Raw genomic sequence first — 43,222 nt, forward strand, 5'->3', positions numbered from 1 at the left:
ACGCGGGCCGGCGTGGGATTCGTCCGGAACGGCGTCCGCAGGACTTATTCACAGGACTTATTCAAAGGAAATCCGTAACATGAACCGTTTCTGGAGTGCCGTCGTTCACACCATCCAACCCTATGTGCCGGGCGAACAGCCGAAGCTGACCAGCCTGATCAAGCTCAACACGAACGAGAACCCCTACGCTCCGTCGCCGAAAGTACTGGAAGCCGTGAAGGTCGAGGCGGCGGAGACGCTGCGCCTGTACCCGGATCCGAACGCCGATCGGGTTCGGGAGGCCGTGGCGGATTATTACGGCTTGACACGCCCGCAGGTTTTCGTTGGGAACGGATCCGACGAGGTGCTGGCCTTCGCGTTCCAGGGGCTGCTTAAACATAAGAAACCTCTGTTGTTTCCGGATATTACCTACAGTTTCTATCCGGTTTACTGCCGGATTTACGAGATTGACCATGAGACGGTGCCCGTTACGGATGATCTGGAGATCCGGCTGGATGACTACTTACGGCCCAATGGGGGCATCATCTTTCCCAACCCGAATGCGCCGACGGGGCGGCCCGTTTCTCTTTCGGCTATTGAGGGGCTCCTGAACATGAATGCCGATTCCGTGGTGGTGGTCGATGAAGCCTATGTGGATTTCGGTACGGAATCCGCCGTACCCCTCATCGGCCGATTCCCCAATCTTCTCGTGGTTCAGACCCTTTCCAAGGCGCGTTCCCTGGCGGGGCTCCGGGTCGGATTCGCCATGGGTGACCCCGGACTCATCGAAGCCCTGGACCGTGTCAAAAACAGCTTCAACTCTTACCCCCTCGATCGGTTTGCCATTTCCGGGGCCGTCGCGGCCCTGGAAGATCGGGCCTATTTTGAGAAAATCCGGGCGAAGATCATCGGCACCCGGGAGATGCTGACGGCGAATATGCGGGATCTGGGATTCGAAGTGCTTCCCTCGTCGGCTAATTTCATTTTTGTCCGGCATCCCCATAGAGAGGCTGCGGAACTGGCGGGGAAACTCCGGGAACGTTCCATCATCGTCCGCCATTTCCCCTTGCCCCGGATTGAGCAGTACCTCCGCATTACGGTGGGGACCGATGAGCAGTGCGGGACTTTGGTTTCCGCGTTGCGTGAAATACTCGAATAAGGCGAAAGAGACATGCGTTTGCCCTGGAGGGGCCAACGAAAAGGGTTATGGAGACGGAGGCTGCCGTATTCGGCCTCCTCCTGTCGATGACAGCCACCCCCTGCCGGCCGGCCCATCCTCTGATTACGAACGGCGCGGGGTCCCTCCCCCCGGGGGGACGATGGGGCGGCGGAAACCCTTTCCAGTATTCGAAACAAGCAGTCAGGAGTGAAACGTGAAAATTCTCTATTACGATTGTTTTTCCGGAATCAGCGGTGATATGAATCTCGGTGCCATGATCGACCTTGGCGTCGATCCGGCTTTTTTATCCGCCGAATTGGAGAAACTGGCCTTGAAGGGCTATGAATTGAAGATCAGCCGGGATCAACGGAGAGGGATCTGGGGTACCCGGGCGGAGGTCATCCTGGAAGCGGGGGAAGCCGCGGCGGAAACGGGCCATGTTCCGCACACGGCTTTCAGGGATATTGCGGCTCTGATCGAAAAAAGCCCGCTTTCCCCGAGGGTGAAAAAAAGGAGTCTCGATATTTTTCAAATCATCGCGGAAGCGGAGGCCAAAATTCACGGATGCCTCGTCGGCGATGTCCATTTTCACGAAGTGGGCGCTCTGGATTCCATCATCGACATCGTGGGTGCGGCGATTTGTCTGGAATCTCTCGATATCGACCGGGTTTTGTCGTCGCCTGTTCAGGTCGGGGGGGGATATGTCCGGTGTGCCCACGGGCTGCTCCCGGTACCGGCCCCTGCGACGGCGGAGATTCTGAAAGGGATTCCCGTCCGTCTGGGCCTTGTACCCTTCGAGACCACGACACCCACGGGAGCCGCCATCCTTGCCGTTACGGTGGCCCGGTTTGTGGGAAGCATGGATTTTATTCCCCGGCGTGTCGGGTACGGTATTGGGCAGCGTGATACGGAAGTGCCCAATGTACTCAGACTCTTCCTCGGCGAAATGCAGGAGGATCTGGACGGCGAGGATCTCGAGGTGACCGGGGCCTGGCTGATGGAGTGCAACATCGACGACATGAACCCGGAAATGTACGAGGGCGTCATGGAGACCCTTTTTGAAAAGGGGGCCTTGGATGTCTTTCTTACACCGCTTATCATGAAAAAATCACGGCCGGCGGCGAAAATCAGCGTGATCTGCGACGACCGTTGTCGGCGGGAACTGGAAGAGGTCCTCTGGCGTCAGACCACGACTTTCGGGGTACGGGTGAACCGCATTGTAAAGCGCATGTTGAAACGGGATGTTTCGCAGACTCAAACACCGTACGGACCGGTCTCCATGAAAAACGGTTACCTGCGGGGTGAAAGGATCAGGAGGAAACCGGAATACGAGGACTGCAAGCGCCTGGCGAAAGAACATGGCGTGGGTGTCCGAACGATTTACGAGGCCCTGGCGGCGGCGGAGGAACCACCTCCTGGGCCCGGTGCCTGACCATGGCCGACAGACCATGTGGAATGGCATGGGCGATCCGTTGAATAATAAACTCGCCCGGTTGCGGGAAGATTTGAGGGGACGGGGCAGCTTGGCGGTGGCCTTTTCGGGAGGTGTGGACAGCGCCTTTTTGCTCAAGGTGGCCCATGACGTCCTGGATCAGCGGGTCATGGCCGTGACGGCCCGGTCTCCGTCGATTGCCGCCCGGGAATTGAGGGAAGCGGAGAGACTTGCCTGCGAGCTCGGCGTCAGGCATCTGGTCATCGATACGGATGAATTCCGCCTGAGCGGCTACATCGACAATCCAGTGGACCGCTGTTACATCTGCAAACGGGAGCATTTTACGAAAATATCCGCGGTCGCCTCGGAGTACGGTTTACATGTCGTCGCCGACGGGTCGAACGTCGATGACCGGGGAGATTACCGCCCGGGGGCGCGCGCCCTCCGGGAACTGGGAATCGTTTGTCCCCTGATCGAGGCCGGTCTGAAAAAACATGAAATCCGCCGCTTATCGAAGGAAATGGGCCTGTCGGTCTGGGACAAGCCCGCCCTGGCCTGCCTGGCTTCCCGCATACCCTACGGGCAGAAGATTACCCGGGAGAAAATCGCGTCGATCGACAGGGCTGAAACGTATCTGCGGGACCTGGGGTTCCGTCAGGTCCGGGTCCGTCATCACGGGGACATCGCCCGCATCGAGGTGGCGGCGGAGGACAGACGGCGTTTTTTCGAAACGGTCCCGCTGGACGAGGTTGACGGGGAACTGAAAAAATGCGGATTTTCTTACGTCGCTTTGGATCTGCGGGGATACCGTACGGGGAGTCTGAACGAAATCGCCGTTTCCTCTTCCAGGGGCCCGGGGTGTTCCCCAACCGCTACGGAACGACTGCCAGGGGGGTGAACGATGGACCGGCGTGAACTGAAAAACCTGTTCGAGAGAATCCGGGACGGCCGGATCGACGTGGACACGGCCCTCTCCGAACTGGGGAAAAAGTATTACCTGGATATCGGGTGTGCCAAGGTGGACATCCTGCGGGAGGCCCGCGTGGGTTATCCCGAAGTCATCTTTTGTCCCGGGAAAACGACCGGGCAGATTCTTGCAATCTTCAGGGCCATGATGGAAAGGCGATCCAGTATTCTGGCCACCAGGGCGACGGAGGAGGTGTACGGCGAAGTCCGGAAAATGTGTGCCGAGGCGGAATATCACCACCTGGCCGGAGCCATCACCGTTCGCCGTGAAACACCCCCTGTGCCGGAAAGTTACATCGCCGTCGTGACGGCGGGCACGTCGGACCTGCCTGTGGCGGAAGAGGCGGCTGTGACGGCGGAACTGTTCGGCAATCGCGTGGAACGCGTTGTGGACGTGGGTGTCTCCGGTATCCAGAGGTTGTTTCTCAACCTGGATCCAATCAGGGAGGTCAAGGTTATTGTTGCAGTGGCGGGCATGGAGGGCGCTCTGCCCGGCATCATCGGCGGTCTCGTCGATAAACCGGTCATTGCCGTGCCGACCAGTGTCGGTTACGGGGCCGGTTTTCAGGGCCTTGCGGCGCTTCTGACCATGCTGAACAGTTGCGCCGCCGGAGTGTGCGTGGTAAACATCGACAACGGTTTCGGGGCGGGCTATATGGCCGGCATGATCAATCACTTGAAATAACGGAGGAATAGCTGCGGTTTCATGTTATTTAAACCCATAAAATGGGTCCTGCTCTGGGCGTTGTTTATTCTGATCTTATGCGGAATTCCAGGCAAGGATATCCCGGATGTCTCATTTCTGGCAAATCTGAACTTCGACAAGCTTGTCCATGCCGGTATTTTCTTCGTTTTCATCCTGTTGACCATACGGGGTTTCATGGTTCAAACCCGGTACAGTGTCATGCGGAATCACGCGAAGCTGTTGGCCTTCGTCATGTGTGTCGCCTACGGATACCTGATGGAGGTCATGCAGGGGAGATGGTTCGAGGGCAGAAGTATGGATGTTTATGATTTTATAGCCAACACATTCGGCTGTGTCATGGGTCTCGTATTTTACAACCGGATTTCACGCAATATTCTAGGAAAATTTCTGAATTAGGCGATTGGGGGGAAAGGGGGCCTGATCCATTCATCGTTGTTGGGGGGCAATTCAGAGGTTGTATCAGGGGTTGATAACCTGTAATATACGACACGTCTGTGAGAAGAAGGATGACAAACCACCCATTACCTACCAGAAGAAAGGACGTGAATCACATGGAACAGCCAAGACCGCCATTTCCGCCTTTTGATGCGGAGACAGCAGCAAAAAAGGTAAGACTTGCCGAGGATGCCTGGAATACGCGGGACCCGGAGAAGGTTTCCCTTGCCTACACCCGGGACACGGTTTGGAGGAATCGCTCGGAATTTCTTTTCGGGCGTGAAGAGGTGCTCCGGTTTCTTGAGCGCAAGTGGGCGAGAGAACTTGAATACAGGCTCATAAAGGAACTTTGGGCCTTCCACGGAAACCGGATCGCTGTGCGCTTCGCCTACGAATGGCACGATGACTCGGGAAACTGGTACCGGTCATATGGAAACGAAAACTGGGAGTTCAATGAAAGCGGATTCATGCACAGGCGGATGGCAAGCATCAATGATCTGCCGATTAAGGAGGCCGAGCGCAAATATCATTGGCCTCAAGGCAGGAGGCCCGACGGGCATCCCGGTTTGTCCGATCTTGGTCTATGACCATTACACCTGAAAATCCGCCGGATACGGTTTGTATCGTCCGCCGGGCAGTTGCGCGCCGCCCCTGTCTCTTCCTGCCGTTTGCCCTGCTGGTCCTGCTGCTGTGCTGCTGCCCCGCCGCTCTCGCCGAACCGCCGTCGGGAATTCCGGTCCTCCTCGATGATGTCCCGGTTCTGACCGTCCACGCCGGAGGGTTTACCTTTACACCGGAGGAGCGGGCCAAAGCGATTTCCGTCCGTATTGCCTCGCTGGCACATACGCCGAGGCTGGCGGTGGAGCGTATCGAGATTTCCCACGGCGAATCGGAAAGCGTGATCAAGCTCGACGACATCATGCTGATGACCGTGACGGATGACGACGCCGCGGCGGCAAAGGTCCCCCGCGAAGATCTGGCAAGGGGAAACGCCGAGAAGATCAAACAGACTATCGCGGATTACCGCGAGCGGCGAAGCACCCGGATCCTGATGATGGGGGCGGGCAAGGCCGCCGCCGTGCCGCTGGTGTTGGTCTTCCTGTTGTTCCTGTTGAAGCGTTTCTTTCCCCGCCTGGAAAAGCGCGTGACCTCCTGGAAGGGAACCGTAATCCGCACGATCCGCTTCCAGTCCATGGAGATCCTCAACGAGCGACGGGCGGTGGGGCTGCTGCTTTCACTGCTCCGCCTGGCGCGTAACGTGCTGGTCCTCCTGCTTCTGTACATCTACATTCCCCTGGTGCTCAGTTTCTTTCCCTGGACCGAGGGGGTGGCGGAACGACTGTTCGGTTATGTGATCGCCCCGGTGATTAAAATCTGGCTTGCAATGAGCGCCAACCTTCCCAATCTCTTCTTCGTCCTGGTGATTGCCGTCTGCACCCGGTACTTTATCCGTTTCTGCCGTTTTCTCTTCGCCGAGGTGGAACGCCGGAAAATAACCCTGCCGGGATTTTATCCCGACTGGGCCATGCCCACCTTCCGGATCATCCGCTTTCTGATTATCATCTTTGCCGTCGTGATGGCCTTCCCCTATCTACCCGGTTCGGATTCCCTGGCTTTCAGAGGGGTGACCGTCTTTCTGGGGGTTCTGTTATCTCTGGGATCATCGTCGGCCGTAGCCAACGCCGTGGCCGGGACAATCATCATTTACATGCGCGCTTTCCATGTGGGGGACCATGTCAGAATTGGCGACACCGCAGGGGATGTCATCGAAAAGAACCTGCTGTTGATCCGGGTCCGGACACCCCAAAATGTGGATATCACGATCCCCAACGCCGTGGTGCTGGGGAGTCACATCACCAATTACAGTTCGTCCAAGGAGTTGATTCTGCACACCGACGTGACCATCGGCTACGACGTTCCCTGGCAGCGGGTACACGCGTTGCTGATAGACGCCGCCGGGAGAACGGAAGGAATACTTCCCGATCCGCCTCCCTTCGTGCGGCAGAAGGCACTCAACGACACCTCCGTCGCCTACGAAATCAACGCCTACACGAACGCTCCCTCAAGGATGGGGGCGACCTATTCGGACCTGCACCGGAACATCCAGGATTGCTTCCAGGAAGCCGGGGTGGAAATCATGTCGCCTGGCGTCCTGGCCCTGAGGGACGGCAGCGCCGTGGCGATCCCGTCGGATTTTTTGCCGTCCGCTCTCCGGGTAAGGGCCGAACAGGAATGACCCGGCGATGGTTGTCAGAACCCCGTTTTCACTTCCAGACTGAAGGGAAGCACCTTTTTGAAATCGGCCATGTCCCTGTCCCAGGTCACGAGGATAAACTCATGTTCCCCAGGGGGAATCGACAGCGCAACCTGCCCTTCCCAGGGCGTACCGCTCCAGGCTTCGACAAATCGGTCATTCAGGTACAATGCCCATGGGGCATCGGCGATGGCCGAAAATTGCAGAGATACCCGGGAGACGGAATCACCCGATCGCATGGGGGCTGACCAGGAGGGCAGTCCCCTGAGCAGGCCACGCCATTTCCATGCGTCGGAAACGATCCCCTGCATCGAAAACGTATTGATCCTCTCCGTCAGGGCGTCCACCTCGACCATGTCACCTCCGATAAGGGCCTGCTCTGACAGGACATTTCTGAGCAGGAGCCAGGATGGAAAATGTTGGGCGTTGTGGCGCAGGCTCGCCTGCAACCATTTTACCGCCTCACGGCCCTGTCCTTCTTCGGCGGAAATCCTCGCCAGATAATACGCCTGAAGTCCCGGATTCTTCCGGTTCTCGTCAAGTTCGGACCGCAGGATATGGCTGATGGACCGGGTGTCCCCCCAGGTACCGATCTTTTCGCCCCGTCGGTCGATCTGCTTCAGGGCGCCCATGATATTCCCTGAAAGCAGCAGAACGCCGGGGTGATTCCTGTCCAGTCGGGCCAATTCCCGGAACTCGAGGTTGTCAGAAAGATCGGTTCCCGGTGGGGTTCCCTTCAGAGTCGACCACAACCCTTCGATTTTTTGACGACGCAGTGCTTCGCCTTCACGGAGAAAAGCCAGTCCGGGCACCGCGTCGTTTCGGTTCAGCAGAAAGGACGCGGCGCTGAGATAGCTTTCGGCTTCAGGTGGCAGAAGGGATTTCAGAAAGGGGAGACAGGCCGGGCCCAGATTCAGGTTGAGGGCGTCCGCAACCCTCCCGGCCAGCGCCGGATCGCGCGCCAGGGCCTGGCGGTAGGGGGATTGCCAGGCATTTTCGTCGACTCCCGGGGTGTTCAGGCGGTAGGCATAAAGGGCGATGTTCCCCGCTTCCATCTGGAGTCCTGTATCGGCGGGACGCAGGCCCGTTGCGACGGTCATCGCCCGGACGGCGCGGTCCAGATTTGCGCGGTGATCGTTTCCCGTTTCACCGTCGCGGAGGAAAAGGGTCCACCCGAGGGTCCGCCAGATTCGCCAATCCGTTGGATTCCGTTTGAGACCCTCCTCAAGAAGATGAAGAGAGGGATCCCGTAAAGCGCGTTCTTTCGCATGAAGAAGAGAACCCTTTGTTCCGGAATCCTTCACCAATTCCTCGGCACTCCAAAGCCAGTAAGCGGAAATACCCGGTGCGAGGCTCCGCGCCTTGCGCAAATTCAACGGGGAGGGTTCCTGACCGGCCAGGGTGGAGTTCCTGAAAAACGGGGTCTTCATATCGGCCCGCCAGATCCGGGTCACCTCCAGGGAAGCCGCCGCCAGCACCGTGGTCATGCCCAGGACGATACAGAGCAACCACGACCTCTTCAGGCGGCATATCGCGCCCGGCCCATTGTACGAGAACGCGCCCTCCCGCTGATCCCTTCCGTGAACGACCCGCCAAGTGAGGGCCAGAATGAGAGCGAGGAGCAGGCCGTTCGCCGGTATATGGAGGCTGAAATCACTCAGGGAATGGATAACAACCGCCACGACCGCGCCGAGACCGCCCAGGCCGACACCGACGGCCAGTGGATCGTGACGGCCGCGCCAGCGAATGACGGTCAGAGGAAAAAAAGTCAAAAGTGCCGCGGCGACGACAAGGAATCCGGGCCACCCATACTCCGCGGCCAGCTGGACCCAGTCGTTGTGCACATAATCGACGGTTTTATCGAGACCAATCTGCTGGAAACGGGGGTAAACATACTCGAACGTTCCGCCTCCCGAACCCGTCAGAGGGAAAGCCTTCGCCATAGCGAGACCATCGCTTGCCATGGCCAGGCGGACCTTCGCGTCAGGAAACCAGTGCAGACGCCGGGCGATCCGTTCCGTTGCGGCATATCCGACGAATGTAACGGCAAGGGACAGGACCGCCATAAACACGAACCCCGTGCGGGTGCGCGAATAACGGGCCAGGAGCAGGCCCATCATGAAAACGAACCCGCATACCAGAGAAATCAAGCCGCCGCTGGAGGCGCTGTTCAGGAGGGCCGCGAGCATGAGGATCAGGGCGGCCACCAAACCGTAGCCCCTGGGGCCGAACATTTCAAGATGCTGTTTTAATTTCTGAAAAACCCGTCTGGCTTTGCGGCGGTCTCGGGGGGATCCCCCCTGTTGACCGATGCTCCAGAGATAGCCAACGGCAAGACAGATCGTCATGGCCATATAGTTGGCCAGGTGGTTGCGGTTGATGAAGGTTCCCGTCAGGACCCCTTCCGAAAAAGGGTTTTCCCACCACAGAATGATATTCCGGCCCGAGGCCAGTTGAAACATCCCGTAGACGCTTTCCAGCACGCCCAGCAGGATGACCCACCAGACGACCCGATGAACCTGTTTTCCGCTCTCAAGGGAGTAGAGAGCCAGCCAGTAGAAAAGAAGAAAGGCCAGGGCCAGCAGGAGGGTTTTCATCGTCATGGAGGGGTACAGGGAAAGGCTGCCCCGTACAGGTGCCTCGAGAAGATCGAGGGAGAGCCAGGTTTTTGCCGTCTCTGGGGAAAGCATGTGTAGAACATGAACCGGCAGAGGCAAAACCTGCAGCAAACCCCAAAGGATGAAAAAAACCCCCGCCAGCGAGGGGGGATCCAGAATCAGAACGAACGGTCGGTTGCAGGGGGGTGTCCCCTTCCCTTCAGGGGCGGAGGGGGCATGGTTTCGGTGGGGCGTGCTCCCGTACATGTTGAGCCACAACGCCGCCAGGGAGACAAAAAAAATGGCCAGGCTGAAAATGCTGCGCACCCAGACATGGACTCCCCCGAAGAAGATCAGAGCGAAAGCCGGGATTCCCGGAAGGAAAACGCAAGCGGAAGCCTCCCATTTTTTCTCTATCGCTGTTACCGCCGTTTTGAGCTTGTCTGCCATGGTAAGCCTGAGGTCTGTTCCATGCCTGCCGGGCCGCCGGGGTCGGATCGGGAGAGGATCCTGATGTTTCATCGGAGATGCGGCAAGGCGATGGGGAGGAATTTCTCTTTACCGGGACGATAAAGCGGTCCGGGATTCGCGTAAATCCGCCGTTTCCCGGGAGATCGGGAAGGGGGCTCGATCTCTGAAACCCCCGGTGGGGTCTTCGGGGAATCCAGGGCGGATATTGGGTTCGGCCTCAAGTTTTCGGCCGTTTCTTTTTTTTCTTTTTCTGGCCGGCTTCACCATAGTAGTAATGATGATAGTAATGATAGTGGTAATAGTAATTATCGTCCCTGGTGTCAATATCGTTGAGGATGGCCCCCAGGACCCGCCCCTGGGCGTCGCGGATCTGCTTTACGGCACTGGCGACGACGTGACGGCTCGTCACCCCGGCGTGGGTCACGATTACCGTTCCGTCAACCAGGCGGGCTAACAGGACCGCGTCCGTCACTGCCGAGACGGGGGGTGAGTCGATGATGATCCGGTCGTAGGATGCTTTCCACTCTTCGATAAGGGACTGCATTCTGGTGGAAGCGATCAGCTCGGCCGGATTGGGGGCGATGGGACCGGATGAGATAAAGGATAGATTTTCAACCGAGGTTCCCTGGATCATGGTACGCCAATCCCCGTCACCGACCAGAATGTTTGACAGGCCCTGATCGTTTTTCAGATTCAGGGTCTTATGAAGTCGCGGCCGCCGCATATCGAGGTCGACCATCAGGGTTCTGTCGCCGGCGAAAGCCATGACCATGGCCGTATTGGCGCAGGTAAGGGTTTTTCCTTCCGATGCTGCGGCGCTGGTGACCAGGATGATTTTGGGAGACTGGTCGGGGGCGGAGAAGAGAATGCCCGTCCGCAAGCCGCGGTAAGCCTCGCTGACCGGGGATTTTGGATTGTTCAGCACCATGAGATCCGGGGTCGCATGACCCTTTTCATCGGTTTCAAACCGGGGAATGGACCCCAGGTAAGGCAAGGCGGCGAATTTTTCGAGGTCTTCCGGGTTCTTGACCGTATCGTCCATGTACTCCGAGAAGAAGGCGGCCCCCGTTCCCAGGCCGAGACCGACAACCAAAGCGAGAAGGAGTCCCTGAGCTTTCTTGGGTTTGACCGGGGTCCGTGGAACTTCGGCCGCGTCCACGACATGGATGTTCACCGTCCGGTTTTCCTCGGTCACGCTCGTTTCCTTGAGGCGTTTCAGGAGGAGATCGTACAGCTGGCGGTTCGATTCGGCTTCCTGCTCCAGGACCTGGAACTGGATCGTGACCTTGTCCCGGTTGATCGTTTCGCCCTCGCTGTGGCGCATGGCCGACATGAGACTCCCTTCCTGGCGGGAAGCGACCTCGTAGTTGGCCTTCAGGGCGTTGACGATGTTGACGATTTCCTGCCGCTTGAGGGTGCGCAGATTATCGAGTTCCTCGTTCAATGCCACCATGACGGGGTGTTTCGACCCGTACTTGCTCGATTTTTCCGTTCTCTCCCGGATCAACTGGATTTCCTTGTCCTTCATGGAAATGATGATGGGGTTCATGACCACTTCGGGAATGCTGTCCGACGCGTCCGGGTTTCGTAATAGTTCCGTCGCTTTACGGTATTTTATCTCCGCTTCTATGCGTCGGTTGGTCGCCTCCGTGAGCTGGGTGTTCACTTGACGGAGACGCTGTCGGGTGATGTCTTCCGACGCCTGATGTCCCTGACCCTTCGTGGCCATAACAGACAGGCCGTATTTTTCACGGTACTGCTGCAGGGCCTGTTCGGACGCCTCCATCTTTTGCTTGGCCTGCTTCACCTGTTCGTCCAGAAAGGTCGATGCCGACTGGGTGCTCTTGATCCTGATGCCGAGATTCCAGTCAATGTAGGCCTGTGCCAGCGTATTGGCCGCCCCGGCCGCCAGCTTGGGGTCGGGTGAGTCGAAACTGATTTCGACGATGCGGCTGTTCCGCACCGGCTTGATGGCCAGACCGGTCTGGAAGGTGCTTACAAGGGCTGCTTCCCTTTCGTCGGGGCTGGATGAAAGGGAACGGGCCGGTTCCCCGGATGAGAACCATGAAGCGGGTGAAAACAGGGAAAATCCTGCATCGTCCGAGGGTTTGTATAGGGGATGACCGTCCAGGTTCATGCGGCGGATCACCTCCCGGGAAATAGCCCGGGACTCCAGGATCCGGTACTGGGTTTGGTAGAAGTCCTGACCCGACGGATCGATGGCGAATATCTCCTGGGGTGACAGGAGATTCGGGTTGGCCCGCTCGATAAGGAGCTGGGTCGTTCCCCGGTAAATCGGGACCGCCGAGAAAACATAAACGATCACCACCGCCAGAACGACCAGCAATGTCGTTAGAATCAATTTACGGCGCTTCATGATCACGCGCCAGTAGTCGAGGAGATGGGCCTCCTCAAACAGGTTTGCTTTCTGGTTTTCTTGCATAATCAGACCTGGTTAAAAGAAACTTTCGGGGACAACGATGGTGTCCCCAGGCAGGACCCGGGTTTCCATGGATGCCTTGAATTCGATTTTCTTTCCGTCCTGTTCCCTTGTGATCTTCGTTCTGCGCGGGGCCGATTTCGGTGTCAGGCCGCCACCCATACTGATGGCCATGAGAACCGTGGTCCCCCTCTCGAGGTTGTACTTGCCCGGGTTCTTGACTTCACCCATGACAAAAAAGAAGGGCATTTTAGGCACAATGATGGAGTCCCCGTCGCAAATCGTGATGTTGCTGGCCTTATCGCCGGCAAGGGCATCCTTGAGATTGATCTTGAAGATCCGGTCATGACGTTTTTCCGCATCTTCTATGGTCAGTCCGTGTGCAACAGGACGCGCCGGACGGATGACAATCACTTCCTCCCCCGCGTTTCCGGTTGGGCCACCCGCCTGGGACAGGACGAAAAGAATGTTGTTTTCCCTGGTTACGGCATAGGTTCCCGGGGTGGTTACCTCGCCCATGACGAAGACGCGCTGGCTTTTATATTCACGCACCGTAACGGTGAGCTGCGGATTGACGAGAAAACCCTCTTCCAGTCTTGCCGCGAGATTTTTCTCCAGTTCCGTGCATGACAGGCCCCCCGCCTGCACTTCACCGATCAGGGGAAAGGAGATCATCCCCTCGAGGGATACGGGCATGATCCGTGTGAGGTCATCGTGACCCCACACGATGATTTCCAGAACATCCTCCCGACCGATCAGGTAGTCCCCCTGTGCCCTTGCCGTCTGCCGGGATAAAAGGACGCACAGGATCAGGGCGAGACAAAAAAACACCCCCTTCACCGTTCGGTGTTTTCCATAGCGGCAAAGGGGGCGGTTCGTGTCTGTAAAAACACCCGTTACGTTTTTCCGGTCTGTCACTCCTTTGTGAAAAAATGAACAATTTTGTGAAATTGAGATCGACATGTTTTCCTATGCTTAACCATCCTTTTCCGGATATTTAAAAATGAACCGTCCCTTTGACGAAGAAACGATTCTCATCATAGTCGTAGCGGATAAAATTGGAATCCCGGTCCATGTAGGTGTAACCGACATTCCACAGGAGCCATCGCTGCATGGCGTAATCAACACCCAGGGTCGCGTAGTAGATGTCGTCATTCCGATGCTTCAGCCGGCCGTCCGTGTCGAAGGTTCTGCCATCAAAATCGTTCTTCCCGTATCCCAGGATGGCGTTCAAGCGGATCTTTTCATTCATGGAGAGGATATGGCTGTACCCGATGGAATAATCATCCCGGGTGTGAGGTTCATTTGTGTCCTCGTCTTCTTCGATGGCCCGGAACGCCTTCAGTTTGATGGTGTCATAGGGGGTCAGCTTGTAGGCGAGGTCAACCTGCGTTGAGAACTCGTCGATCTTGTCGTCCTTGTGGATCCTGCTGCCTCTGCGTTCCCGCTTATCATCGTATTTCTTCTGCGTCCAGCCGAGCTTGATGTACCCGCTCAACTTGGCTGTGGGATCGAAGCCGAACCCGGTATAAATGGTGTGGTTTTTGTTGTCGTGAAAATCGTCCTGGGGGTAATCGACCCTGGAATAACTGTACTCCAGAAGCGCCTCGGTCTTTGCGGTAAGGCGGTAATAAAGGGAACCGCCGACGGTATGCCGGTCATAATCCCCGGTGTTGTTGTACCGGTTGTCGTATTCGTAGTTATAGAAGTTATACCAGGTGGCGACGGCCCATCGATCGGCAAACTGGTATTTAGCCTTGGCGAAAAAGTCATTGGCCTGGTAAGGCTTATCCCGGTAGGGATCGGCGGCACCGGAAACACCGCGTATTTTTTTCCATTTCCTGACCGTTTCCGAATCGGTGAATCGATCACTGACCTCAATCGTCAGCCCTCCGGGAAAATCCAGGTTCAGGCTGGCAAAGGCCACCTGATGGACATAATCGTTTTCATCATGTTTGTTGTAATAATTGATGTCGGCCTGGTAACCGGCTTTGATGCTGTGGCGGCGTAACGGCAGGACCACGGCGATACCGGGCGATACGGTGGTGATCCAGTCGCTCCTGTCTCTCAGTCCGTCATAGCTCAAATAGACATTATCCGTGTACGTTTCCTTTATGGAGATGCTTGGGTGAACCTCCAGGGGACCCAGTTTGATGTTTCCCTGGCCGTCGGGTAAACGTTCCAGTGCCTGTACAGGGAATGCCCAAAAACTAATGAAGAGAATAAAGGCGAAAATAATTGATTTGTTTTGCATGGAAGCCCATCCTTTCTAAGTAGCTTGAATCCGTCAGTTGGTGGTTATCGCGGCATTGGGTTTTGCCGTTTTCGATTTCCACACCAAATGATTCCATCTTCACCATTTCAACTAATGGGAGGGAGAAGGGGTAGGACGAGGAGTCACGCCGCCGCCGCCGCCGCCCGAACCCGGCCTCGTTCCATCAAAGCCCGGTCCGTAATAGATCGGCCCGCCGGGGGCGCTCAGACCAAAGCCCGCGCCCTGTGCCGCCGCGTCTCCGCTGCCTCCCGCGTTGCGAATGGCATCGACACAGGAGGACTGCGAAATATTCGCGGATGTACAGGCTGCCGCGACAAGACTCGATGGCGCGTGGGCCCCACTTTTCGGTGCAATCTTTCCGGTGTTGAACGCCGTCAGCACCGCTTTGTAAAGAGAAGAAATGAAGTTGCTGTCTGCCGTTGCGTTTGCATTCCAACCCGATTCAGGGCTGATTCCCAGGGCAGACAAGGCGTCGACGGCATTCTGCCCCGTTGCATTGGCCGGGAGACTGACTCCCAGGAGTGACGCCAGGTTCAGCGCCACGCTTCCCTGGGTGGCTCCTGTAACCTGGGCGGGGGCCGTCCCCGCGAAAAAGAAGACCACCAGTACGACCAGACTCACCGCCAGTTTTCTGCAGACACGTTTTTCGTTTTTCATTCCATTCTCCTTAAGGGTATTTTCGAATACATTTTTCGGTTTCCGTCGGAACGACACCCCATAAAACCGCAACATCCCCGACCGGTTGCGTGGTGTACGTGCGATCCCTGCACGGATGCAACATATTGCCATAAAATAAAATGTTGTCAATATACCTTGCTGTTTTTTAAGGAAATTTTCACTGAAACCTATCGGTTTTTTGCCCCAGGATTCAGCTCTAAACGCAGTAACTATATGAATATATTATAAAATGAGCTTCCTTCCAACGGCCCATGGACGAACCGTTGTCGGTATAACTCGTCCCGGTAACCCTGATCCATGTTGGCGGTGTGGGCTGTGATCGTCATGGTCAGGCCTTCCACGCCAAGCGGTCACCGAGAAAACCCGCAAGAAGGCTCTTTTTCTTGGGGGCCATTTCCATCCCTGTTTTCCTGTATGGCCAAGCTGCCGGAAAAACCGCCGATAGTTCCCGTCCGTCAAGCATCCGTCGGGGGTTGCCCTCAAGAAGAACCTCCGTGCCTTCCCGACCCACATGTTGATCCAGCAAAGGTACCGCCCCGGACAGAACGGGGGTTCTACCCGTCGATGAATGGGCGTCGGAAGCCACACAGTGTACCCAGCCTCTCTCAAGAAGTGAAAAGACCGTTTCTCTTGCCCGGGAACCAAAATGTCCCGTCAGGCTCATGGCCGTAATCTGGACCAGTCCGCCTCCGGAAATCCCGTCCGCCAGGATATCCGGTCTGGCCTGGACCATGCGGTTCCGTTCCGGATGGGTCAGGATCGGGGTGAAACCGGCGAGGCGCATATGGAACAAAAAATTTACGATGGACGGAGGAACGGTATCAGGGTGAATTTCGATCAGGACAAAGCGGCCGCCGATGCAGAGGCCGGGGTTTTCCTCGAGAAATGAAACGAGGTCGGGATCGATGTGGACTTCTCCGGCCGCATGAAGATTGATGGGAATCCCAATGCTTCTGATTTTATTTCGTAACGCTTCATAAACAGGCAGAATCGATGTGGTGCTGTTCGGGTATTTACCCTGATAACAGTGGGGTGTTGCCACGATGGTATGGATGCCGTCGTCGGAAGCGATGCGGCACATTTCCAGGGCTTCGTCCATCGTTTTCGGACCATCGTCGAGAAAGGGCAGGATGTGACAATGCACGTCTATCATGCTTCAGAGAACCTTTTTCTTCCTGAGCGTGGGGATAAAAACACCGACCACCCGATTATATCGGGCCCGTGTCTTGTAAAAGAATACACCACCGTCTTCCCCCAGTGACTGGGATTCGAACAGCCTACGCAATTTCCGTAAAAATGCAAGATATTTCCCGTGAGTTTGTCCATTTGAAAAGATTATCCCGGTTTGGGCGCTCCCTCATAGGCAAATCCATTGACATGAACAGCCTGTGTTTTGTATAAAAAATGGCCGGATATGAACAGCCTGTGCCGTTTCGTCATCTTTCCAACTTCTTGCGTGCACAGCTAAACGATGGGGCGATTGGTTCAATGCGAGGGTGAAGCGACATGATCCAGGGCAAGCTCAAGACCTCTTGGGTGAGACGTCTTCTTCTCGGATGTTCCGTTCCGGTCGTGGTCGTTCTCCTGTTCCTGTCATTGCCGGTTAAGGCCGGGGCGTGGGGGAAGGTCATGGTTGTCAAGGAGAAGACAAACATCAGGGCCAAGCGTTCGGTCCAGTCTCACCTGAAAGGTAGTCTCAATGCCGGTGATAAGGTGAGAGTGGATTTCTACCGCGACAACTGGTACGCGGTCTTCCCCCTTGCACAGAAAGAGCGCCGGGAGTCCAAGGCGTTCGGTTATGTCCACGCGCCCCGCCTGACCCCCCTCAAGCCAGATGGCAAAACAAAAAAAACATCCGCCGGGCAGGCCACGCTGGTCATCAAAGACATCCGATACTATCTCGAAACAGATGGCGCAGAGAAAATCTACGTTGAATTAAGCCGGTACGCCATACCCGAGATAAGTACGACAAAGGGGGAAACCCCGCAGTTGATCATGCATTTTCAGCATGTCAAAGCCCTTGGCGAAGCCCTGGCGTTCATCCATGTTCCGGGCAGACTGATCCGGGCGGTCCGCTCGAGTCTGAATCCGGAGAACCATGTTTCCCGAATCATCCTGGAACTGGCCGGTGGAAAAGATTACACGGCTAATCAAAAATTCTACGAGGCGGAAAACCTGTACGCCCTTGAATTGAAGGAGGACCGGGGTTCCGTGAATCCCTGAGCACAAAAGAAGGCGATGTCCGCCCCAAGGCACTTCCGGATATTCGAGGGCGGTTGGGCTTCATCATGGGACGGGTGGTCCCCATACGTGAAATTGCTGAATATATTCGTTTCAGCGTCACACGCGATTATACCGGCGTCACGTTATCCCTTTTACGGCCTGACAAGGGCACCGGAAATAGATGTTGACAGGAAACATGAATCATTCTATATTATTGAAATTACGGAGAAGATTGCTTTACCAGGGTGGCTGCCCATCGTCCATTCGCGCTGCCATATATCGTGCATGTTATAGTACGTGTATTTTATTATCGATGCGAGGCATGTCATGACATCCTTCCCGTTTTCCACACAATTCGGTCAAAGAGGCGAGTTTCCTGCTCTTCCAGGCATTGCTCTGGGCATGTTACTTCAATTGCAATTTCAGGGTTTGGGTTCGTCACGGAGCACCCTTGTCGGAATGGAACCCGGCAAATTCCTGATAGTGAACACCCCACCCATTGCGGAGATTGGCTCAAAGCTCTTTATGAAAAACCACGCGATTGTCCGTTATCTCTCGTCAGGGAATGTGTACGCATTTCGTTGCACACTCCTGAGACTCATCAAGGACCCTTTCCGCTTGTCTGTTCTGTCCTATCCGGAATCTTTTGAAAACATGAACCTGAGAAAGCATGAACGGATTTCCTGTATCCTTGACGCCTCTGTTTCCCTTGACGAAAAAAAATATGACGGCCTGGTTACCGATCTGAGTATCGGTGGATGCAACTTCGAGTTCAGTAAGTCCGACTCGACGGAGTTTCCCGATATCAAGATAGCCGATGAGTTGCTTATTTTCATTCAATTGAAACAAAGAACGGACCTGGAGGGAATCCACGTCGCTGTGCGCAGCATGCAAAAAGACAAGGACTCCTTATCCCTGGGAATGGAGTTTGTTGCGGCCGACCAGGCAGCGGGACTTGAGCTTATCCGGAAAGAACTGGCCGATTTCATCCACACCATAGAAGAATATTAGGGTAACGTTGTGCGGTTCCCCGTACATTCACACCCGTTGACGGGAATCGGGGGGCGGATTTCGCAGCCACGGGTTGAAGCGGGATTCGTCGGGAGGCAACCGGTTTCCCGGAATCTTCCGTTTCCACGTCCCCTTGCAACATGCCTTCACAGGTGAGACGGGTGCATTCCGGCTTTCCATCCGGACGGCCTCGGAAAGCCTTGAACACGCGGATCACCGTGGATTGTTCCCTTGGGTCATGGGAGCTGACCGTAATTGCTTTGACACAGGAAGGCACATTCCTTATACTGGCGCGAAAACAACCCGTGAGGCATTGATATGGGAGACTGCTTCGGGCGGTCTTTGTTTTCGCTTTCAGGATACGCCGGGCCCTTGGCCATGGCGTGATTTTCAACGCGGCCATGGCCATATCGGGGTACGGGGAGGTAAATCGTGGGTAAAATTCGTGTGGGTGTAATCGGCATCGGGCATCTCGGCAATTATCACCTGCAAAAATATCAAAAGATAGAAAACGTAAGGATTTCCGGGGTGGTGGATATCGACCCCTTGCGTGCCGAAAAAGCGGCAGGCATATTCGGGTGCGCGGCCTATGCCGATCATCGGCACCTGGTGGAAACCGTGGATGCGGTGAGCATTACGGTGCCCGCGCAGTTCCATCATGTCGTCGCCAGGGATTTTCTGGTCGCGGGCAAGGATGTATTGATTGAGAAACCCTTCACCGCCACCCTTCAGGAAGCGGACGATCTCATCTCGCTCGCATCGGAAAAACATCTGGTCCTCCAGGTCGGTTTCATCGAACGGTTCAATCCCGCCATTGTGGCCTTGAACAAGGTCATGGGCCGGCCGTTGTTCATCGAATCCCACCGCCTGCATCCTTTTATCGAACGTGGTACGGATGTGGATGTGGTCCTGGATTTGATGATCCATGATCTCGATCTCATTTTGCATTATGCGTGCTCGCCCCTGAAGGACGTCGACGCGGTCGGCGTCTCGGTTCTCTCGGACAAGGTGGATATTGCCAACGTCCGGCTCAAGTTTGCCAACGGGTGTGTGGCCAATATTACGGCCAGCCGCGTTACCCTCAAGCGCATGCAGAAAATCCGTTTTTTTGGTTTGGAGGGCTATCACGCCGTGGACTTCGGTAAACGGGAGCTCGTGTCGGTGAAGCGGCAAGAAAGGGAGGGGGGGAAAATAACGATCGGTCTTAACGAAGTGCAGGTGGCGCAATACGACCCGCTGGAGGAAGAAATTCGTGCATTTGTCGACTCTGTCGCACGGAGAGCCGAACCTCCTGTTTCCGGGGTGGAGGCCAGAAAATCTCTGGAACTGGCGTTGTTGATCAACGAAAAAATGAAGACGGGGAGGGATGTCGCGTTATGATTCCCATGGTGGATCTCAGAAGGCAGTATCTTCAGCTCAAACCGGAAATTGATGCCGCGGTCCTGGGGGTACTTGACACGACCCAGTTCATCCTCGGGCCAAACGTTTCAGCCCTTGAGGCCGAGGTAGCCCGTTATCATGACCTGCCCCATGCGGTCGGCGTGGCCAGTGGAACCGACGCGCTCCTGCTGGCGCTCCGGGTTTTGGGGATCGGTGACGGGGATGAGGTTATTACGACCCCATTCACTTTCATCGCCACCGCGGAGGTGCTGGGGCTGCTGGGGGCTGTTCCGGTCTTCGTCGATATCGATCCGCGGACCTTCAATATCGACCCCGGCCTGATCGAAGCGGCGGTGACCCCCAGAACACGCGCCATTATCCCGGTCCATCTGTTCGGCCAGGCGTGCGATATGGCTCCACTTCTCGATGTAGCCGAAAAATATGGACTCAGGGTAATCGAGGATTGTGCACAGGCCTTCGGGGCCCGTTACAGGGGTCAACCTGTCGGAACACTGGGTGACGCGGGCTGCTTCAGTTTCTTTCCCAGCAAGAACCTGGCCTGTTATGGAGACGGCGGCATCATCGTCACCGGAAACGCCGAGATTGACGCCAAGCTGCGTGTACTGCGCAACCATGGCAGCACGGTGCGATACCATCACAGCATTTTGGGATACAACAGCCGCCTTGATGAAATTCAGGCGGCGATCGTCCGTATAAAGCTCCGACATATCGATGCCTTCAATGCGGGACGCAGAAATGCCGCGGAACAATATCGGCAGGTCATTCGTCGCGACGACGTCACCCTGCCCTTTGAAGCGCCGGACTGTAATCATGTCTTTCACCAGTTCACCCTGCTGGCGGAGCGCCGGGATGATCTGATGAAATCCCTTTCTGAAGAGGGGATCGCCAGTGCCATCTATTACCCCATTCCCTTACATCGCCAGGAGGTTTTTGTCGGGCGACCGCATGGCGCCCTGCCTGTCACCGAACGCGTGGCCGATCGGGTCCTGTCTTTACCGATGTTTCCGGAGATTACGCCGGAGGAAATTCGCCGCATTGGTGATGTGATCAATGATTGCGTCTGAGAAAGAGAGTCGTCGCCTGGTCATGATCGTTGCCGGAGAAGCCTCGGGTGATCTGCATGGGGCAAACCTGGTCCGGGAGATGAAGGCCCTTGATCCATCCCTTGTCTTTTTGGGTGTCGGCGGAAGCAGGTTGGAGGCGGAGGGGGTAAGTCTTGTGGCGCGGTCGTCGGACATGGCCGTGGTCGGTATTACAGAGGTCTTCACGAAAATTCGCTTCATCTGCAGGGTTTTCTTTCAGCTTCGGTCGATGCTGAGAAAAGAAAAACCGAGACTGCTTGTTCTGATTGACTACCCGGACTTCAATCTTCGCTTGGCCGCAAAGGCGAAAGCAGCGGGCGTTCCCGTTTTCTATTACATCGGTCCCCAGGTGTGGGCCTGGAGAAAAAGCCGGGTTCATCAGATCCGGCGAATTGTGGACCGGATGGTCGTGATTCTCCCCTTTGAAAAGGCCTTCTATGCCCGCATGGGTTTCCATGTCGATTTTATCGGTCATCCCCTGCTTGATGTGGTCAAGCGCAGCCGGTCCAGGGAAGAGGCCCTGAGGGATTTCGGTCTACAGGACAAAAACCCGATTGTGGCGCTCCTGCCGGGCAGTCGTGAAAAGGAAATCAGAAGTCTTCTGCCGGAAATGATGGGCGCTGCGGTTCTGCTGAAAGAGCATTTCGGAGAAGCGCAGTTCATTCTGCCCCTGGCGGATGCGGTCGATCCGCAGTTGGCGCAGGGGATTATCCAAGTCCATCCTGTTGCCGTCAAGGTTGTTCCGGGGCAGATTTATGATGCCGTCGGCTATGCCGACATAGCGATCGTGGCATCCGGAACGGCCACCCTGGAGACCGCCCTGCTGGAGATACCCATGGTTATCCTGTACCGCACATCCTCCATCACGGCGGCCATCGGAAGACGTTTAATCCGTGTGAAGCATATCGGCCTCGTGAACATCATTGCGGGGAAAACCATTGTGCCGGAACTGATTCAGGAATCGGCTGATGCGGCGAGCATTGCCGATGCAGCACTGAAAATTTTATCGGACAACGAACGGAACGAAAAGATGAGACGCGATCTGGCAAATATCAAGAATTTGTTGGGTAAGCCGAATGCCTCCGCCCGGACGGCTCAACTGGCATTGGATCTCATAAACCGCTCCGGCTGGAAAAACGATTGATTTTTCAAAAACATTTTTCACCCTCTCCCGTTCGCAATCCGGCCGCAAAAAAATCCCCCATACGCAGGGAACCGTGTACCGCGCCCGGGGGGAACGTTAGGCACATCAGTACCACCGGCATATGGGGGAAAAATCACCCTAAACGCTCAATGAAGCTATCGTCCTATGTGTATCCGGAACCGGACACCACATATCCGGGGCCGTCTGCCCGTGAAAACGATGTACACATGGATCAATGCCGAAATACCAAGAAAAACCATCTTGAAAAACAGCCCGATTTTATCGCAAAGAGCAAGGGAAACTCAATTACATGGCAGCAACGACTTTCTTTTTCGAAAGATGCTCCAGAATCTCTTTCAACTGGCCGGCCTCAAACGGCTTGATCATGTAGAAAAGGATGTCCTGTTGCCTGACGGTGCTTTCCAGTTCGCGGGAGTTGTAACCCGTCATGGTGATCACGTCGATGTCGGGCCGTTGCTTCCTGATGATCGGGATCAAGTCGTAACCCTTGATGTCCGGGAGGAAAATATCCATCAGGATCAGATCAAACGTTTCGCTTTGAAGCAACTCCAGAGCCTTCTGGCCTGAATCGGCTGTCGCGCAATCATGTTCCCACAACGCAAGATATCTCTTGAGGAGATCCAGAAAAGGTGCTTCGTCGTCAACGACCAGAACTTTCATATCGCCCACACCAATGGGAAAGACGCCTGTTATGATAATTATCACTCAAGATATATGCCACGAAACCATTTTTCTTATACTATGCTGATTTAGTTTGATAAATTGTTCCTTCTACAATGGTTCCGGCCGGCCAAACCAAAGAATGTATGGGTCATGTATGACCCATTATCGACCATGGCGGAGCTATACCGCAATAAAAATGATGAGTTGCTCGTGTGGGCCATATATGTCCCAAAATGTTACCCATTCAGGCCATATTGCTTCATTTTGCGGAAACGCGTTTTTCTGGAAACGCCCAGGGCATCGGCGGCTTTTCCTTTTTTCCATTTCTGGTTTTTCAGTGCTTCCTCGATAAACCGCTTTTCGAAGGCTTCCACGGCGGCATTCAGTGAATTGTCCGTGTAGCCGGGCAAGCCGGAGGTCATGGATACCCTGGAGATTTCCGGAAGATCGGCGGATGGCAGAAAGTCAAGTTTTTTTTCAGTCAGGTAACGTTGAATGACATTTTGCAGTTCCCGTACGTTACCCGGCCAATTGTATGCGAAAAGGGTTTCCATGATTTTTTCCGGCAGACGGAAAGGCTCTTCCCCCTGTCGATAAAGCGCCATAAAGTGTTCGACCAACAGGGGTATGTCCTCCTTTCGTTCCCTCAACGGAGGAAGGGTGATGGGCAGAACATGAATGCGATAAAAGAAATCCGGCCGAATGGCCTTTCTGTTGACCTGTTCCATCAGATCACGATTTGTCGCCGCAATGATTCGAATGTCCGATTGTTTCAGCCTGGTGTCGCCCACCGGGGTGTAGCCTCCCCCCTCAATCGCCCGTAAGAGCTTGACCTGGATGCTCAGCCCGAGTTCCCCCACCTCGTCCAGGAGCAGGGTCCCCCGGTTGGCCAAATCCAGGTATCCATGTTTGTCGATGTAGGCACCGGTGAAAGCGCCCTTGCGGTGTCCGAAAAATTCACTTTCCATGAGGGTTTCCGGAATGGCCCCGCAATGGACCGTAACAAACTCATTTCCCCGGCGCTCGCTCATGTCGTGAATTTCCCTGGCAACGAGTTCTTTCCCGGTGCCCGATTCGCCGTAAATGATCACATTGGCCCGGGAACCGGCTGCGCTGATGATCTGTTCGTAGACCTTCTGCATGGCCGGACTCTTCCCGATCAGGCATCCGAAGCGATAACGTTCCCGGATGGAGGCCTTCAGCTTGATGTTTTCGAGACTCAGGCGCTCCTTTTCCTGTTCCATTGAAAGTTCTTTGAGTTTGCCTTCCGTTATGTCTCTCAGGATGATCAGGGTCGCCCTGGTGCCGTCCCAAGGGATTCGAGTAAAGTGACCCTCCACCCAGATACTGAGGCCGTTTTTTGTCAGGCAGGGCGCCTGAAAATCCGTTTCCTGTTCCACGTTTTTTCTGGATTCCTCCATGACACGATCCACGTGGGGGTGATGTGTTTCCCGGATCAGTTCCAGAAAGTCTTTCCCCAGGAGATCCGCTTCCCGGTCATATCCGAACATGGACATGAAAGATTGATTGACCAGGATGAAACGGCCCTCTTTCAAGAGGCACATCCCGTTAGAAATATGGTCACAGAGGATTTTATAACGGTTGTCGCCTGGAGGCATGGCATTTTCGTTCAACACTCGGTTTGTCATATCCTGAATAATTTCAACCGCCCCCGCAATTTTCCCCCTGTGATCGTAAACGGGGCAGGCGATTAAATGCAGCAGATGGCGTTTCCCCCTGCGGTCGAGAAAGGGGCCTGAAACTTCCCATGCTCCTGGCAGCATCACCGACGGCATCAGTTGATGGTTTTCATAAAACCGGGGAAGGTCCTCCTCTAGTTGATCCACAATCAGGTCCGCGAGAATGGGTCTTTTTTCACGGTAAAAGGGTTCCCATTGACGGTCCGTTCCGACCACGTCCGCCGCTTTGCGTCTCGTCAACACCTCTGCCGCCCGATTCCAGTGGATGACCTTGTGGTCCGGCCCGATGGTGATTTCCGCCACGGGCATGTTGTCCATAATCTGTTCATGGGCGAGCCCGATTTGCATGCTGTTTCGCTCCTGTCTGTTCATGTGTCAATTATGTCCCATTTTATGGTTTAAAGAAAGGGATTTGTCAACAGGCATTCATCCTCTGTCGCCTGTGCACCCTGGGGAGAAACCCAAATTCTCTTTCCGGGTTGGGCCGTTGGAGAATTCATGGCACCCATGCGTGGGAACGGCCTATACAATCCGGCGGCAAGGTTTGGCTGAGCTGCGGAACGGAAAATTCAAGGGCTTAATTTCTGAGCTTTTTTCTTGACAAGGTGCCCGTCCTGGTATATGGAGCGCGGCAGTGCTTCAATAAGCGGTTGGCTTTGCCCGGACAAGAGAACATTGAAATGACTCGCTCGTGAAGCGGGGTGATTCCGCTTGATACAGGGTTCCGTATCAGGGACAAGCGGTCTTGATATATCGGGTCTTTTATACTTTACAACGGGCCAACCGACGCTGCTGGGGGGCTGTTGATAGGAATCACGTTATATACGGAAGGCTTAGACGCATGATCAGTACAATTACCAGGACATTCAGGGGCGGGATTCATCCCCCCGACCACAAGGCTCTGTCTGCCGCCAAGGCAATTGAAGTCATGCCTCTGTCCGCACGGGTGGTGATTCCCCTGCAGCAGCATATCGGCCGGATTTCCGAAGCCATTGTTCAGGTCGGGGACCGGGTACTCAGGGGACAGCCCGTCAGCAAACCAAGTGGACCGGTTTCCGTGTCTTCTCACGCCTCCCTGTCTGGAACAGTGAAGGCCATCGAATCGTACCCTCATCCCCTGGGGCAGGCGGCGCCTGCGGTGGTTATCGAGTCCGACGGCCTGGACGAACCCCATATAGATTTTGCTTTCAATTCCAAATACATGTCTTTAACGCCGGAAGAGATGAAAAATCTCATTGCCGACGCCGGCATTACCGGCATGGGCGGCGCGACTTTCCCCACCCATATCAAACTCATGCCGCCGCAGGACAAACCGATCGATACGGTCATTTTGAACGGCGCCGAATGTGAACCGTACCTGACGTCCGATCATCGCCTGATGTTGGAATATCCTGAAGATATCGTTCATGGCCTCCGTATCATTATGAAGGTGCTGGGCGTAACGAAGGGGTTTGTTGCGATCGAAAAAAACAAACCGGATGCCATCGCCATATTCTCGGAACTTCTCAAAAACGATGGGCAAATTTCACTTTGTCCATTGAAGGTCAAATACCCCCAGGGTGCGGAAAAGCAACTGATTTATGCAACAACTCGGCGTCAAGTGCCGGCGGGAAAGCTCCCCATGGAAGTGGGATGTGTGGTTCAGAACGTGGGAACCGCCAAGGCCATCTATGAAGCCGTCGCTTTCCAGAAACCCCTGATTGAACGGGTGGTCACGGTAACGGGAGCGGTCCGGGAACCAAAAAATCTTCTGGTGCGAATCGGGACTTCCGTTCGGGAACTGATTGAGTATTGTGGTGGGTTTAGGGAGGAACCCGGGAAGGTTATCATGGGCGGTCCCATGATGGGGATAGCCCAGTTCACTCTCGATGTGCCGATTATCAAGGGTTCGTCCGGCATTGTCGTGATGAGCCGAGGCGAAGTGAAGGAATACGAACCACAGGAATGTATTGCCTGCGCCCAGTGCGTCGATGTGTGTCCCATGAATCTCATGCCGACGCTGATCGTCAGTTACGTGGAGAACGAGCGCTGGGATCTGGCCAAGGAGGCGGGCATTATGAACTGCATGGAATGCGGATCCTGTGCTTTTGTCTGTCCTGCCGGCCGGAATGTTATGCATCTGATGCGCTTCGGAAAATTTATGGTTCAGGAAATGGAAAAGGCGGAGAAGAAGTAAGATGGCAGACACAAAAACAGAAGTGGCTCCGCAGCTTATCGTCAGCGCTTCCCCCCATTTGAGGACAACGGATTCAGTCGAGAAAATCATGTACTCGGTGGTTATCGCGCTGCTTCCGGCTCTGGCGGGTGCCGTGTATTATTTTGGGCTGCGGGCACTTTGGGTCACAGGTATTGCCGTTGTAACGGCCGTGGCGACGGAAGCGGCAATACAAAAATGCCGCAAGGTTCGGATTACGGCTCTGGACGGAAGCGCCATCGTCACGGGCATCCTGCTGGCCTTCAATGTACCGCCCGGTGTCCCCTGGTGGATTCCCGTTGTTGGAACGGTTTTCGCCATCGCCATCGGCAAACACGTTTTCGGCGGTCTCGGCCTGAATCCCATGAACCCGGCGCTTCTGGGGCGGGCTTTTCTCATGGCGTCCTGGCCGGTAATGATGACCACGGGATGGAGCGTACCCACGGGAGGCACGACATCCGGCGTGGATGCCGTAACCGGGGCCACGCCCCTGATGGTCATCAAGGCGGCGATGCGCGACCTGGCCCTGGGTATCAACGTCGAACAATCCAGGGCAATCGTTGAGTCTGCCGGAACGACGAAAGCCTATCTTTCACTTTTTGTCGGAAGTGTCGGCGGGTGCATCGGAGAGACCTCCGCCTTGCTGCTGATCGTTGGGGCGGCTTACCTTTTTTACAAGAATTACATCAATTACCGCATTCCCCTGTCCTTTATTGGTACGGTCGCTATTTTGGGCTGGATCTTCGGGGGCGAAGGTCTCTTTACGGGAGACTTCATGTTTCACATCCTGGCCGGCGGGCTCATTCTCGGGGCCTTCTTTATGGCGACAGATATGGTCACCTGTCCGTCGTCACCGCTGGGTCAGTGGATATTCGGTTTTGGCTGCGGTCTGTTGACCATTGTGATCCGTCTTGTCGGCGGCTATCCTGAAGGAGTTTCCTATTCTATTTTGCTGATGAACCTGACTACGCCTCTTCTGGATCGGTATACGAAACCCAAGGTTTTTGGAGCATAAAAGTGTTGAACATTACCAAACTTGGATTTATTCTGGGAATTTTTTGTGTGAGCGCGGCGTTTGCCTTGAGTGCTGTTTATGAAAGCACGAAAGGGAAGATCGCCTACGAGAAGGAAAAAGTCATGCAAGAGGCACTGAGAAGTGTTCTTCCCGAAGCGAAAAACATTGTTTTGACGACGTCGCCGGACGGGAAGGAGTATTACTGCGGATTTGCCGGTGACGACACGGATGTTCCACCTGTCGGCTACGCCATTGTCGCTGCGGGAAAGGGTTATTCCAGCACGATCCAAACCCTGGTCGGCCTTGCGCCGGACGGGGTGATCAAAGGCATGAACATCATGTACCAGCAGGAAACACCGGGATTGGGGACGAAGGCCGTGGAAATCAAGTACGGTGAAAAGGATCCCTGGTTCCAGCGGCAGTTTATAGGGAGCTTTGGCGACACGGTTGCCGTGGACAAGGACGGCGGGAAGATTCAATGTATTACAGGTTCGACCATTACATCGCGGGCGATTGCATCATCCATAAAACAGGAAGTTGAGTGGATGAGGAGCAAGGCCATTTTGAAACCGGTTCAAGAGTAGGAAACGGAGCGTCATATGCAAAGGACAATAGTACAGGAATTCACCAAGGGCATCGGCAGTGAAAACCCGATATTCCGCCTTGTTCTCGGGTTGTGTCCGGCTCTGGCTGTGACGACTTCATTGGAGAACGGTCTTGGCATGGGACTGGCGGCCACCTTTGTCCTGTTGTGTTCCAACACGATCGTTTCGTTGATAAAAGGGATTGTGCCCCCCAAAATACGGATTCCTATTTACATCGTCGTGATTGCCACATTCGTTTCCATTACGGAAATGGTGATGGCCGCGTATGCGCCGGACTTGCACAAGGCACTGGGCATTTTTGTGCCGCTTATCGTGGTGAACTGCGTTATTCTGGGACGGGCCGAGGCTTTTGCGGGAAAAAACGGTGTATTTCGTTCTGTCGTTGACGGGTTGGGGATGGGGACAGGATTTACCATTTCCCTGTGTGTTCTGGCGGGGATCCGGGAAATACTCGGAGACGGAAAGCTCTGGGGATACCCCGTCATGGGGCAGAGCTTTGAGCCTGTTTTGCTGCTGATTTTGCCGGCGGGGGGTTTCTTTGTCATGGGACTCCTGATGGCGGCGCTCAAGATGAAGGATATGAGGACGGCGGCCATGAAACGCACTCAGGCGATTGCCGAAAAATAAAGGCATTTTTGAGGACCGGTTATGGATATCAAGATCATATTTCTGATTATTATTTATTCGATTCTGATCCAGAACTTCGTCTTGTCGCGATTTCTGGGTCTATGTCCTTTCTTCGGTTGTTCCCAGAAACTGAGTTCCGCCGTCGGGATGGGACTGGCGGTCATCTTTGTGATGGTTCTCGCTTCATCTATTACCTGGATCCTCTATACTTATCTGCTGGATCCCGCGACGAGTGTCATGGGCTTTTTGGCAACCGATGGCGTCGCTCCGGATTTGACTTTTCTGAGAACAATCGCCTTCATCCTGGTTATTGCTTCATTGGTGCAGTTCATTGAAATGTTCCTGCAGAAAAAGGTCCCCCCCCTGTATCGCGCCCTGGGTATTTTTCTGCCCCTGATTACGACGAACTGTGCCGTTCTGGGTGTCGCTGTGTTGAATATCGATGGCTTCAGTGCAATCGGGCTTGACGGAAAGCTGACATTCCTGCAGAGCCTCGTTCAGGGTTTCGCTGGTGGAGTGGGCTTTCTGATGGTACTGGTTCTGATGGCCGGTTTGCGGGAGAAACTCGACCTGGAGACAATTCCGGAATCGATGAAGGGTATTCCCGTTGCATTTATAATGGGCGGGCTTATGGCGATCGCTTTTATGGGATTTTCAGGGCTTTCTATTTAATAAGAACAGGAATTTGATTTTATGATCACAGTCGTTTCATCCGTTATGATTCTTGGCGTTATCGGAATCTTTTTCGGGGCTTGCCTGGCCTATGCCTCTAAAATCTTCTATGTGCAGCTCGACCCGCGTGTTGAAAAGATTGCCGACACCCTGCCCGGTGCGAATTGTGGAGCTTGTGGAGCGGCGGGTTGTTTTTCCTATGCCGAAGGGGTTGTGGCGGGGACGTTTCCTCCGAATGCCTGTACCCCGGGAGGTAAGGATGTCGCCGCTATAATCGGCGAGATTATGGGGTGCGCCGTAGAGGAAGTGACCCCCATGCTGGCCGTCGTCCACTGCAAGGGAGGCCGGAAAGAGGCGAGACAAAAATTTGAATATATGGGGGTGCAGGACTGCAAGGCGGCAATGCTTCTGGCCGGCGGCAACAAAGCCTGTGAATACGGCTGTCTCGGGTTCGGCAGTTGTGTTGCAGTCTGCCCGTTTCAGGCGATTGAAATGGGGGATAACGGGCTGCCTGTCGTGTATCCCGAACTCTGTACCGGATGCGGTCTGTGTGTGAAGGCCTGTCCACGGCATATCATCAGCCTCATTCCGCAGACACAAAAAATCTACCTGGCCTGTGCGAATCCGGAAAAAGGCAAGGCGGTCAAGGGGGTTTGCGAGGTCGGGTGTATTTCCTGCGGTATTTGCGCCAACAAGAACAACAACCCCTCCGGGGATATTGTCATGGAAGGCGGCCTGCCCAGGATAGATTATAATGACAACCTGCGTATTCTGCCTGGGGCGACGCGTTGTCCGTCGGACAGTTTCGTAATCGAAGTTGATTACCCGCCGGTAACATACGATGCCGATAAGTGTGACGGCTGTGAGGGGAAACCGAAACCCCTCTGTGTGAAAATCTGCCCGTCTAAAGGTTGCCTGACCTTTGACACAGAACAGAAGAAGGCTGTTTATGACAGCGACAAGTGCGTCGGCTGTGAATTGTGTATCAGTGAATGTCCCGTGGTGGCGTTTAAGTAAGACTAACATCAGAAAAAAGGGAATGGCCATGGTCATAAAAAATCAGTTCAATCGTAGGAATTTCTTGAAATATTCACTTTCATTTGCGGCGGGCGGTGCGATGGTTGCCATCCTGAACCCGTACCTGCGGATCGGGAACCGGATTCTGGAAATCCTCAATCCGGGCTTGGAAAAGCCGTTCAGGAAATCCTTTCTATCCATGGGGTCTTTCGTCGATATTGCGATCTATGACCGGAATATGAAATATCTTCCCGGGATCATGGCAAAGGCGGAAGAAGAGATTTTGGCTATAGATCGTCTCATGAGCAGCTTTACGGAGACAAGCGATCTGGCAAAGGTCAATCGGGCGGCCGGTCACGATAGCGTCACCGTTGACGCGAGGCTTTGTGAAGTCATGGCGATGGCCCGGGATATCGGCCGGAGAACGGACGGCGTTTTCGATCCGACTGTTCTGCCGCTTTTGCAACTCTACGGGTTGCGGAACAATCATCCCCGTATTCCTGATGAAAGGAGTTTGGAAAAAACGCTGACATTGGTGGATTATCGCCGGATCCATGTCAGTCGGGCGGATAACCGTGTCGGTTTGGAGAAGCAGGGCATGGCGGCGGATTTGGGCGGTATTGCCGTTGGCTATGCCGTGGACCGGGCGGTTGCCGTTCTGAAGGCCCATGGAATCGAAAAAGCCGTGATCAATGCGGGAGGGGAGGTCTATGCTTTGGGGAAGCCCGCAGGACAAGAGGGCTGGCATATCGGCATTCAGCATCCTCGTATTCCGAACCGGTTGGCCGGTAAAATCGTTCTTGCGGACAAGGCCGTTTCGACCTCCGGCAATTACGAGTTCAAGGCGCAGAGCGAGAACCGAAACTTGGGACATCTTTTCGACCCCTACACAGGCGCCATGCCGGATCCGATGCTGAGCGCCACCGTCACTGCTGATACGACCATGGAGGCCGACGCCCTTTCGACAACAGCCTTCCTCATGGGAACCGACAGAGCCGCCGCATTCATTACGAGGCAAAGGGCTGCCGGAGCGGTCTTTGCGCTGGCCGGAACGGGCCAACAGATCGACATGATGCGATCAGGAAGATTCCCGAAAATCAGCGCGTAATGGATGATTCCGAAAATCGGAGTCCCTCTCTTCGGAGAGGTTTCCGCGAAAGCATCCTTCCCGCCGGCTAAATGGGCACGTAAGGGTGGACAACGGGCGTAGCGAAAAAGAAAACGGCGTTTTATCGCCTCTTTGGTCTGCCGGAATTTAACCCAATGGAGAGAATCGCTCAGGGGACAATGACTGGAGCATCCGGACTCAACGGGAACCGCTCTTCACCCAGACCCATTGGATATTTTGCAATGAACCGATTTGCCACGGTCGGCAGAGAAGGGTGGACACAAACGGGTTCCGGTATTCACTCCCCTTATTTCCCCGTATCCCCTGCTGTTCAGATTTCTTTTCAAAGAATCCCCCTTGTAAAAAAGATGTGGAATTTGACGGAAGATGTTGCTAAACCTGCCAATCAGGGGTGCCTCCTTTTCTGCGTGTCGATTTTCCCGGGCTGAAAAAGCTGTTACCCGGTCATGTACCCCTTTACATCCCCCTGTATTCACATCTTCGACAGATGTGATGAAGTTTGATTTGAATGGAGGCAATCAGATGAATCATGACGTCGATAAGTTGAATAATCTGATGAACAAGGCGGTTGCAGACATAGGCGCGGCGGCAAGCGGCGCTCTGGTTCTCATCGGATACCGTTTGGGCCTGTTTGAAGTTCTGGCAAAAAACGGTCCCCTGAGCAGCCATAACCTTGCCATGATTTCGGGGACCCAGGAACGCATGGTTCGTGAATGGCTGTCGGCAATGGCCGCCTCGGATTATGTTGTTTACAATCCGTCTGATGGCACCTTCGGCATGACACCGGAACAAACGGCCCTGTTTGGCGATACAGACAGCCCCCTCTTTCTCGCCAGTGTTTATCCCTGTGTCGCTGCGTTGTATAAAGATGAACCCCTGGTTGCCCAGGCGTTTCGACATGGGGGAGGTGTCGGTTGGCAGGAACACGACGAGGATCTGTTTCATGGCACGGACAGCTTTTTTGGCCGTGTCTATGAAAACTTCCTGATTTCAACCTGGCTGCCCTCCGTTGAAAATGTTATGGAAAGACTGGAGGCCGGGGCTGTCGTCGCCGATGTCGGATGCGGCCATGGTACAACAACGTTGCTCATGGCGCGGTCCTTCCCCAAATCGGTGTTTTTCGGTTTCGACGCCCATGAACCGTCGATCAGCATCGCTGAAAAACGTTTAAATGGAACAGGGCTCGCGAACGCGAATTTTCAAATCTGTCCGGTAGAAGCCATTTCCCCGGAGAATTACGACCTGGCCTTTTTTTGTGACAGCTTTCATGAAATGAACAACCCCGTTGCTATTGCGTCACATATGAAGAACATTCTTTCGCCGGATGGGACCCTGATGCTTGTGGAACAGAGAGCGCCCGACCGTCTCGAGGATAATCTGCATCCGGTGGGCCGGCTTTGCTACAGTTTTTCCGCCATGATTTGTGTTCCGGGTGCGATCAGTCAGGGAGCGGAAGACGCTCTGGGTGCGCAGGCCGGGCCGATCCGTCTGACAAAAATCCTCCGGGAGGGCGGGTTTTCCCGCGTCCGCAAAACCGCGGAAACGCCCATGCATATGGTTATCGAAGCAAAAAAATAAGAGCTTGCCGGAACGACCATTTCTGTCAGGGGCAGGCACCCTGTTCTCTCCGCTTCCCGTAAGGATATTTCAAAAATATGATGGAACCATGGTTGTTCAAAAAGCAGAGTTTTTCGGAGATGACTAATTATTTGCTTGATTTTTACCTTTTATTTATTTAGTGTCCCTGTCGCTAAGGGAGATATTCTCCCCACCGGAAATGATCTCCCGAAATGATTTTCCCGTGCTCGGAGAATATTGGTGCGGGAATTCAGCTGTTTTTTGTACGAATAGGTGTGTTTTGATGTCACAGGGGAGGAACTTTAGCATTTACAAAGAGACGGGTGATTCCGTGTAAAGTTAGACGGTCCGCTGGCCCTCATGACGGCGCGGCAGGCTGAATTTCTTGGAGTCAACGTGAGTGCGGCAGGGTTCGTTTGCAGAATGATAAAGGTGGTTCTGCCGTTCACAAATCAGGTCTTTTCGGAATCATCCCATTATGGAGTTAAGAAGGAGGGTTTATGGAAGTAACGAGGAGAGGTTTCTTAATCGGATCAGGAGTGGCCCTGTCCTCTCTTGGTCTGAACTTGGCACCCCTGAAGGCTCATGCCGCCGGGTTGACCAAGATGGACCGGATCCGGACAGCCAGACAGTCTACCACCATCTGTTGTTACTGCTCGGTCGGATGTAGTCTGATCTGCAGTACCGACAAGCTGACCGGCAAGATCTTCAACATCGAAGGTGATCCCGATCACCCCATCAATGAGGGATCACTCTGCGCGAAGGGTGCCGGCTTTTTCGCTCTGACCGAAGCCAACGAGCATCGTCTGAGGAAGGTCCTCTACAGGGCGCCGAAAAGTGACAAATGGGAAGAGAAGGACTTGGACTGGACCTTTAAACGAATCGCCCGTTTGATCAAGGATACCCGCGACAAGGATTTCGTTGTCCGAAACGGCAAGGGTGAGCTGGTCAACCGTGTAGAATCCATCGGACATTACGGTTCCTCCAACATCGGTAACGAAGAGTGCTGGACCCTGAGCGTGGCCTGTCGCGCCATGGGACTCGTCAACATCGACCACCAGGCCCGGGTCTGACACAGTCCCTCTGTGGCGGCTCTGGGAGAGTCGTTTGGACGCGGTTCGATGACGAATCATTATTGTGATTTGAAAAACAGTGACTGTATTCTGATCATGGGCGGCAATACGGCGGAAAACCACCCGATTGCCTTCAAATGGATCCTTCGAGCGAAGGACCAAGGCGCCAAGGTCATTCATGTTGACCCGCGCTTTACCCGGACCTCGGCCCGCTGCGATTATCATGTGCCGATCCGTTCGGGTACGGACATCGCGTTTCTCGGCGGCATGATCAAGTACATTATCGACAACAACCTTATCCATGAAGAGTATGTCAAGTATTACACCAATGCTTCGCAGATCGTCAGCTCCGGCTTCGATTTCAAGGACGGCCTTTTTTCCGGATACGATGCGGAGACAAATAAATATAACAAGGAAACCTGGACCACGGAAAAGGACGCCACCGGGATCCCGGTTCGCGATTACACGCTTCAGCACCCACGCTGCGTCTATCAGGTGCTGAAAAAACACTACGACCGCTACACACTCGACAAAGTTTCGTCGATTACCGGTGTGCCGAAGGACCTGCTTCTTCGGGTTTACAAGGATTTCGGAGCCACCGGCGCCAGGGATAAGGCCGGGACCGAATGCTACGCTCTGGGATGGACACACCATACGGTGGGTAGCCAGAACATCCGGACCATGTCGATTGTCCAGTTGCTCCTCGGTAACATGGGGATCGCCGGAGGCGGCATCAACGCTCTACGCGGGGAACCGAACGTTCAGGGATCGACGGACCACGCCATCCTGTACAATTTGTTGCCCGGTTACCTGAAGATGCCCTATGCGTCCATGGGGACTCTGCAATCATACATGGACAAGTACACCACGAAATCCAACGACCCCCTATCGGCCAACTGGTACCAAAATTATCCCAAGTACACCGTCAGCTTCCTGAAAGCCATGTTCGGGGATAAGGCCAGCGCGGAGAACGACTTCGGATATGCCTGGATTCCGAAACTGGAAGAGAACAAGGCCTATTCATCCATGCACACCTTCGACGAGATGTATGAGGGCAAGATCAAGGGTTACTTTGCCATTGGCTCCAACATCGCCGTCAGCCAGCCAAATGCCGGGAAGGTTCGTAAAGCCCTGCAGAAGCTGGACTGGATGGTCAATGTCAACATTTTTGATAATGAAACCGCTTCGTTCTGGAAAGCCCCCGGCGTCGATCCGGCCAAGATTGACACGGAAGTATTTCTCCTGCCGGCAGCAGCCACCATGGAAAAAGCGGGAAGCCAAAGCAACAGCGGCCGCTGGGTTCAGTGGAAGTACAAGGCGGTCAATCCTCCTGGAGACGCCCTGTCCGATGGCGATATCACCATGCGGATCATGGATGCCCTGAAGGATCTCTATGCCAAGGAAGGCGGAGCCTGTCCGGAACCCATCCTGAATCTGAAATGGGATTACAAGGATGCGGCGGGAAATTTTGATGCCCTGAAGGCGGCGAAGGAGATCAACGGTCATTTTCTGCAGAATCTGGTTGCCGATGGAGGAGATAAGGTTTCCAGGGGAGACCTTGTTCCCTCTTTTGCCCGATTGATGGCCGATGGTTCAACTTCCAGCGGTAACTGGGTCATGGCCGGCAGTTTCGATCAGAAAGGTGAAAACAAGATGGCCAAGCGCGGCAAGGAAGATCCAACCGGGCTGGGTCTGTTCCCCAACTGGTCCTACGCCTGGCCCCTTAACCGTCGCATTCTGTATAACCGAGCCTCCTGCGATCTTAACGGGAAACCCTACGATCCCAAGCGGAAGCTTCTGGAATGGACGGGAGATAAATGGGTGGGCGACGTGGCCGATGGGCCGTGGCCGCCTTTGGCGGATAAAGAAAAGGGCCGCTTTCCCTTTATCATGAAGGCCGACGGTGTAGGCGCCATCTTTGGTCCGGGCATGGTCGAAGGTCCCTTCCCGGAACACTATGAGCCTGTGGAAGGACCCCTGGCGAAAAATCCGATGTCGTCACAGCGCTTCAATCCCGCCGTGAAATTGTTCAAGAGCGATATGGACAGGATGGCCAATGCCGACGAAAAATTCCCCTACGTCTGCACGACCTACTCCTGCACCGAACACTGGTGTACAGGCTTCACACGCTGGCAGCCCTGGCTTCTGGAGATGCAGCCGGAAGCTTATATTGAAATCAGCGAGCAGCTTGCGGGAGAATTGCGCATCAGGAACGGTGAGCGCGTCAAGGTTTCCTCGAGCCGGGGAGCAATGGAATGCGTGGCCATGGTGACCAAGCGTTTGACGCCGTTTACGGTGGAAGGCAAAGTCGTCCATCAGGTGGGTATGCCGTTCAATTATGGCTGGCGTTTCCCTGAAGACGCCCCTGACGCATCGGCCAATTACCTGTCAATTGCCGTGGGTTGCCCCAATACGTACTGTCCCGAGTACAAGGCATTCATGGTTAACGTCAGCAAGGCATAAAGGGGGATAGGATATGAAAACAGAAATGATAAAGATGATCGACCTGTCTCGCTGTACTGCCTGTCGCGGCTGCCAGGTCGCCTGCAAGCAGTGGAATGAACTGCCGGCATCGAAGACGAATAATTGGGGAAGTTATCAGAACCCCAAAGGCTTGGAATGGAATACATGGACCCTGATCCGTTTTCAGGAATATGTGGATCAGGAGGGTACCCTGAAGTGGCTGTTCCGGAAAGACGGCTGTATGCATTGCAGCGACGCGGCCTGCGTCAAGGTTTGTCCCAGCGGGGCGCTCTATAAGACCGATTTTGGTTCCGTAGGCGTGAAACCGGAACTCTGCATCGGCTGCAAGGAATGTATCGCGGCTTGTCCGTTCGACATCCCGCGTTATGACGCGAAGACGGACAAAATTTACAAGTGCGATCTCTGCGAGTCCCGCTTGGCTGCAGGAACGTCTCCGGCATGTGTTCTTTCTTGTCCCACGGGAGCCCTGCAGATCGGCCCCAAAGATGCCATGATTAAAAAGGCCTATAAGCGTGCAGAAGAGCTGGGCGGAGATGCATCGGTTTATGGAGACAAGTTTGTCGACGGTACCCATGTTATATATGTTTTATCGGAAAAAGTGGACGTATACGACGAGTTGCCGGCGAAACCGAGTGTGCCCCTGTCCATCATCGCCTGGAAGGATCTGCTGAAACCCCTGAGTCTTCTTGCCGCGGGAGGTGTCTTGGCGGGGTCGTTCCTCCACTACATCATCCACGGGCCGAAGACACCGGATGAAGACAATCAATAAAGGAAGGGGTGAAGAAGATGAAGAAAGGCTTAATCAAGGCAACGGATGCGTTTGAACGTATCGTACACTGGAGTCTGGCGCTGTCGTGCCTCCTTTTGTGCATCACTGGTCTGGGGATGATGTTTCACTCCTTCAATTTTGTCGGTGACATGATGGGTGGGCTGCGGTCGCTGAAATATGTCCATAATTTTGGCGGGCTGTTTTTTGCGGTATCCCTGTTTTTTGCGATCCGGATGTGGTGGAAAGAGGCGGGTATTTTTTCTCTTCCCGAGGACATCGAATGGATCAAGGCGGCAGGCGGATACCTGTGGCATGTGGATGAGGTGCCGGAAGTTGGGAAATACAATCCCGGCCAGAAGGCGTACTTTTTGGTGGTGGCGGGTTTCGGGATCATCATGGTATTAACCGGACTGATCATGTGGTTTCCCCTCAATTTCCCCTCCGGGTTGGTGCGCTGGCTGTATGTGCTGCATGCCTTGGGTTTTGTGACAATATTCGCGTTCTTTTTCGTTCATCTTTATCTGGGAACGATTGGTTCTCCTGGTTCGGCTCCGGCGATGTTTACAGGATGGGTGACGCGAGCCTGGCTCAAGAAGCAGCATCCCAAGTGGCTGAAGGAGATGGAGGAGAGCGGTACATTGGTTGTGTTTGGCGAGGAAAAAGGCCAAGGTCATTAGAGCATCCGCAGGCAAAGCTTGTCAGACTCAGATTTATGCAACGCTTACCGTATCGGGACGGACCGGTGTGTCTGTCCCGATACGTCTTTAAATATTGTACTGTCCCTGGAAAGGAATGTCCGCAATGGAAAGCCCTGACGACCGGATCCACATGCTGAAGGAAGATGCGGAGCGCATCAGAAAAGAAAAACCCCATGTCGGGACACTCCTTGACGCTTTTATGCCGGTCATCGAGAATGAAATCGTCATGGGGGAGCGGATAGCGGCCAAAAACGTCACCCTGTCTCCGGACAGGCTGAAAACCATGGGAGGAATCCCTATAATCAGGGAACACCCCCTGTTTTTAGAAGACGATCCCTGGCAGGATCTTGTCGATTCCACGGGGGAGGCAATTCGGGAGGGCTTTCCCCATCTGGCGGAGGAGATGAATCGCCTGACCGCCTATCTGCACCAAAATCCCGGAGAACCGGGCTGCATCTACAAGAGATGTACGTTGGCAGATGAAGATAAAATGTCTGCTTTGGCCGCCGAAATTCAGGTAGGGCCCGTTGTTCTGTCATTGCTGCTCAATTCGGTTCAACGCATCGTCTTGACGGGTCGCGCCAAGAACATGGCAAAGACTCTTGTCAATCTTCCATGGAGCAAGGGCTACTGCCCTGTTTGCGGAAGTTTTCCCATGCTGGCCTTTCTCCGGATCAACGGTCAACGCTGGCTGCATTGCAATGGTTGCCACCACGAATGGACCTATCCCCGGCCGCAATGTCCCTGGTGTGAACACGAAACCCCGGAAGACACGACCTATCTGTTTGTGGAGGATGACAAGGAAAACTCTGCTTATGTCTGTGAAAAATGCAGGAAATATCTCGTTACTGTAAACCGGCCGGAAAACATGCGGGAAACCGACCCCGATTTGCCGGCGATCAGCCTTGCCCATCTGGATGTGATTCTGCAGGAAAAGGGATTCTCCCCCATGGCCCTGCGTGAATGGAACCAATTCTGATCTCGCTGCTTCAAAATAACAAGCCGAATTCGTGTTGTTATATGTTTGTGGGCATCCTGCCCGGGGCAGGGTTGCCGAAGCGTGTTGGAATGCCCGGTGGAAGCCGGTGAATGGGATTCCTGTTCGTATTGCCGTTTCTGTCAGACAAAACCCGTCAACATATTCAGCGTTAATCCTACCGAAAAAAGGAAGATTGTCGGATACCTGATACCCGTCTGCGCATGGTAATCAACCAGTCAAAGATCGGGACATCACAGCATGTCCGGCGACAGAAAGAGGCCTATGCCCGGGAAAGGAAAAAGAAAAATGGATGGCAAAGACAACCACGAACCTATGGAACGATCCCTTCGATTGATGGGAATCAGGGAATCCGGATCTTTGAGAACCCTGAAGGCGGTACCCGGTTTCAGGGACGAAATTAACGAAATCATGGACCAGGCCAGGCGTGAAAACCGAACTTATCTTATGGAGTACGAGTGCAAGGAAATACTGGAAACACTGGAAATGACCACCACCGGCTGCCACATCGCCGGTTCAGAAGACGAAGCGGTTGAAATCAGTCGATCCATTGGCTATCCTGTCGTTCTTAAAATTGTCTCTCCCGATATTATCCACAAAACCGATGCGGGCGGTGTTAAGCTGAACTTGCAGAGTGATGATGCCGTAAGGGAGACCTATCGGGCGATGATGCAGGCTTTCAAGTACCAGCATGTTATCGGTGTCGCCGTGCAAAAGATGGCGGAAGCGGGTTTGGAAGCAATCATCGGTGTCACCCGTGACGAGAATTTCGGGCCCGTTCTCATGTTCGGTCTCGGGGGCATTTTCGTCGAAGTTCTAAAGGATGTCACCTTCCGCATTCTGCCTGTCACCCGGGAAGAAGTGGAGAGTATGATCGGGGAAATCAAAGGGCACCCCCTTCTTGAAGGCTACCGGAATCAAAAGGTGGACCGTGAAGCCCTGATCGATCTTCTTCTCCGTATATCTGATCTGGTGACATGGTTTCCGGAGATTCGTGAACTCGACCTCAATCCGGTTTTCCTTTATCGGGAGGGAAACATCGTCGTCGATGCCCGGATTTTTATTGGGCCCATCCCGGAAGCTCAAATCGCTTCCGATCCCGCCGGGAACCTGCACGGTCTTTTTTATCCCCGGAGTATCGCTGTTTTGGGCGCATCGGGGGAGATGGGAAAACTCGGCTACAATGTTTTCCGGAACCTTCTGTCCCATGACTTTCAGGGGAAACTCTACCCGGTCAACCCCAAGGGTGGAGAGGTCCAGGGTGTCAAAGCCTACCGGAAAATCAGCGAGATTCCCGCTCCGGTCGATCTGGCCATCGTTATCGTTCCTGCCGCCGTCGTCGAAAAAGCGATTTCCCAGTGCTGTGAAAAGGGGATCCAATATATTGTCGTCGAAACGGCGGGTTTTGCTGAAACCGGAGAAGAGGGCAAACTGGCCCAGAGCCGCATCAGGGAAATCATCGCAAAAACAGGGGCGCGACTGTTAGGTCCGAACTGCTCCGGCGTAATCAACACGCATCACAACATGGTCCAATCCATCGGGCTGATCCAGGAAATGAGGAAAGGCAATATCGCGATGATCGCTCAGGCCGGTGTGTATGCAGCGGGCATGCTTACGGGACTCCGCCATGTCATGGACTTTGGTGTTGTGGCGACCATCGGGAACAAGATGGATATCAGTGAAACGGACATTCTCGAATATCTGGGCACCGATGACCACATTGACGTGATTTCCATCTACATGGAAGATGTGACAAGTGGTCGGCGGTTCATTGATGTGGCCAAGAAGGTGACCGCCGTAAAGCCGGTCATCGTACTCAAATCGGGGCGGACAGAAGCGGGACGCAAGGCCGTCGCGTCACACACGGCGTCGTTGGCCGGAAACGATGAAATAAACGCCGCCGTCTTCCGGCAAAGCGGGATCATTCGCGCCCGGGACAACGAACACCTGTTCGGTCTCACGAAGGCCTTTGCCCGTCAGCCCCTGCCCAGGAAAAACAGCGCCCTCGTCGTCACTTACACGGGTTCCCTCGGCGTGGCAGCAACCGATACCCTGTACATTAACGGCATGCGCCTGGCCGACCTGGAACCGGAACGAAAGGAACGTCTCCGGAGGATACTGCCGGACTATGTCAAAAGCCTCAACCCCGTTGATTTTTCCTTCAGCATGGATGCGGATCAGCTGACACGGACGCTTCAACTGGGCATTGACAGCGATGACGTGGGGGGGTTGATCGTGGTTCTCCAGGGAGAGATCCTCGGGACTTTCCTGGAGCCACTGAAATCGCTCGATTATCAGGGAAAGCCCATTCTAACCTGTGTTGCCTGCAAGGAATTCATGATGGACGATGTAATAGCGATGGAAAAGGCGGGGTTTCCTGTTTATTCCACTGTCGAGGCGGCAACGGAAGCCCTGTCCGTCATGTACCGATATGGGCGGTACCGGGAAGGGCACAACGATCATTAAAGGATCTTGATGACTCCTCCTTCCCTTTGTTGTTTCTGCCTCCCGAAGGGAAGGGGGAGATCATCTTTCTCCCCGCCGCTCAGGTAGGGCTTCAGCAACGTCTTGCCGATGGCGATATCCTGCCGGATTTGTCTTACCAGTTCCTCCGCCGATGGAAAGCGAAGCTCATCCCGCAGCCGATCTATAAAATAAACCTGAAGGGCCTTTCCGTATATGTCACCGTCAAAATCCAGAAGATGGATTTCGATCGTCATCTCGCTGTCGCCGAAAGTCGGGTTGTAACCAATGTTCAATACGGCCGCGTATCGTACATCCTGCAACAGGACAACGGCTGCATAAACGCCTGTCCGGGGAATCAGCACCTTTTCGGGTTCCAGATTGGCCGTCGGAAAACCTATGTCTCCCCCGCGTTGATGCCCCCTGACGACTGTTCCCCCCAAATTATAAGGACGCCCCAGGCAATCGGCCGCCTCTTTGACTTCTCCAGCGAGGATCAAATTGCGGACCAGGGTACTGCTGATGATCCTATCTCCGACTTTCACGGCATCGATCACCGTGACCTCAAACCCCAGATCTTTTCCGAACTTTTCCAGCAGCTCCTGATTGCCTTCCTTGCCTCGTCCGAAGGTATAGTCATGTCCGATGAAAACTTTTTTCACCCGAAAGTGTTGCCACAAGACGTCGCAGATAAAAGCGCGTGCCGTTGTCTGAGCGTAATCCAAGGAAAAGGGGATGAGAAAGACGGCATCGATGCCGATCTCTTCAAGAAGGGCCATCTTCTCTTCCAATGTCGCAATCAGATAGAAGGGGCGCCGTTCAGGGTGAAGCACCATTTTGGGGTGCGGTTCGAAAGTAATCACGACGGCTTTGGCGTTGACTGACCGCGCCTCCGTGATGATCTGATTGAAAATGTATCGGTGTCCTACATGGATCCCGTCGAAGTTGCCGATTGTGACATATGCGTCACGGAACTCAGATGAAATGTCCTTGGGGGATTTAAAGATTTCCATGGGTCGAAACGTCAGCACAAGTCTCCGTATTTGTGCCCTACCATAGCACTAACCACGGCAATTTCAACTCATTTTTGTCTTGACAAGCATTCCGACGCTGGGTATAGGAATCCTTCATGCCGAAGTGGCGGAATTGGTAGACGCGCTAGGTTCAGGGTCTAGTGGGCGCATGCCTGTCCGGGTTCAAATCCCGGCTTCGGCACCATCTCTATGAGCCGTGTTTCAATCCACGCTCCCGCGAGGGGAGCGAC

34 protein-coding genes and 1 tRNA gene are annotated in these 43,222 nt (G+C 54.4%); 26 read left to right on the top strand and 9 right to left on the bottom strand.

All coding sequences use genetic code 11. The annotated features are described in order from the left end of the window. Positions 1–79 precede the first annotated feature (79 nt). The 7 genes from GX147_07120 to GX147_07150 all read left to right on the top strand — a co-directional run bounded on the left by GX147_07120 (position 80) and on the right by GX147_07150 (position 6,913). Complete coding sequence (locus tag GX147_07120; GenBank protein ID NLN60463.1) at positions 80–1,138, top strand: histidinol-phosphate transaminase; 1,059 nt, start codon at positions 80–82, stop codon at positions 1,136–1,138. 214 nt (positions 1,139–1,352) lie between these two features. After that, on the top strand, positions 1,353–2,570 hold the full coding sequence (gene larC / locus GX147_07125) for a nickel pincer cofactor biosynthesis protein LarC (GenBank protein ID NLN60464.1): 1,218 nt from the start codon (positions 1,353–1,355) through the stop codon (positions 2,568–2,570). Positions 2,571–2,598: 28 nt separating this feature from the next. Then, positions 2,599–3,468, top strand: a complete 870-nt coding sequence (gene larE, locus GX147_07130; protein NLN60465.1) for an ATP-dependent sacrificial sulfur transferase LarE — start codon at positions 2,599–2,601, stop codon at positions 3,466–3,468. 3 nt (positions 3,469–3,471) lie between these two features. Continuing rightward, positions 3,472–4,221, top strand: a complete 750-nt coding sequence (gene larB / locus GX147_07135) for a nickel pincer cofactor biosynthesis protein LarB (GenBank protein ID NLN60466.1) — start codon at positions 3,472–3,474, stop codon at positions 4,219–4,221. Between the two features lie 21 nt (positions 4,222–4,242). Then, entirely contained in the window at positions 4,243–4,638 is a 396-nt protein-coding gene (gene vanZ, locus GX147_07140; protein ID NLN60467.1) for a VanZ family protein, read from the top strand. A gap of 155 nt (positions 4,639–4,793) precedes the next feature. After that, positions 4,794–5,264 (top strand): nuclear transport factor 2 family protein, encoded by a 471-nt coding sequence (locus GX147_07145; GenBank protein ID NLN60468.1) that lies wholly within the window; start codon positions 4,794–4,796, stop codon positions 5,262–5,264. Next, complete coding sequence (locus GX147_07150; protein ID NLN60469.1) at positions 5,261–6,913, top strand: mechanosensitive ion channel family protein; 1,653 nt, start codon at positions 5,261–5,263, stop codon at positions 6,911–6,913. The genes GX147_07145 and GX147_07150 overlap by 4 nt, the downstream gene beginning before the upstream one ends. A gap of 14 nt (positions 6,914–6,927) precedes the next feature. On the opposite strand, the gene GX147_07155 is transcribed toward GX147_07150, so the two are convergent. The 6 genes from GX147_07155 to GX147_07180 form a co-directional block, all read right to left on the bottom strand. Then, positions 6,928–9,978, bottom strand: coding sequence for an O-antigen ligase family protein (locus GX147_07155; GenBank protein NLN60470.1), 3,051 nt, complete (start codon positions 9,976–9,978; stop codon positions 6,928–6,930). A gap of 238 nt (positions 9,979–10,216) precedes the next feature. Next, entirely contained in the window at positions 10,217–12,442 is a 2,226-nt protein-coding gene (locus tag GX147_07160) for a polysaccharide biosynthesis tyrosine autokinase (GenBank protein ID NLN60471.1), read from the bottom strand. Positions 12,443–12,454: 12 nt separating this feature from the next. After that, positions 12,455–13,402, bottom strand: coding sequence for a hypothetical protein (locus tag GX147_07165; protein ID NLN60472.1), 948 nt, complete (start codon positions 13,400–13,402; stop codon positions 12,455–12,457). Positions 13,403–13,436: 34 nt separating this feature from the next. After that, entirely contained in the window at positions 13,437–14,693 is a 1,257-nt protein-coding gene (locus GX147_07170; protein ID NLN60473.1) for an outer membrane beta-barrel protein, read from the bottom strand. A 111-nt stretch (positions 14,694–14,804) separates the two neighbouring features. Further along, positions 14,805–15,371, bottom strand: a complete 567-nt coding sequence (locus GX147_07175) for a hypothetical protein (protein ID NLN60474.1) — start codon at positions 15,369–15,371, stop codon at positions 14,805–14,807. A gap of 349 nt (positions 15,372–15,720) precedes the next feature. Continuing rightward, positions 15,721–16,545, bottom strand: coding sequence for a hypothetical protein (locus GX147_07180; protein ID NLN60475.1), 825 nt, complete (start codon positions 16,543–16,545; stop codon positions 15,721–15,723). 353 nt (positions 16,546–16,898) lie between these two features. On the opposite strand from GX147_07180, the gene GX147_07185 reads away from it, so the two are divergent. The 5 genes from GX147_07185 to lpxB all read left to right on the top strand — a co-directional run bounded on the left by GX147_07185 (position 16,899) and on the right by lpxB (position 22,253). Continuing rightward, positions 16,899–17,615: a hypothetical protein gene (locus GX147_07185; protein NLN60476.1), complete on the top strand. Its 717-nt coding sequence runs from the start codon at positions 16,899–16,901 to the stop codon at positions 17,613–17,615. A gap of 402 nt (positions 17,616–18,017) precedes the next feature. Then, positions 18,018–18,626: a flagellar brake protein gene (locus GX147_07190; protein ID NLN60477.1), complete on the top strand. Its 609-nt coding sequence runs from the start codon at positions 18,018–18,020 to the stop codon at positions 18,624–18,626. A 432-nt stretch (positions 18,627–19,058) separates the two neighbouring features. Then, the gene (locus GX147_07195; protein NLN60478.1) at positions 19,059–20,006 is read left to right on the top strand and encodes a Gfo/Idh/MocA family oxidoreductase; all 948 of its coding nucleotides are present in this window, start codon (positions 19,059–19,061) and stop codon (positions 20,004–20,006) included. After that, on the top strand, positions 20,003–21,091 hold the full coding sequence (locus GX147_07200; protein NLN60479.1) for a DegT/DnrJ/EryC1/StrS family aminotransferase: 1,089 nt from the start codon (positions 20,003–20,005) through the stop codon (positions 21,089–21,091). Before GX147_07195 ends, GX147_07200 begins: the two co-directional genes overlap by 4 nt. Then, positions 21,078–22,253, top strand: a complete 1,176-nt coding sequence (lpxB, locus tag GX147_07205; GenBank protein ID NLN60480.1) for a lipid-A-disaccharide synthase — start codon at positions 21,078–21,080, stop codon at positions 22,251–22,253. The genes GX147_07200 and lpxB overlap by 14 nt, the downstream gene beginning before the upstream one ends. 306 nt (positions 22,254–22,559) lie before the next feature. Here lpxB and GX147_07210 read toward each other — a convergent pair whose 3' ends face one another. Both GX147_07210 and GX147_07215 read right to left on the bottom strand, forming a co-directional pair. Beyond that, the gene (locus GX147_07210) at positions 22,560–22,934 is read right to left on the bottom strand and encodes a response regulator (GenBank protein NLN60481.1); all 375 of its coding nucleotides are present in this window, start codon (positions 22,932–22,934) and stop codon (positions 22,560–22,562) included. Between the two features lie 239 nt (positions 22,935–23,173). Further along, positions 23,174–24,985 (bottom strand): sigma 54-interacting transcriptional regulator, encoded by a 1,812-nt coding sequence (locus tag GX147_07215; GenBank protein ID NLN60482.1) that lies wholly within the window; start codon positions 24,983–24,985, stop codon positions 23,174–23,176. Positions 24,986–25,490: 505 nt separating this feature from the next. Here GX147_07215 and rsxC point away from each other — a divergent pair. The 13 genes from rsxC (at position 25,491) to GX147_07280 (ending at position 41,961) form a co-directional block, all read left to right on the top strand. Further along, complete coding sequence (rsxC, locus tag GX147_07220) at positions 25,491–26,813, top strand: electron transport complex subunit RsxC (protein ID NLN60483.1); 1,323 nt, start codon at positions 25,491–25,493, stop codon at positions 26,811–26,813. Between the two features lies 1 nt (position 26,814). After that, positions 26,815–27,846, top strand: a complete 1,032-nt coding sequence (locus tag GX147_07225; protein NLN60484.1) for an RnfABCDGE type electron transport complex subunit D — start codon at positions 26,815–26,817, stop codon at positions 27,844–27,846. A gap of 2 nt (positions 27,847–27,848) precedes the next feature. Next, complete coding sequence (locus GX147_07230; GenBank protein ID NLN60485.1) at positions 27,849–28,430, top strand: FMN-binding protein; 582 nt, start codon at positions 27,849–27,851, stop codon at positions 28,428–28,430. 15 nt (positions 28,431–28,445) lie between these two features. Continuing rightward, the gene (locus tag GX147_07235) at positions 28,446–29,078 is read left to right on the top strand and encodes an electron transport complex subunit E (GenBank protein ID NLN60486.1); all 633 of its coding nucleotides are present in this window, start codon (positions 28,446–28,448) and stop codon (positions 29,076–29,078) included. A 21-nt stretch (positions 29,079–29,099) separates the two neighbouring features. Further along, positions 29,100–29,750: an RnfABCDGE type electron transport complex subunit A gene (locus GX147_07240; GenBank protein ID NLN60487.1), complete on the top strand. Its 651-nt coding sequence runs from the start codon at positions 29,100–29,102 to the stop codon at positions 29,748–29,750. 21 nt (positions 29,751–29,771) lie between these two features. Then, on the top strand, positions 29,772–30,767 hold the full coding sequence (locus GX147_07245; protein NLN60488.1) for an RnfABCDGE type electron transport complex subunit B: 996 nt from the start codon (positions 29,772–29,774) through the stop codon (positions 30,765–30,767). 28 nt (positions 30,768–30,795) lie between these two features. Further along, entirely contained in the window at positions 30,796–31,875 is a 1,080-nt protein-coding gene (locus GX147_07250; GenBank protein ID NLN60489.1) for an FAD:protein FMN transferase, read from the top strand. Between the two features lie 543 nt (positions 31,876–32,418). Next, positions 32,419–33,474, top strand: coding sequence for a class I SAM-dependent methyltransferase (locus GX147_07255; protein ID NLN60490.1), 1,056 nt, complete (start codon positions 32,419–32,421; stop codon positions 33,472–33,474). A gap of 500 nt (positions 33,475–33,974) precedes the next feature. Then, positions 33,975–37,010 (top strand): formate dehydrogenase-N subunit alpha, encoded by a 3,036-nt coding sequence (fdnG, locus tag GX147_07260; GenBank protein ID NLN60491.1) that lies wholly within the window; start codon positions 33,975–33,977, stop codon positions 37,008–37,010. A 13-nt stretch (positions 37,011–37,023) separates the two neighbouring features. After that, positions 37,024–37,800 (top strand): 4Fe-4S dicluster domain-containing protein, encoded by a 777-nt coding sequence (locus tag GX147_07265; GenBank protein NLN60492.1) that lies wholly within the window; start codon positions 37,024–37,026, stop codon positions 37,798–37,800. Positions 37,801–37,817: 17 nt separating this feature from the next. Beyond that, entirely contained in the window at positions 37,818–38,477 is a 660-nt protein-coding gene (locus tag GX147_07270; GenBank protein ID NLN60493.1) for a formate dehydrogenase subunit gamma, read from the top strand. A gap of 124 nt (positions 38,478–38,601) precedes the next feature. Continuing rightward, positions 38,602–39,477, top strand: coding sequence for a formate dehydrogenase accessory protein FdhE (locus GX147_07275; protein NLN60494.1), 876 nt, complete (start codon positions 38,602–38,604; stop codon positions 39,475–39,477). A gap of 354 nt (positions 39,478–39,831) precedes the next feature. Further along, positions 39,832–41,961, top strand: a complete 2,130-nt coding sequence (locus GX147_07280) for an acyl-CoA synthetase (GenBank protein NLN60495.1) — start codon at positions 39,832–39,834, stop codon at positions 41,959–41,961. Here the strand turns inward: GX147_07280 and GX147_07285 are convergent. Beyond that, positions 41,958–42,971, bottom strand: a complete 1,014-nt coding sequence (locus tag GX147_07285; protein NLN60496.1) for a bifunctional riboflavin kinase/FAD synthetase — start codon at positions 42,969–42,971, stop codon at positions 41,958–41,960. The two genes, GX147_07280 and GX147_07285, sit on opposite strands and share 4 nt — an antisense overlap. A gap of 118 nt (positions 42,972–43,089) precedes the next feature. On the opposite strand from GX147_07285, the gene GX147_07290 reads away from it, so the two are divergent. Further along, a tRNA-Leu gene (locus GX147_07290) sits at positions 43,090–43,176 on the top strand. The last annotated feature ends 46 nt before the right edge of the window (positions 43,177–43,222 follow it).

The organism is Deltaproteobacteria bacterium (genome assembly GCA_012522415.1).
Lineage (GTDB): Bacteria > Desulfobacterota > Syntrophia > Syntrophales > JAAYKM01 > JAAYKM01.

Excerpts from the sequence above, each read along its gene's own strand:
- GX147_07120 (NLN60463.1), top strand. The coding sequence starts at position 80 with ATGAACCGTTTCTGGAGTGCCGTCGTTCACACCATCCAACCCTATGTG.
- larE (NLN60465.1), top strand. The coding sequence starts at position 2,599 with ATGGGCGATCCGTTGAATAATAAACTCGCCCGGTTGCGGGAAGATTTG.
- larB (NLN60466.1), top strand. The coding sequence starts at position 3,472 with ATGGACCGGCGTGAACTGAAAAACCTGTTCGAGAGAATCCGGGACGGC.
- vanZ (NLN60467.1), top strand. The coding sequence starts at position 4,243 with ATGTTATTTAAACCCATAAAATGGGTCCTGCTCTGGGCGTTGTTTATT.
- GX147_07145 (NLN60468.1), top strand. The coding sequence starts at position 4,794 with ATGGAACAGCCAAGACCGCCATTTCCGCCTTTTGATGCGGAGACAGCA.
- GX147_07150 (NLN60469.1), top strand. The coding sequence starts at position 5,261 with ATGACCATTACACCTGAAAATCCGCCGGATACGGTTTGTATCGTCCGC.
- GX147_07155 (NLN60470.1), bottom strand. The coding sequence starts at position 9,978 with ATGGCAGACAAGCTCAAAACGGCGGTAACAGCGATAGAGAAAAAATGG.
- GX147_07160 (NLN60471.1), bottom strand. The coding sequence starts at position 12,442 with ATGCAAGAAAACCAGAAAGCAAACCTGTTTGAGGAGGCCCATCTCCTC.
- GX147_07165 (NLN60472.1), bottom strand. The coding sequence starts at position 13,402 with ATGTCGATCTCAATTTCACAAAATTGTTCATTTTTTCACAAAGGAGTG.
- GX147_07170 (NLN60473.1), bottom strand. The coding sequence starts at position 14,693 with ATGCAAAACAAATCAATTATTTTCGCCTTTATTCTCTTCATTAGTTTT.
- GX147_07175 (NLN60474.1), bottom strand. The coding sequence starts at position 15,371 with ATGAAAAACGAAAAACGTGTCTGCAGAAAACTGGCGGTGAGTCTGGTC.
- GX147_07180 (NLN60475.1), bottom strand. The coding sequence starts at position 16,545 with ATGATAGACGTGCATTGTCACATCCTGCCCTTTCTCGACGATGGTCCG.
- GX147_07185 (NLN60476.1), top strand. The coding sequence starts at position 16,899 with ATGATCCAGGGCAAGCTCAAGACCTCTTGGGTGAGACGTCTTCTTCTC.
- GX147_07190 (NLN60477.1), top strand. The coding sequence starts at position 18,018 with ATGTTACTTCAATTGCAATTTCAGGGTTTGGGTTCGTCACGGAGCACC.
- GX147_07200 (NLN60479.1), top strand. The coding sequence starts at position 20,003 with ATGATTCCCATGGTGGATCTCAGAAGGCAGTATCTTCAGCTCAAACCG.
- lpxB (NLN60480.1), top strand. The coding sequence starts at position 21,078 with ATGATTGCGTCTGAGAAAGAGAGTCGTCGCCTGGTCATGATCGTTGCC.
- GX147_07210 (NLN60481.1), bottom strand. The coding sequence starts at position 22,934 with ATGAAAGTTCTGGTCGTTGACGACGAAGCACCTTTTCTGGATCTCCTC.
- GX147_07215 (NLN60482.1), bottom strand. The coding sequence starts at position 24,985 with ATGCAAATCGGGCTCGCCCATGAACAGATTATGGACAACATGCCCGTG.
- GX147_07225 (NLN60484.1), top strand. The coding sequence starts at position 26,815 with ATGGCAGACACAAAAACAGAAGTGGCTCCGCAGCTTATCGTCAGCGCT.
- GX147_07235 (NLN60486.1), top strand. The coding sequence starts at position 28,446 with ATGCAAAGGACAATAGTACAGGAATTCACCAAGGGCATCGGCAGTGAA.
- GX147_07240 (NLN60487.1), top strand. The coding sequence starts at position 29,100 with ATGGATATCAAGATCATATTTCTGATTATTATTTATTCGATTCTGATC.
- GX147_07245 (NLN60488.1), top strand. The coding sequence starts at position 29,772 with ATGATCACAGTCGTTTCATCCGTTATGATTCTTGGCGTTATCGGAATC.
- GX147_07250 (NLN60489.1), top strand. The coding sequence starts at position 30,796 with ATGGTCATAAAAAATCAGTTCAATCGTAGGAATTTCTTGAAATATTCA.
- GX147_07255 (NLN60490.1), top strand. The coding sequence starts at position 32,419 with ATGAATCATGACGTCGATAAGTTGAATAATCTGATGAACAAGGCGGTT.
- GX147_07265 (NLN60492.1), top strand. The coding sequence starts at position 37,024 with ATGAAAACAGAAATGATAAAGATGATCGACCTGTCTCGCTGTACTGCC.
- GX147_07270 (NLN60493.1), top strand. The coding sequence starts at position 37,818 with ATGAAGAAAGGCTTAATCAAGGCAACGGATGCGTTTGAACGTATCGTA.
- GX147_07275 (NLN60494.1), top strand. The coding sequence starts at position 38,602 with ATGGAAAGCCCTGACGACCGGATCCACATGCTGAAGGAAGATGCGGAG.
- GX147_07280 (NLN60495.1), top strand. The coding sequence starts at position 39,832 with ATGGGAATCAGGGAATCCGGATCTTTGAGAACCCTGAAGGCGGTACCC.
- GX147_07285 (NLN60496.1), bottom strand. The coding sequence starts at position 42,971 with ATGGAAATCTTTAAATCCCCCAAGGACATTTCATCTGAGTTCCGTGAC.